The sequence below is a fragment of the Devosia sp. GW821-FHT12F11 genome (genome assembly GCF_058806655.1).
On record NZ_JBXAPX010000006.1, the window covers coordinates 1 to 55,050 of the forward strand.

At 65.5% G+C, this 55,050-nt stretch carries 56 protein-coding genes and 1 tRNA gene (1 of these 57 only partly in view); 31 read left to right on the forward strand and 26 right to left on the reverse strand.

The window, feature by feature from the left end:
• Positions 1 to 301: 301 nt before the first annotated feature.
• Positions 302 to 1,303 (reverse strand): ATP-dependent DNA ligase, encoded by a 1,002-nt coding sequence (locus AC1ROK_RS17630; RefSeq protein ID WP_492849271.1) that lies wholly within the window; start codon positions 1,301 to 1,303, stop codon positions 302 to 304.
• Positions 1,304 to 1,480: 177 nt separating this feature from the next.
• Here AC1ROK_RS17630 and AC1ROK_RS17635 point away from each other — a divergent pair, with 177 nt between their 5' ends.
• From AC1ROK_RS17635 to AC1ROK_RS17655, 5 genes are all read left to right on the forward strand, one after another.
• Complete coding sequence (locus tag AC1ROK_RS17635; RefSeq protein ID WP_492849273.1) at positions 1,481 to 2,410, forward strand: ABC transporter ATP-binding protein; 930 nt, start codon at positions 1,481 to 1,483, stop codon at positions 2,408 to 2,410.
• Positions 2,407 to 3,168, forward strand: a complete 762-nt coding sequence (locus AC1ROK_RS17640; RefSeq protein ID WP_492849275.1) for an ABC transporter permease — start codon at positions 2,407 to 2,409, stop codon at positions 3,166 to 3,168. Before AC1ROK_RS17635 ends, AC1ROK_RS17640 begins: the two co-directional genes overlap by 4 nt.
• A 63-nt stretch (positions 3,169 to 3,231) precedes the next feature.
• Positions 3,232 to 3,798: a hypothetical protein gene (locus AC1ROK_RS17645; protein ID WP_492849277.1), complete on the forward strand. Its 567-nt coding sequence runs from the start codon at positions 3,232 to 3,234 to the stop codon at positions 3,796 to 3,798.
• Positions 3,767 to 4,246 (forward strand): DsrE family protein, encoded by a 480-nt coding sequence (locus tag AC1ROK_RS17650; RefSeq protein WP_492849279.1) that lies wholly within the window; start codon positions 3,767 to 3,769, stop codon positions 4,244 to 4,246. The genes AC1ROK_RS17645 and AC1ROK_RS17650 overlap by 32 nt, the downstream gene beginning before the upstream one ends.
• A 76-nt stretch (positions 4,247 to 4,322) precedes the next feature.
• Complete coding sequence (locus AC1ROK_RS17655) at positions 4,323 to 5,327, forward strand: alpha/beta hydrolase (RefSeq protein ID WP_492849281.1); 1,005 nt, start codon at positions 4,323 to 4,325, stop codon at positions 5,325 to 5,327.
• 77 nt (positions 5,328 to 5,404) lie between these two features.
• Here AC1ROK_RS17655 and AC1ROK_RS17660 read toward each other — a convergent pair whose 3' ends face one another.
• Positions 5,405 to 6,250, reverse strand: coding sequence for a hypothetical protein (locus tag AC1ROK_RS17660; protein ID WP_492849283.1), 846 nt, complete (start codon positions 6,248 to 6,250; stop codon positions 5,405 to 5,407).
• Between the two features lie 154 nt (positions 6,251 to 6,404).
• On the opposite strand from AC1ROK_RS17660, the gene AC1ROK_RS17665 reads away from it, so the two are divergent.
• Both AC1ROK_RS17665 and AC1ROK_RS17670 read left to right on the forward strand, forming a co-directional pair.
• Entirely contained in the window at positions 6,405 to 7,385 is a 981-nt protein-coding gene (locus AC1ROK_RS17665) for an aldo/keto reductase (RefSeq protein ID WP_492849285.1), read from the forward strand.
• A 36-nt stretch (positions 7,386 to 7,421) separates the two neighbouring features.
• Complete coding sequence (locus AC1ROK_RS17670; RefSeq protein ID WP_492849287.1) at positions 7,422 to 9,200, forward strand: tetratricopeptide repeat protein; 1,779 nt, start codon at positions 7,422 to 7,424, stop codon at positions 9,198 to 9,200.
• A gap of 241 nt (positions 9,201 to 9,441) precedes the next feature.
• Here AC1ROK_RS17670 and bfr read toward each other — a convergent pair whose 3' ends face one another.
• On the reverse strand, positions 9,442 to 9,927 hold the full coding sequence (bfr, locus tag AC1ROK_RS17675; protein ID WP_055046419.1) for a bacterioferritin: 486 nt from the start codon (positions 9,925 to 9,927) through the stop codon (positions 9,442 to 9,444).
• The gene (locus AC1ROK_RS17680) at positions 9,893 to 10,204 is read right to left on the reverse strand and encodes a (2Fe-2S)-binding protein (protein WP_492849289.1); all 312 of its coding nucleotides are present in this window, start codon (positions 10,202 to 10,204) and stop codon (positions 9,893 to 9,895) included. Before AC1ROK_RS17680 ends, bfr begins: the two co-directional genes overlap by 35 nt.
• A gap of 150 nt (positions 10,205 to 10,354) precedes the next feature.
• On the opposite strand from AC1ROK_RS17680, the gene AC1ROK_RS17685 reads away from it, so the two are divergent.
• The 5 genes from AC1ROK_RS17685 to AC1ROK_RS17705 all read left to right on the forward strand — a co-directional run bounded on the left by AC1ROK_RS17685 (position 10,355) and on the right by AC1ROK_RS17705 (position 14,836).
• Entirely contained in the window at positions 10,355 to 11,209 is an 855-nt protein-coding gene (locus tag AC1ROK_RS17685) for an alpha/beta hydrolase (protein ID WP_492849291.1), read from the forward strand.
• Positions 11,206 to 12,483, forward strand: a complete 1,278-nt coding sequence (locus AC1ROK_RS17690; protein WP_492849293.1) for a tetratricopeptide repeat protein — start codon at positions 11,206 to 11,208, stop codon at positions 12,481 to 12,483. The genes AC1ROK_RS17685 and AC1ROK_RS17690 overlap by 4 nt, the downstream gene beginning before the upstream one ends.
• Before the next feature lie 124 nt (positions 12,484 to 12,607).
• Positions 12,608 to 13,027, forward strand: coding sequence for a YciI family protein (locus tag AC1ROK_RS17695; protein ID WP_492849295.1), 420 nt, complete (start codon positions 12,608 to 12,610; stop codon positions 13,025 to 13,027).
• A gap of 144 nt (positions 13,028 to 13,171) precedes the next feature.
• A complete protein-coding gene (locus AC1ROK_RS17700) occupies positions 13,172 to 14,428 on the forward strand; it encodes an RNA polymerase sigma factor (protein WP_492849297.1) in 1,257 nt (418 codons plus the stop codon).
• Positions 14,429 to 14,488: 60 nt separating this feature from the next.
• Positions 14,489 to 14,836, forward strand: coding sequence for a putative quinol monooxygenase (locus AC1ROK_RS17705; protein ID WP_492849299.1), 348 nt, complete (start codon positions 14,489 to 14,491; stop codon positions 14,834 to 14,836).
• 15 nt (positions 14,837 to 14,851) lie between these two features.
• Here AC1ROK_RS17705 and AC1ROK_RS17710 read toward each other — a convergent pair whose 3' ends face one another.
• From AC1ROK_RS17710 to AC1ROK_RS17720, 3 genes are all read right to left on the reverse strand, one after another.
• Entirely contained in the window at positions 14,852 to 15,538 is a 687-nt protein-coding gene (locus AC1ROK_RS17710) for a DUF599 domain-containing protein (protein ID WP_492849301.1), read from the reverse strand.
• An 80-nt stretch (positions 15,539 to 15,618) separates the two neighbouring features.
• The gene (locus AC1ROK_RS17715; RefSeq protein ID WP_492849303.1) at positions 15,619 to 15,831 is read right to left on the reverse strand and encodes a hypothetical protein; all 213 of its coding nucleotides are present in this window, start codon (positions 15,829 to 15,831) and stop codon (positions 15,619 to 15,621) included.
• Between the two features lie 378 nt (positions 15,832 to 16,209).
• Positions 16,210 to 17,247 carry an aldo/keto reductase gene (locus AC1ROK_RS17720; RefSeq protein WP_492849305.1) on the reverse strand — a complete coding sequence of 346 codons (1,038 nt, stop codon included), beginning with the start codon at positions 17,245 to 17,247 and terminating at the stop codon, positions 16,210 to 16,212.
• A 134-nt stretch (positions 17,248 to 17,381) separates the two neighbouring features.
• Here AC1ROK_RS17720 and AC1ROK_RS17725 point away from each other — a divergent pair, with 134 nt between their 5' ends.
• Together AC1ROK_RS17725 and AC1ROK_RS17730 are read left to right on the forward strand one after the other, a co-directional pair.
• Positions 17,382 to 18,179: a hypothetical protein gene (locus tag AC1ROK_RS17725; protein WP_492849307.1), complete on the forward strand. Its 798-nt coding sequence runs from the start codon at positions 17,382 to 17,384 to the stop codon at positions 18,177 to 18,179.
• A gap of 142 nt (positions 18,180 to 18,321) precedes the next feature.
• Positions 18,322 to 18,398: transfer RNA gene (locus tag AC1ROK_RS17730), tRNA-Met, on the forward strand.
• A gap of 263 nt (positions 18,399 to 18,661) precedes the next feature.
• Here the strand turns inward: AC1ROK_RS17730 and AC1ROK_RS17735 are convergent.
• The 6 genes from AC1ROK_RS17735 to AC1ROK_RS17760 form a co-directional block, all read right to left on the reverse strand.
• The gene (locus AC1ROK_RS17735) at positions 18,662 to 18,988 is read right to left on the reverse strand and encodes a hypothetical protein (RefSeq protein WP_492849309.1); all 327 of its coding nucleotides are present in this window, start codon (positions 18,986 to 18,988) and stop codon (positions 18,662 to 18,664) included.
• 119 nt (positions 18,989 to 19,107) lie between these two features.
• Positions 19,108 to 20,796, reverse strand: coding sequence for a dihydroxyacetone kinase family protein (locus AC1ROK_RS17740; RefSeq protein WP_492849311.1), 1,689 nt, complete (start codon positions 20,794 to 20,796; stop codon positions 19,108 to 19,110).
• A gap of 100 nt (positions 20,797 to 20,896) precedes the next feature.
• Positions 20,897 to 21,151: a hypothetical protein gene (locus AC1ROK_RS17745; protein WP_492849313.1), complete on the reverse strand. Its 255-nt coding sequence runs from the start codon at positions 21,149 to 21,151 to the stop codon at positions 20,897 to 20,899.
• Between the two features lie 394 nt (positions 21,152 to 21,545).
• The gene (locus AC1ROK_RS17750; protein ID WP_492850006.1) at positions 21,546 to 21,752 is read right to left on the reverse strand and encodes a cold-shock protein; all 207 of its coding nucleotides are present in this window, start codon (positions 21,750 to 21,752) and stop codon (positions 21,546 to 21,548) included.
• 200 nt (positions 21,753 to 21,952) lie between these two features.
• The gene (locus tag AC1ROK_RS17755; protein ID WP_492849315.1) at positions 21,953 to 22,669 is read right to left on the reverse strand and encodes a GntR family transcriptional regulator; all 717 of its coding nucleotides are present in this window, start codon (positions 22,667 to 22,669) and stop codon (positions 21,953 to 21,955) included.
• Positions 22,670 to 22,705: 36 nt separating this feature from the next.
• A complete protein-coding gene (locus AC1ROK_RS17760) occupies positions 22,706 to 23,659 on the reverse strand; it encodes a dihydrodipicolinate synthase family protein (protein WP_492849317.1) in 954 nt (317 codons plus the stop codon).
• 148 nt (positions 23,660 to 23,807) lie between these two features.
• On the opposite strand from AC1ROK_RS17760, the gene AC1ROK_RS17765 reads away from it, so the two are divergent.
• The 7 genes from AC1ROK_RS17765 to AC1ROK_RS17795 all read left to right on the forward strand — a co-directional run bounded on the left by AC1ROK_RS17765 (position 23,808) and on the right by AC1ROK_RS17795 (position 30,836).
• Entirely contained in the window at positions 23,808 to 24,902 is a 1,095-nt protein-coding gene (locus tag AC1ROK_RS17765; protein ID WP_492849319.1) for an ABC transporter ATP-binding protein, read from the forward strand.
• 73 nt (positions 24,903 to 24,975) lie between these two features.
• Positions 24,976 to 26,253: an extracellular solute-binding protein gene (locus AC1ROK_RS17770; RefSeq protein WP_492849321.1), complete on the forward strand. Its 1,278-nt coding sequence runs from the start codon at positions 24,976 to 24,978 to the stop codon at positions 26,251 to 26,253.
• A 73-nt stretch (positions 26,254 to 26,326) separates the two neighbouring features.
• Positions 26,327 to 27,229, forward strand: coding sequence for a carbohydrate ABC transporter permease (locus AC1ROK_RS17775; protein ID WP_492849323.1), 903 nt, complete (start codon positions 26,327 to 26,329; stop codon positions 27,227 to 27,229).
• Complete coding sequence (locus AC1ROK_RS17780; RefSeq protein WP_492849325.1) at positions 27,226 to 28,149, forward strand: carbohydrate ABC transporter permease; 924 nt, start codon at positions 27,226 to 27,228, stop codon at positions 28,147 to 28,149. The genes AC1ROK_RS17775 and AC1ROK_RS17780 overlap by 4 nt, the downstream gene beginning before the upstream one ends.
• 58 nt (positions 28,150 to 28,207) lie before the next feature.
• Complete coding sequence (locus AC1ROK_RS17785; RefSeq protein ID WP_492849327.1) at positions 28,208 to 29,296, forward strand: sialidase family protein; 1,089 nt, start codon at positions 28,208 to 28,210, stop codon at positions 29,294 to 29,296.
• 485 nt (positions 29,297 to 29,781) lie between these two features.
• Entirely contained in the window at positions 29,782 to 30,165 is a 384-nt protein-coding gene (locus AC1ROK_RS17790; protein WP_492849329.1) for an SHOCT domain-containing protein, read from the forward strand.
• Positions 30,165 to 30,836 carry an exopolysaccharide biosynthesis protein gene (locus tag AC1ROK_RS17795; RefSeq protein ID WP_492849331.1) on the forward strand — a complete coding sequence of 224 codons (672 nt, stop codon included), beginning with the start codon at positions 30,165 to 30,167 and terminating at the stop codon, positions 30,834 to 30,836. The genes AC1ROK_RS17790 and AC1ROK_RS17795 overlap by 1 nt, the downstream gene beginning before the upstream one ends.
• Positions 30,837 to 31,025: 189 nt before the next feature.
• On the opposite strand, the gene AC1ROK_RS17800 is transcribed toward AC1ROK_RS17795, so the two are convergent.
• From AC1ROK_RS17800 to AC1ROK_RS17810, 3 genes are read right to left on the reverse strand one after another with little or no spacing between them, the layout of a single operon-like run.
• Positions 31,026 to 31,724: an N-acetylmannosamine-6-phosphate 2-epimerase gene (locus AC1ROK_RS17800; protein ID WP_492849333.1), complete on the reverse strand. Its 699-nt coding sequence runs from the start codon at positions 31,722 to 31,724 to the stop codon at positions 31,026 to 31,028.
• Positions 31,721 to 33,280, reverse strand: coding sequence for a DUF4127 family protein (locus tag AC1ROK_RS17805; RefSeq protein WP_492849335.1), 1,560 nt, complete (start codon positions 33,278 to 33,280; stop codon positions 31,721 to 31,723). Before AC1ROK_RS17805 ends, AC1ROK_RS17800 begins: the two co-directional genes overlap by 4 nt.
• Positions 33,277 to 34,023: a GntR family transcriptional regulator gene (locus tag AC1ROK_RS17810; RefSeq protein ID WP_492849337.1), complete on the reverse strand. Its 747-nt coding sequence runs from the start codon at positions 34,021 to 34,023 to the stop codon at positions 33,277 to 33,279. Before AC1ROK_RS17810 ends, AC1ROK_RS17805 begins: the two co-directional genes overlap by 4 nt.
• 281 nt (positions 34,024 to 34,304) lie before the next feature.
• Here AC1ROK_RS17810 and AC1ROK_RS17815 point away from each other — a divergent pair, with 281 nt between their 5' ends.
• Genes AC1ROK_RS17815 through AC1ROK_RS17830 form a run of 4 tightly spaced genes read left to right on the forward strand, consistent with a single transcriptional unit; the run spans position 34,305 to position 38,268 of the window.
• Positions 34,305 to 35,564 carry an ABC transporter substrate-binding protein gene (locus tag AC1ROK_RS17815; protein WP_492849339.1) on the forward strand — a complete coding sequence of 420 codons (1,260 nt, stop codon included), beginning with the start codon at positions 34,305 to 34,307 and terminating at the stop codon, positions 35,562 to 35,564.
• 4 nt (positions 35,565 to 35,568) lie between these two features.
• On the forward strand, positions 35,569 to 36,498 hold the full coding sequence (locus AC1ROK_RS17820; RefSeq protein WP_492849341.1) for a carbohydrate ABC transporter permease: 930 nt from the start codon (positions 35,569 to 35,571) through the stop codon (positions 36,496 to 36,498).
• Positions 36,485 to 37,363 (forward strand): carbohydrate ABC transporter permease, encoded by an 879-nt coding sequence (locus tag AC1ROK_RS17825; protein ID WP_492849343.1) that lies wholly within the window; start codon positions 36,485 to 36,487, stop codon positions 37,361 to 37,363. The genes AC1ROK_RS17820 and AC1ROK_RS17825 overlap by 14 nt, the downstream gene beginning before the upstream one ends.
• A complete protein-coding gene (locus tag AC1ROK_RS17830) occupies positions 37,360 to 38,268 on the forward strand; it encodes an ROK family protein (protein ID WP_492849345.1) in 909 nt (302 codons plus the stop codon). The genes AC1ROK_RS17825 and AC1ROK_RS17830 overlap by 4 nt, the downstream gene beginning before the upstream one ends.
• A 216-nt stretch (positions 38,269 to 38,484) precedes the next feature.
• Here the strand turns inward: AC1ROK_RS17830 and AC1ROK_RS17835 are convergent, their stop codons facing one another.
• The 9 genes from AC1ROK_RS17835 to AC1ROK_RS17875 all read right to left on the reverse strand — a co-directional run bounded on the left by AC1ROK_RS17835 (position 38,485) and on the right by AC1ROK_RS17875 (position 47,471).
• A complete protein-coding gene (locus tag AC1ROK_RS17835) occupies positions 38,485 to 39,255 on the reverse strand; it encodes an enoyl-CoA hydratase/isomerase family protein (protein ID WP_492849347.1) in 771 nt (256 codons plus the stop codon).
• Entirely contained in the window at positions 39,252 to 40,445 is a 1,194-nt protein-coding gene (locus tag AC1ROK_RS17840) for a CaiB/BaiF CoA transferase family protein (RefSeq protein ID WP_492849349.1), read from the reverse strand. The genes AC1ROK_RS17835 and AC1ROK_RS17840 overlap by 4 nt, the downstream gene beginning before the upstream one ends.
• 191 nt (positions 40,446 to 40,636) lie before the next feature.
• Positions 40,637 to 41,401 carry an SDR family NAD(P)-dependent oxidoreductase gene (locus AC1ROK_RS17845; protein WP_492849351.1) on the reverse strand — a complete coding sequence of 255 codons (765 nt, stop codon included), beginning with the start codon at positions 41,399 to 41,401 and terminating at the stop codon, positions 40,637 to 40,639.
• Positions 41,401 to 42,579, reverse strand: a complete 1,179-nt coding sequence (locus AC1ROK_RS17850; protein ID WP_492849353.1) for an aldose 1-epimerase family protein — start codon at positions 42,577 to 42,579, stop codon at positions 41,401 to 41,403. The genes AC1ROK_RS17845 and AC1ROK_RS17850 overlap by 1 nt, the downstream gene beginning before the upstream one ends.
• An 11-nt stretch (positions 42,580 to 42,590) precedes the next feature.
• Positions 42,591 to 42,923: an L-rhamnose mutarotase gene (locus AC1ROK_RS17855; RefSeq protein ID WP_492849355.1), complete on the reverse strand. Its 333-nt coding sequence runs from the start codon at positions 42,921 to 42,923 to the stop codon at positions 42,591 to 42,593.
• Between the two features lie 3 nt (positions 42,924 to 42,926).
• Positions 42,927 to 43,841 (reverse strand): carbohydrate ABC transporter permease, encoded by a 915-nt coding sequence (locus AC1ROK_RS17860; protein WP_492849357.1) that lies wholly within the window; start codon positions 43,839 to 43,841, stop codon positions 42,927 to 42,929.
• On the reverse strand, positions 43,828 to 44,760 hold the full coding sequence (locus AC1ROK_RS17865) for a carbohydrate ABC transporter permease (RefSeq protein ID WP_492849359.1): 933 nt from the start codon (positions 44,758 to 44,760) through the stop codon (positions 43,828 to 43,830). The genes AC1ROK_RS17860 and AC1ROK_RS17865 overlap by 14 nt, the downstream gene beginning before the upstream one ends.
• 241 nt (positions 44,761 to 45,001) lie before the next feature.
• Positions 45,002 to 46,273, reverse strand: coding sequence for an ABC transporter substrate-binding protein (locus AC1ROK_RS17870; protein WP_492849361.1), 1,272 nt, complete (start codon positions 46,271 to 46,273; stop codon positions 45,002 to 45,004).
• 46 nt (positions 46,274 to 46,319) lie between these two features.
• Complete coding sequence (locus AC1ROK_RS17875; RefSeq protein ID WP_492849363.1) at positions 46,320 to 47,471, reverse strand: mandelate racemase/muconate lactonizing enzyme family protein; 1,152 nt, start codon at positions 47,469 to 47,471, stop codon at positions 46,320 to 46,322.
• 84 nt (positions 47,472 to 47,555) lie between these two features.
• Here AC1ROK_RS17875 and AC1ROK_RS17880 point away from each other — a divergent pair, with 84 nt between their 5' ends.
• Positions 47,556 to 48,251 (forward strand): GntR family transcriptional regulator, encoded by a 696-nt coding sequence (locus AC1ROK_RS17880; RefSeq protein ID WP_492849365.1) that lies wholly within the window; start codon positions 47,556 to 47,558, stop codon positions 48,249 to 48,251.
• Between the two features lie 305 nt (positions 48,252 to 48,556).
• Here AC1ROK_RS17880 and AC1ROK_RS17885 read toward each other — a convergent pair whose 3' ends face one another.
• The gene (locus AC1ROK_RS17885; protein ID WP_492849367.1) at positions 48,557 to 49,210 is read right to left on the reverse strand and encodes a GntR family transcriptional regulator; all 654 of its coding nucleotides are present in this window, start codon (positions 49,208 to 49,210) and stop codon (positions 48,557 to 48,559) included.
• Between the two features lie 260 nt (positions 49,211 to 49,470).
• On the opposite strand from AC1ROK_RS17885, the gene AC1ROK_RS17890 reads away from it, so the two are divergent.
• From AC1ROK_RS17890 to AC1ROK_RS17910, 5 genes are all read left to right on the forward strand, one after another.
• Positions 49,471 to 50,586 (forward strand): ABC transporter ATP-binding protein, encoded by a 1,116-nt coding sequence (locus AC1ROK_RS17890; RefSeq protein ID WP_492849369.1) that lies wholly within the window; start codon positions 49,471 to 49,473, stop codon positions 50,584 to 50,586.
• Between the two features lie 34 nt (positions 50,587 to 50,620).
• Positions 50,621 to 51,886, forward strand: coding sequence for an ABC transporter substrate-binding protein (locus tag AC1ROK_RS17895; RefSeq protein WP_492849371.1), 1,266 nt, complete (start codon positions 50,621 to 50,623; stop codon positions 51,884 to 51,886).
• A 153-nt stretch (positions 51,887 to 52,039) separates the two neighbouring features.
• A complete protein-coding gene (locus tag AC1ROK_RS17900; RefSeq protein WP_492849373.1) occupies positions 52,040 to 52,975 on the forward strand; it encodes a carbohydrate ABC transporter permease in 936 nt (311 codons plus the stop codon).
• 7 nt (positions 52,976 to 52,982) lie between these two features.
• A complete protein-coding gene (locus tag AC1ROK_RS17905; protein ID WP_492849375.1) occupies positions 52,983 to 53,870 on the forward strand; it encodes a carbohydrate ABC transporter permease in 888 nt (295 codons plus the stop codon).
• Positions 53,871 to 53,921: 51 nt separating this feature from the next.
• Positions 53,922 to 55,050 carry the 5' portion of an enolase C-terminal domain-like protein gene (locus AC1ROK_RS17910; protein WP_492849377.1) on the forward strand. The gene runs 26 nt beyond the window's last position, so only the first 1,129 of its 1,155 coding nucleotides appear in the window; it begins with the start codon at positions 53,922 to 53,924; its stop codon lies off the right edge, out of view.

Consider the following 55,050-nt stretch of genomic DNA (forward strand, 5'->3'; position numbering starts at 1 on the left):
CGCCAGCGAAAGCCGGCGGGGTTTTGCTTTGTCCGATAACCCGACAGGCTTCGCCCCGAATGTGTGCTCGCAGTCGGCGCACCCTCTCCCGCCTGCGGGGGAGGGGGAACCACACGAAAGCGTGGTGGGTGGGGGGAGCCCACGCACTGACCTCTGGTGCCACACGCACCGACGGCGAGCGGACTGGGTAGGCCGCAGGTGTCTGTGGCCCCCCTCCCACCAGCCTGTCGGCTGGTCCCCGCTCCCCCGTAAACGGGAAAGGGTGCGCCGACTGCAGACGTCGGCGCACCGGCAGCACGCCCTACTGTCCCAACTGATCCATCCCGCACTGATCTGGCCGCTTGTCAGGACGCCAGCGTAGTAACCGCGTCCCGTGACGGAAGCGCTCACCGCTCACATGGTCGTAGGACACTTCCACCACCAGCTCGGGACGCAGCGCCTCGTAACGCTCGGTCCGCTCTGTTGACCAGCGGCTCGGACCACCAGGCGAACGGCCGGTAAAGCCGGGGCCATCCGCCAACGCCTCGAGCCGTCGCGTCAGCTCGGACTTGTCCTCGTCGGCCAGCGCCGAGGTGAAGCCCACATGGTTCAACTTGCCCTCGTCGTCATAGAGCCCGAGCAGCAGCGAGCCCACCAGCCGGCTGCCGGCGCCGTAGCGAAAGCCGCCGACCACGCAGTCCGCCGTCCGCATCCGCTTGATCTTCAGCATCTGACGCTCGCCGCCAGCATAGGCCGCATCCAGACGCTTCGCGATCACCCCGTCGACGTCGCCACCCGCACCGGCAAGCCACAAGGCGGCCTCGGCGCGATCCGTCGTCACCGGAGAGAGACGCAGACCTGGGCGTTGTATGGCGGCAAAGATGCGCTCAAGCTCGTGGCGCCGCTCGGAAAGCGGCTGCGCTGCCAACGGCCTGGCGCCTGGGGCCAGCAGCAGATCGAACAGCACGTAGACGGCAGGATGCTCCGCCGCAAGCTTCGCTACGCGGCTCGCCGCGGGGTGCAGCCGCATCTGCAAGGCGTCAAAACTCAGGCGTCCGTCGACCGGAATGGTCAGCTCGCCGTCGAGCACGAAGTCGCTCACCGGCAGCGCCGCAAGCAACCTGACCATGTCGGGGAAGTAGCGGCCCAGCGGCTTCCCAGATTTCGCAAACAACGCGACCGCATCACCTGCTTTGACGGCGATGCAGCGGAAGCCGTCCCATTTCGGTTCGAACTGCCAGCCGGTGTCCTTGGGCAACTCCTCGACCGAGCGGGCTTCCATGGCGGCGAACGGCATCTGATGTGGAGCGGCGTCGGCGGACATCTCGTTCTCCTCGGCAAGGGGACGTAGGAGCGAGGCTAACCGACCAGCCCCGCGCTGTCTTTGCCGGACGCAACGCTGCGCCTGCCCATATGGGCAGGTCGAAGTTACCTCACAGTTCGTTGAACTCGGCCGTTCGCCATCGCATATGCTGGGGCTACGGAGTTCGGGAGGGCGAACATGCCGGATGCAGTCATTACCATTGCCGACCTATCCAAGACCTATGCGTCGGGGTTCGCGGCGCTTAAGCATGTCAGCCTCGAGATCGAGCGCGGCGAGATCCTGGCGCTGCTCGGGCCGAACGGGGCGGGCAAGACCACCCTGATCTCGATCATCTGCGGGATCGTGACGCCATCGAGCGGCACGGTGACGGTTGATGGCCACGACATCGTGCGAGATTACCGCGACTCCCGCAAGATGATCGGGCTGGTGCCGCAGGAACTCACCACCGACGCCTTCGAGACGGTCTGGGCCACGGTGAGCCACAGCCGCGGGCTGTTCGGCAAGAAGCCGAACCCCGAGCATCTCGAGAAGGTGCTGCGCGAGCTGAGCCTCTGGGACAAGAAGGACAGCAAGATCATGCAGCTCAGCGGCGGGATGAAGCGCCGGGTAATGATCGCCAAGGCGCTGAGCCACGAGCCCGAGGTGCTGTTCCTCGACGAGCCGACCGCGGGCGTCGATGTCGAACTGCGCAAGGACATGTGGGCGATGATCCGCCGGCTCAGGGCCGCCGGCACGACGATCATCCTCACCACGCACTACATTGCCGAAGCCGAGGAAATGGCCGACCGCATCGGCATCATCCAGCACGGCGAGCTGATGCTGGTCGAGGAGAAGGCCGAGCTGATGCGCAAGCTCGGCAAGAAGCAGCTGACCCTGACGCTGCAGGAGCGGCTCGATACTCTGCCCGAGGCGCTGAAACCCTACGCGCTGGAGCTCGCCGCCGACGGCGAAAGCCTGGTCTACACCTATGACGCGCAGGGCGAGCGAAGTGGCATCAGCGGATTGCTCGCCGATCTCGGCAATGCCGGGGTGCGCTTCCGCGACCTGCAGACGCGAGAGAGTTCGCTCGAAGACATCTTCGTCAGCCTGGTGAGGGACGCATCATGAACTTCGAGGCAATCAGGGCGATCTACAAGTTCGAGATGGCGCGCACCTTCCGCACCCCGTTGCAGTCGCTGATCTCACCGGTGATCTCGACCTCGCTCTACTTCGTTGTGTTCGGCGCCGCCATCGGCTCGCGCATCACCGAGATCGAGGGCGTCAGCTATGGGGCCTTTATCCTCCCCGGGCTGATCATGCTGATGATCCTCACCCAGTCGGTGGCCAACGGGTCGTTCGGCATCTACTTCCCGAAATTCCTCGGCACCATTTACGAGCTGCTCTCGGCCCCGGTGTCGTCGTTCGAAACCGTGGTGGGCTATGTCGGGGCCGCGGCGACCAAGTCGATCATCCTCGGCGTGCTGGTGCTGGCGACAGCGTGGTTCTTCGTACCGATCCGCATCGACCATCCATTCTGGATGCTGGCGTTCCTGGTGCTGACCGCCGTCACCTTCAGTCTCGTCGGTTTCATCATCGGCATCTGGGCCAAGGGAATGGAGCAGTTGCAGACGGTGCCGCTGTTGATCATCACACCGCTGACCTTTCTCGGCGGCACCTTCTATTCGCTCAGTGTGCTGCCGCCGTTCTGGCAGGCAGTGTCGCTGTTCAATCCGGTGGTCTACCTGATCAGCGGTTTCCGCTGGGCCTTCTACGGCATCGCCGATGTCGACATCTCCATCAGCGTCGCTGCGACACTCGGCTTTCTCGCCATCTGCCTCGGCATCGTCAGTTGGATGTTCCGGACCGGCTATCGGCTGAAGTCGTAGGGGATAGCGGCTTTCATTGCCGGTTCATCCGCCACCGGCTAGCCTCATGGGTGGAGGTCGATCATGCGCGCCACTTTGCTTGCCCTGAGCCTGGTTCTCACGTCCGGTCCGGTGCTTGCCGCGGGAGTGCAGAACGATCAGCTGCTGTTCGGCCGCGATCCGGGCAAGGATCGGGTGTTTGCCTGTTTTGCCCGCCAGTACGACGCCAAGCATCTCAGCCAGCACGAGGCGCAGAACGTCACCGCGATGACGCTCCTGGTCGATAGTTCAGAGGATGCCGATTACGGGCGGCAATACGTGCTGTCGATCGGCGTCAATTTCCGCGGCGTCGATGAGCAGTTCCAGGTGTCCGGTTCGTGCGGGCTCGACGAAGAGGGCAATAAGCTGCTCGGCTGCGGCATCGATTGCGATGGCGGGCAGATCGACGTCAAGCTGCGCGACAAGGACTCGATTGCCGTCGAAATCCCCTATGGGGCCCGCACCTGGGATCCGGAATCGGAAGATGAGCCGCCGGCCGAGGCGGCCTTCGGCACCGATGACAAGGTGTTCTGGCTCTATCGCACCGATCTCAGGAACTGCCTGCCGCTGGAGTATGATGATGCCGGCAAAGCCCTCCTTGCCGCCCAGTGAGCCGGTCAGCCGGCGTGGTCTCGTGGCGCGTCTCGTCGCGGCGGCAGCTGCGGGCGCCGCCGTGTTCAACGGCGAAGTGCGCGCTGCGTCGCCGGCCGTGCCGCGTGTCGCCTACCACCTTAGCGACCTGGACAAGGTCGGGTTCGTCCTGGGCAACATCGCCAACCACATCGAGGGCATGGGCGGCGCGGACAAGGTGACCATCGTGCTCGTCGTGCACGGGCCGGCGCTCAATGCGTTCCGGCACGCCTCGGCCAACCCGGATCTCGCGCGCAAGCTCGCCAAGGCCAGTGCGCAGGGCGTCGGCCTCGAAGCTTGCGGCAATACGCTCGAGGCCCAGAAGCTGGAGCTGGGTGACCTGTTGGCTGGCTTCGTCCGCGTCGATCAGGGCGGGGTCACCCGGCTCGCGCAGTTGCAGGCCGAAGGCTACGCCTATCTGAGGCCCTGATCGCTAAACTGGTCACAAAATCTTCAGGTTCCTCGGCCATCAGTCGGCGCGACTCCGGAACTGACCAGGCCCCCGAATGACCAGGATTTTCAGCACCGCCCTGCGGTTCGCCCTTGCTTTGTCGCTGCTCGTCGCCTCGGTGCTGCCGACGCTGGCGCAGGTGACGATCTTCTCGCCGTTCAACATCGCCGAAGCGATGGACCAGGGCGTCAAGAAGGTTGCCGACATCCCCTATGCCGATGGGCAGCGCAAGAAGCTCGACATCTATCGCCCCGAAAAGATCGACGGCACGGCGCCGGTGGTGATGTTCATCTATGGCGGCAGCTGGCGCGCCGGCGACAAGTTCGAATACGAGTTTGCCGGCCGGGCCCTGGCCGCCGCCGGGTTCGTTGCGGTGATCGCCGATTACCGGCTGTGGCCGGAGGTCAAGTACCCGGATTTCCTCGAGGATTGCGCGCAGGCGATGCGCTGGATCCAGGACAATATCGCGCTCTATGACGGCGATCCGAACCGCTTCTTCGTCGCCGGTCATTCGGCCGGCGCCTACAATGCGGTGATGCTGGGCCTCGATTCCTCGTTCCGCCGCGACTACGACGTCACCATGCCGATCCGGGCGATTGCCGGCATTTCGGGGCCCTACAATTTCTACCCGTTCGAGTACGACCAGGTGCGCGACACCTTCGGGCCGGCGCCGAGCCCCGAGGGCACGCAGCCGATCAACCTTGTCACCAGCGACGCGCCGCCGATCTTCCTCGCCAGCGGCACCTCCGACCCGATCGTCAGGGTGCAGAACTCAGAGGCGCTGGCCAAGAAGCTGCGTGAGCAGGGCATCTGGGTCACCGAGAAATACTACCCGGGCTTCGGCCACCTCGAGCCGGTGATCGCGCTCGGCGCGATGATGCGGTTCCGCATGCCGATCCTCAACGACATGGTCGAGTTCTTCCAGACGTTCGGCGCCTTCCCCTCGGGCACGCCGCGTCCGGTGTTCACGCCCGATCCGCCCGAGAGCAACATGACGGCGGTAATCGAGAAGATGGACGACGTGCTGGCGCCGATCGATGGCGGGCGGCGGAACGAGTAGCAGCCGATAGATCGGCGCGGGCCGATCCCTCGGATACGGTCTGGATTCACCGTCCTGTCAGTACCGTTGCTGCCACTCTAGACGTTGACGCTCTGCATGCGCGCCGCAAACGCTTCGCCGAAGGCCGACATGCCGTCGGCGACGATGCGGCCTACGGCGTAGGCGGCGACGGCGTAGAACTTCTGCGCCGCCGGGGTGCGCAGGAACTCGATATAGCGGTCGAGGTCGGCGTCGGTCAGGTCGCGATAGACATAGGCCATCATGGCGCGCTGGGTGCGGCCTACGTCGGCCAGCAGCCCCGGCATCATCGCCTCAACCTGGGTGTCGATCTCCTGCCAGGGTACCGTGACCTCGCCCTGCTGATGCGAGACCGACAGCCCGAGCAGCAGCGCCCGTACCGACTGGCCGACCATGGCGGCCGAGATCTCTGCCGAAACCAGCTCCATCAGCGCCTCGATCTGAGTCTGTCGGATCACCGACGCGGTCGTCACCAGCTTCTGCCCTTCGGCGATCGCGGCGATCTGTGCCTCGGGCGCGAGCCGGGCCGCGTCGCGCTCCAGCACGGTCATGCGCTCGCCGAACGCCGAGTGAAAGAAGCTCCCCAGCACCGTCTGTTCGTCAGCAGAGAACTTGCCTTCCAGCGCTCTGGCGAGGCGGCGGTGCAGGTCGGCGGCGTCGAATACCGAGGTGGCGGTTGCCTCCCAGTGCTTCAGGAAAATCTCGTCATTGGAGATCTCCTCGGCGCGGGCCGAGGCGGCAATGGTGGCGGCGAACTGGGTGAAGACCTCGTCGAGTGCAGTCGCCCGCATCAGCTCGGCGACGGCAATCTGCTGGCTCTGCGCCAGGGCGGGGCGGATGACGGTGAGCGGCGAGGCCACGGGCGTCAACAGCAGCGCGAGCACCGCGAGCGATCGGGTCAGCATCTCACGCATCCTCCTCTGCACGTTGCAGCGTAGCGCAGCCGCGCGGCTTGCGCCAATGCGTCGACGGCAATTGCGCACAAGACTTGCCCAAGCCGTTCTCGCTCTGCCCCCATCCGGCTGCTAAACTCCGAGCACAAACAAAGGAGTGCCCAGCATGCAGTACACCCGCCTCGGTCATACCGGCCTCGAAGTCAGCCGGATCTGCCTCGGCTGCATGTCGTTCGGCGAACCGAAACAGGGTTCGCACGAGTGGACGCTCGATGAGGCGGCGAGCCGGCCGATCCTGCGCGCCGCATGGGAAGCCGGGATCAATTTCTACGACACGGCCAATGTCTATTCGCTCGGTTCGAGCGAGGAGATCGTCGGCAAGGTGCTGCTCGAAATGGCGCCGCGCGACGAGCTGGTGATCGCCACCAAGGTCAATGGCGAGATGCGTCAGGGGCCGAACGGCAAGGGGCTGAGCCGCAAGGCAATCCTCGCCGAAATCGACAACTCGCTGCGCCGGCTCGGCACCGACTACGTCGACCTCTATCAGATCCACCGGTTCGATCCGGCAACGCCGATCGAGGAGACGCTGGAGGCGCTCAACGACGTGGTGCGCGCCGGCAAGGCCCGCTACATCGGGGCCTCGTCGATGGCGGCGTGGCAATTCCTCAAGATGCTGATGACCTCCGATAAGCACGGTTGGGCCCGCTTCGTTTCGATGCAGAACCAGCTCAACCTGATCGAGCGCGAGGAGGAGCGCGAGATGCTGCCGGTCTGCATCGACCAGGGCATCGGCGTCATCCCGTGGTCGCCGCTGGCGCGCGGCCGGCTGGCCCGTCCATGGGGCGAGAGCACCGAACGGATGGAGACCGATATCGTCGGCAAGACCCTGTACCTCAGGGATGAAGCGGCGAACCAGGCGATCAATGCGGTGGTCGGTGAGATCGCGGTGGCCCGCGGAGTGAAGATGGCGCAGGTGGCGCTCGCCTGGGTGCTGCAGAAGCAACCGGTCAGTGCACCGATCGTCGGGGTCACCAAGTTGGCACAGCTCGAGGATGCGCTGGGCGCCCTCGATGTGGGGCTCAGCGCCGACGAGGTGGCGCGGCTCGAGGCGCCGTATCACTCGACGGGCGCGCAGAGCTTCCGCTAGGCTCACTGGGACGGCGAAGAGGGGCAGGGTTTGGTCGTGGCATTGCGCAGCAAGAACAGGGTCGTCGGTCGTCTCCTCCTGCCCGCACTCGCATTGGCGGCCGTGCTGCTGCCGGGGAGCGCCGGCGCCCAGGACGCACCCACCGCGTCGATCTGCGCCATGGCGGCGGCGTCGCAGTACGAGCGCGGCTATCAAGGTTTTGGGCGTGAGTTCAGCCGGATCGATCCGGCCATCGCCATCCCGGCTTGCGAGGAGGCGGTGAAGGCGGCGCCCGATGTGGCCGCCAACCAGGCCTGGCTGGCGCGGGCGCTACTCGCCGACGGGCAGACCGACACGGCTTTGCCGCTACTGGAGACGGCGGTGGCCGGCGACAGCCCGCTCGGGCGGCAATTGCTGGCCGATGTGCTGTTCGGCGATCTCGGCGACGCGGCGACGACCGATTATACGCGGGCGCTCGAGGTGCTGCAGCCGGCGGCCGAGGCCGGGTTTGCGCCGGCACAGCTGAGCCTCGGCTTTGCTTACGATCTGGGGCGCGGCGTGGCTGAGGATGACGCGGTCGCCGCTTCCTGGTACATGCGGGCCGCCCAGCAGGGTGAGGCACGGTCTGCCAGCAACCTCGGCTATCTCTACCATGGTGGCGCCGGGGTCGAGCTCGACTACGCGCAGGCGATGTTCTGGTACCAGAAGGGCGCCGACAAGGGCGACGTGGTCGGCATCTACGGCGTTGGCCAGCTCTACGAATTCGGCCAGGGCGTCGAGATCGACTACGTCAAGGCGGCCGAGCAGTTCCAGCTGGGCGCCGAAATGGGCGATACCTATGCCCAGAACGATCTCGGCTATCTCTACGAGACCGGGCAGGGCGTCAGCGAGGACGCGGCCGAGGCGGCGCGCTACTACCAGATGGCCGCCGACCAGGGCTATGCGCTGGCGAGCGCCAACCTGGGGCAGCTCTACAGCACCGGACGCGGGGTAGAGCGGGATTTCGACCGCGCCTTCGAGCTCTATTCCTACGCGCATGCGGAGGGCGAGATCGGCGGCACGGTCGGATTGGCGCAGGCTTATCTCTACGGCGAGGGCGTGCCGGTCGATTTCGACATGGCGCGCAGCTTTGCCGAGCAGGCGGCCGATGCCGGCGCGAGCTATGGGCAGTCGACGCTGGGCGCCATCTATGCCGATGGCACCGGCGTGGCGCGGGATTTCAACCGCGCCATCGAGCTGTTCGACCTCGCAGCGGCGCAGGGCAACGATTATGCCGCCAGCCGGGCGGCCGAAGTGCGAGCCGAACAGACCTGCGGGCTGATCGCGGCGACCCGCTACGAGACGGGTTTCGAGGTGTCGGGCGTCGAGCTCGAGCGGATCGATGCCGATACTGCCATCTCGGTCTGTGCGAACGCGGTGGCGCTGGATGCGGCATCGCTCGAGAACAAGGCCTGGTACGCCCGCACGCTGATCGCCGGCGGACGCCAGTCGGAAGCCGTGCCGCTGCTCGAGGAAGCAGCCGGTGGCGAGTTTGTCCCGGCCAAGGTGCTGCTCGCCGACCTGCTGCTCTGGGGGCATGGCACGGGCGAGGACCCCGCACGCGCCGTGACGCTTTATCAGGCGGCCGCAGTGCAGGGTTTCGCGCCGGCCGAGTTCGGGCTGGGTGTCGCTTACCAGAACGGCCGCGGCGTGCCGGCCGATCGGGCGCTGGCGGCGAAGTGGTACGGCCTCGCGGCAAGGCACGGGATTGCGGCGGCGGCGGATCGGCTGGCCGATCTCGACCGCGGGATGGTGGAGCCGCAGGTAGGACCGATGCGGGCGGGGCCCCGGAGTTAGGTAATCCCTTCTCCCCCTCAGGGGAGAAGGTGGCCGAAGGCCGGTTGAGGGGTGAAGCGGCGCAGCAGGCGCTTGTTGAGAAGCTGAACCCCTCACCCTAGCTCCGCTACGGACCTCACTGTCCCTGCTCCGCTACGCTCTCCCCTCAGCGGGAGGGGCGGATGGCATCCTCCGTGTGAACTCCAACAAAAAAGCCGGCCGCCATGGGCAGCCGGCTCCAAAATCCTGATCGACAGCAGCCTTACTCGGCCTTGTCGGCGCTGTCGGAATTGAGCTGGCCGTACTTCTCGACGCCGATCGAGTTGAGCAGCTGCAACTGGCTTTCGAGGAAATCGATGTGGCCTTCTTCGTCGGCCAGCAGTTCCTCGAACAGGTTCTTCGAAACGTAATCGCCCAGCGACTCGCAGAGCTCACGCGAGGCCTTGTAGGCCTTGCGGGCGTCATACTCGCCGGCGAGATCGCACTCGAGCACTTCCTTGATGGTCTGGCCGATGCGCAGCGGCGCCACGCGCTGCAGGTTCGGGTGACCTTCGAGGAAGATGATGCGCTCGATCAGCTTGTCGGCGTGGTGCATCTCTTCGATGGATTCGGCACGTTCCTTGGCCGCCAGCTTGGTGTAGCCCCAGTCGCTCAGGATGCGAAAATGCACCCAGTACTGGTTCACGGCCCCGAGTTCGAGGAACAAAGCCTCGTTAAGCCGCTCGATGACCTGTGCTTCGCCTTTCATTACGACCTCCTTGGCGCTTACGACGCATGGCCAAAAGCCGCGCGTGCACCACAGGTGCGTCGGCGGGTTTTTCGGCCAATTGGAGGTGGTACTCTTCCGTTACCGTGATGATAATGTCCACCACATTCGGAACGCAGCCGGCGCATTTGCAGCGCTTCGCCAGCTCCCGGTAAACCATCGCAGGCACGATGATTTGCCAGGGATCCTCACGCAAAAGCCCGACGATAACCTGCTTGATCTCCCTGTCGGTGATCACGTTGCACTGGCAGACAAGCATGGGCAGAAAAACGGCGTCGGCTGTGAGGTTCGGGCGGCATAGAGCGCCGAAGAAACCTGATTGTCAATGTCAGATAATGCCGCACGCCGAATCACGAAACCATCGCCGACCCCGGCCGTATCTATCCGGGCAATTTCTCAGGTTCCTCCGATGTCCTTCTCCCTCGTTGGTCTGCTCAACTTCGCCAGCCCCGGGGATCGCCGGTCACGACGGCTGGCCTCCGGGCTGAGCTATGGCGAGCGACCCAGGCAGAGGCTGGATGTCTATGGCCCGCGCCAGCCGAACGGACCGGCGCCTGTCGTCGTCTACATCTATGGCGGGGCGTGGAACGAGGGCGACCGGCGCGACTTCGCCTTCGTGGCGCGCTGGCTCGCCGGGCTCGGCTATCTCGTCGTGGTACCGGATTATCGGGTGCTGCCCGAGGTCGAGTACCCGGTGTTCCTCCAGGATTGCGCCGACGCTGTCCGCTGGACCCTGCAGCATGCGGCCGGGTATGGCGGCGACGCGTCGCGGCTGGCGCTGACCGGCCATTCGGCCGGCGCCTACAATGCGGTGATGCTGGCGCTGGAGCCGGCATATGGGGTGGTCGACGCCATCGATGCGGTGGTCGGGCTCTCCGGTCCCTACAACTTCTATCCGTTCGATGTGCCGATCAGCATCCGTACCTTCAGCGGCGCCGCCGATCTGCTGGCAACGCAGCCGGTGAATCTCGTCACCAGCGCCGCGCCGCCGATGTTTCTCGCCAGTGCCGACGGCGACACGGTGGTCGGGCCGCAGAACACCGTGGCGCTGGCCCACCGGCTGCGCGAACATGGCGTCGCCGTCACCGAGCGGCATTTCCCGCGCTTCACTCATCCCTCGACGCTGCTCGAACTGGGGAGCCTGCTCACCCGCCGCTCCAGCCTCGCCGGCGAGGTGGCCGAGTTCCTCGCGCACACATTGCGGCTGGCGCCACCTGACGGCGGCGCTATGATCGGGCGGCGCAAAGAGGGAGCAGGGCGATGAGTTTGCGACAGACGCTGGCAGCGAGCGCCGTGCTGGCCCTTGGTCTCAGCGCCGCTCCGGCATCGGCTACCGAGTTGTTCGATGCCTGCGCCGCCAAGGCCGCAAGCCCTTGGGAAGCAGGCTATGCCGAAACCGGGCTCGACAGCAGCGCCATGGACACCGCGGCGGCTATCGAAGCCTGCACCGCGGCGCTGGCCGAGGATCCGGAATCGGCCGTGCTCAAGGCCTGGCTCGGTCGTGCCTATGACGTCGCTGGCGACTCGGCGCAGGCGGCGACCTATCTCGAGCCGGCGGCAACGGCCGGCAATGTGCTGGCGCAGACCAGCTTCGGCGACATCCTGATCGTCGGGCAAGGGGTTGCGCAGGATATGACGCGTGGCGCGGAGCTGTTGAAGCTGGCCGCCGATGCCGGCTTCGCCCCGGCGCAGGATAGCCTGGGGCTCTCCTACGACTACGGCGAGGGCGTCGGGCAGGATTATCTCGAGGCGTCGCGCTGGTACCGCAAGGCGGCCGACCAGGGCTTGCCGCGGGCGATGGCCAACCTGGGTTCGCTCTATGCCGAGGGGCTGGGGCTCGACCGGGACCTGGTTGCCGCTGCAGCCTGGTACCAGCGAGCAGCGGACAAGGGCGATAGCCGCGCCCAGTACAATCTGGGCAGCCTGTTCGAGACCGGTGCCCTGGCCGATCCGGACTATGCGCGCGCCGCCGAGCTCTACCAGGCGTCGGCCGACCAGAATTACGGGCTGGCGCTGAACGCTCTGGGCTATCTCAAGCAGCATGGCTACGGCCTTGCCGCCGACCTCGAAGGCGCCGCGGCGCTCTATCAGCAGGCGGCCGACCAGGGGATCGCGCAGGCGCAAGGCAACTTGGCGCTGCTGTACGAAGACGGAACCGGAGTGACGCAGGATTTCGCGATGGCGCGCCAGCTCTATCGGCAGGCTTCGCAAAGCGGCAACACCGATGCTGCGGTCAATCTGGGGCTGATGTATCTCAACGGCGCCGGTGGGGTGCGCGACCTCGACAAGGCGCTGAGCTTCACCCAGCAGGCGGCCGACCAGGGCAACCCGATCGGCCTCAACAATCTCGGCCATCTCTACGAGAACGGCATCGCTGTAACGATGGACACCTCCCGCGCGCTGGAGCTCTACCAGCAGTCCGCCGTGCTGGGCTACGAGCCGGGCGGCGACAACTACAATCGGCTCGAAGCGGCGTTGCAGGCGCCGACCGGGACGCCGTCGGTGAAGATCTATCCCAAGAGCAAGATCGACAACTGAGGTGGGTGTCGCGGCCAATCGCCCGCTTGTTTCAAAAGAACTTCCCGACGGTGTCCTTTCTCCGAAGCCCCGTCCGTCGTTGTGGCACCAGCTCGATGCGAGCGGTCACTCAAGGAGACAGACGATGCGTGTGATGGTGTTGGGAAAAGCCACCGAGGGCAATAACGGCGCGCCGCCGACGAAAGAGGCGTTCGCGGCGATGGACCGGTTCATCGAGGAACTGGTGAAGGCAGGTGTGCTGGTGGCAGGCGCCGGGCTCAAGGCCGGAGCCGAGGCCAAGCGGATCACCATCGATGGGGAGAAGCGCACCATCATCGATGGCCCGTTTGCCGAAACGCGCGAACTGGTCGCCGGCTTCCAGATCTGGGAGGTCAAGGACATGGACGAGGCGCTGGCCTGGCTCAAGCGCTACCCCGCCATGCCCGGCAAGAACGAGATTGAGCTCCGGCCGTTCATGGAAGCGGCGGACCTTGTCGGCTACGTGACACCCGAGGAGCTCGCAACGCCGCGCGAGGGCGAACGTGGCAAGCTCGGCGTGGCGTAGAGCAAATTCGCCGTCTCGTTGAAACGGCGAATTGCTCCATGGGCTTGGCTTGTCGGGTTTCCGAACCGGAAAGGTCCGCAACCCTTCCTGGAAACGCTCTGAGCCTCGGCTTGCCCGCCTTGCCGGTTTGGCCGACAACAGGGCATGAGCACAGGCGAAACGCAGCGAGCGATCGAAGCCAGCTTCCGCATCGAACGGGCGAGGCTCATTGCGGGTCTCGCCAGGATGGTGCGCAGCATCGATCGTGCCGAGGAACTGGCGCAGGAGGCGCTGCTCATTGCGCTCAGCCAATGGCCGAAGACGGGGGTGCCGGCCAATCCCGGCGCCTGGCTGATGACCGCCGCCAAGCGCCGCGCCATCGATGCCATCCGGCACGAGCGGATGCGGGAGCGCAAGCACGGCGAGATCGCCCAGACGCTGGACGAAGCGTCGGATGATGCTGCAGCGGCGATCGAGGCGGCACTCGACGACGAGGTCGGCGATGAGCTGCTGGGGCTGATCTTCGTTGCCTGCCACCCGATGCTCACGGCCGAGGCCCGCGCCGCGCTGACGCTGCGGGTGGTCGGCGGGCTGACGCCGGACGAGATCGCCCGGGCCTTTCTCTCCAGTGAGGCGGCGATCGCCAAGCGCATCGTTCGGGCCAAGCAGGCGATAGCAGCGGCCGGGCTGAGCTTCGAGGTGCCGCGCGGCGCCGAGCGGGAAGCGCGGTTGCCCTCGGTGCTGGAAGTGATCTACCTGATCTTCAATGAGGGCTATGCCGCGACATCGGGCGATGATCCGATCCGGCCCGGGCTTTGCCTCGAAGGGCAACGGCTGGGGCGCATGCTGGCCGGGCTGATGCCCGACGATGCCGAGGTGTTCGGGCTGCTGGCGCTGATGGAGATCCAGGCTTCGCGGCTCGCGGCGCGCCTTGGCCCGGATGGGGTTCTGGTGCCGCTGACGGCCCAAGATCGGACGAGGTGGGACCAGCTGCTGATCCGCCACGGGCTCGAGGCGCTGGCGCGGGCTGAGGCGCTGGATGGGGATGGGCCCTATGTCCTGCAGGCGGCGCTTGCCGCTTGCCACGCCCGGGCCGTCACCGCCGCTGAAACCGACTGGGGGCGCATCGCGGCGCTCTATGACCGGTTGCGCGTTGCGGCGCCGTCACCGGTAGTCGATCTCAACCGCGCCATCGCCCACAGCATGGCCTTCGGGCCCGAGGCGGGGCTACGGCTGCTCGACGAAATTGCGGACGAACCGGCTCTTCGCAATTACGCACCGTTGCCGGCGGCGCGGGGCGACTTTCTGTTCCGGGCCCGGCGGTTCGGCGAGGCGCGCGATCAATTCGAGGCGGCCGCAAAGCTGACCCGCAATGCCGGGGAAGCGGCGTTTCTGCGGGCCCGCGCCGAGGCGTGCGGTTGACCGATGCAACCTTCCGCGGGTCCGATGCTTGGGCCGTGCACCATTGGAAAGGGAAACAGCATGGAAGAGATCAAGGGCGTCGCCCGCGCAGTCATCCGGCCGGGCAAGCTGGCGGAATACAAGGCGCTGTGCGAACAGGCGATGGAGATCGTCCGCACCCAGGACACCGGCACGCTGCAATACGAGATCTTCTTCAACGACGATGAGAGCGAGGCGATCGTCTATGAGCGCTATCGCGATATCGATGCGGCGCTGGAGCACTTCGCCCATATCGGCCACCTGATGCAGCCCTTGATGGCGACGGCGGACGTCAGCGGCGAGTTGCTGGGCAAATGGAGCGAGAAAATGCAGCTGGGTGGCGGCGGCCCAAAGCTTTATCAGCCGTGGCGGGTGTTCCAGGACCTCTAGCCGCGCACCAAGGCCTCAGCCGTGTTCCTTCTCGCGCCGGCTCGCCAGGACGGCAATAGACGCGGCGACGCGGTGCGCGGTGGAGAAGAATTCGCGGTGGACCATGAACGCCACTGTCACGAGGGTCGCCACCACCGCCAGCCATTCGTTGGCGAACCAGGCGACCATCGGCACCGCGAAATAGTAGGCGCGGATGCCGTTGTTGAAGTTCTTGGCGGCCAGCGTGTTGAGCTGGGCGATGCCGTCGATCTCGTCGCGGGCGACATGCTCGGAGTGCTCGATGGCGCCGAGCAGGATGCAGAAGTGGTTGAACTGACGCAGCGCCAGCGTGAACGAGAAGAAGCTCAGCACGAAGATGGCGAGCGTTGCGAACAGGTGGATCTGTACGTCCTGCGTGGTGTAGGTCGTCTTCAGCCCGACGGTGGTCAGCGTGTCGGTCAGTGCGGTGAGATTGCCGAAGGCCGTGAACACCGCCAGCACCAGCAGCACTGAGGTCGAGGCGAGGAAGCTCACCGAACCCATCAGGTTGCCGGCGAGGATGGCATCGAGCGGGGTGTCGCGCTTGACCGCATTGGCCACCCAGCGGCGGCGCTGCATCGACATGATCACCGACAGCGACGGCCGCTTCCGCTCCAGCAGCGGCACGCCATAATTGTAGGCGAACCAGCAGATGAGCGGGAATAGTGTCGCGAACAGTGTCATGGCGCCCGCAGCTCTCGGGGAATCAGTGCTCCTTTATAGCGCCGCGACGCGACTTGGCGATGTGCTCAGCGCTGTGTTTCTCAGATGAAGGGCGGCGACAGCAGGCTGACGAAGCGCATGCCTTCGGCCGGATCGCGCGACTCGTCGGCCGGCGTCGGCCACTTGCCGTCGAGCACCGCGGCGTCGCGCTCGGTACGGGTCAGGCGCCATTCGGGCCCGAAGAACGGCTTCTGCCGGTCGTCGCCCGGCGGCAGATCATCGGGCGGGGTGAGGATTCCAACAAAGTGCAGCACGGCATCACTCCTCGGTTTGGTCGGCCCCGCCACCTACAGGGGGAAGCAGCGGGGCCGCGTTGCCGTCGGGGAAGGGAGGAGGGAACCCCGGCGTATGCGAGGAGAATGACAAACCCTATCGGATTGGTCGAGAATTGAGATGCCAAATCGCGAGCGGGAGAGGGAAGCGATTTGCGCGAGGGTCGGGAGCCGTGGAAATGGGGGGCGGGGTCAGCTGCAGGGGGCATGCAACCGGCGTCATTCCCGCGAAGGCGGGAACCCAGTGCGATCCTTCCGATTCACCGGCGGTGGAAGCATCCCACCAGGTTCCCGCCTAGGCGGGAATGACGCCGGTGGTAAGGGCATTCCGATTGCCCCTAGTTTGGCATCTGTCCTCGCCTACAGCGTCCGCGCGTAGCGCATAAAGATCTGCTGGATCTCGCCGAGCACCGCCTCGGAGAGCTCGATATCGGCCGCACCGATATTGGTCCTGAGCTGGTCCATGGTCGTCGCGCCGATGATCACCGAAGTCATGAATGGCTTGGTGAGGCAGAAGGCGATGGCCATCTGGCAGACGTCGAGCCCGTGCTTTTCGGCCAGCGCGATATAGGCGCGGATCGCCGGCTCGGTGTACTGGTTGTTGCGATAGGCGGAACCGGCCACAGCGCCGCGCGTCCCCTCGGGCAGCACGCCGCCAAGGTATTTGCCGGAGATGGCGCCCGCCGCCAGCGGTGAATAGGCCAAGAGCCCGACATCCTCGTGGAAGGCCAGTTCGGCCAGATCCATGTCGTAGTAGCGGCGCAGGAAATTGTATTCGTTCTGGATGGTCTGCACCCGCGGCAGGCCGAGTTCCATCGAGAGCTTCAGATACTGCATGGTGCCCCAGGCGCTCTCGTTGGAGAGGCCGAAATGCAGGATCTTGCCCTCGCGCACCAGCTCGCCCATCACCTGCAGCACTTCGAGCATGTTGGGCAGTACGCTTTCCTTGTCCTGCAGGTAGGGGTTGTAGTCCCACGAGCCCTCGAAGTGGTAATGCCCGCGGCGGGGCCAGTGGATCTGGTAGAGATCGATACGGTCGGTCTGCAGGCGCCTGAGGCTGCCTTCCACCGCTTCGCGCACGCTCGGCCCATCGATGCCGCGGCCGGCGCGCACCCATGGCCGGCCACCGCCAGCGACCTTCGAGGCCAACACAATGTCGTTACGCTTGCCGGTCTTCTTGAACCAGCTGCCGATGATTTCCTCGGTCTTGCCGTAGGTCGAGGCGTCGGGCGGCACGGCGTACATCTCGGCGGTATCGAAGAAGTTGATACCCTGCTCGACGGCATAATCCATCTGTTGATGGCCCTCGGCCTCGGTGTTCTGCTTGCCCCAGGTCATGGTGCCCAGGCAGATCTCGGACACCGAGATATCGGTGCGGCCAAGCGTCTTCATCTTCATGGAAATGCCCCTTCAGTTCGGCGCGCACCGTATGAAACGAGGTCGGCCGAGACAATCCCCCCGAAGGTCGGCCCGAGGTTGCGCGGGCGCGCCGGATCGGAGAGATTGTGCGCGCCATTTCAAGGATATCGCCGTTGCGCAAATCTCTGCTGCCGCTCGCTGCCTTCGCCCTCGCCGTCGCGACATTCGTGGGGGGGCCGGCCGTGGCACAGGACGAAGCTGACCTGAGCCGGATCGGCCAGATGAACCTCAAGGAGCTGGCGACCCTGGTTGGCGCCGTGACCCGGACGGTGGGCCAGGACACCATCAAGCTGCAGCCGGCGGCACAGCGCAGCGACTGCGCCGAGTTGACCCGCGCCTCCAACTCGTTTGCGCTCGGCTATCGGCTGCTCGCCGAGGTGCGAGGCTCGCTGGAGGGGAAGCCCGCCAAGGACATCGCGGCGCTGCAGACCCATATCGTGCAGTCGCGCGTCATCACCTTTGCAGCGCGGGTACGGGCCGAGGAATGGCTGAGTCGGCTCTGCGTCAACTTTCCGATGCCGGCCGACAAGGCAAACGAGCCGCGCTACGCCAAGCCGGTGAAACTCCAGACCGCCGAATTCACTCAGGCGGTGATCGAGGCGCGGCAGGCGGCGGAGGCGAACCTGGCGCTGGCGGTAGCGGCGGGGATCGGCAAGAAGTGTCCCCAGGTGATCTCGGCGATGCAGTCGATCCAGCTGTTCGTGCCCTATCTCGAAAAGCTGTCCAAGGATGTGGCGAAGCGCCCGGAGGCGCTCGGCCCGCGCGCCAGCCGTCGCGGTCTCGAGGTGGCGCGGGGCCAGCTGATCAACGCCGGCAACAAGCTCTATCGCGAACTCGGCATCGGCTGCCGCGCCAAGCCGCCGGCCGAGGCAGAGGCTCCGGCAGACGCGGCTCCGCCCCCGGCGCAGTAAGGGGTTCGGAGCCGCGGGTCAAAAAACTGTCACGCAATGCGCTTTTTGCCTTGAGGTGGCGGAGATCACCCCCTATATACCCCCTGCGTCGGCGGCGATGGCCGCACACGAAGGCGCAAAAAGCCAAGGCTTTGATATCTGACGCGGGGTGGAGCAGCCCGGTAGCTCGTCAGGCTCATAACCTGAAGGTCACAGGTTCAAATCCTGTCCCCGCAACCAAAGCTTGGATTGCAAAAGCCCCGCGAAAGCGGGGCTTTTTGTTTTTGCCGGTGGTGGGCGGGGTAATCCAACCGGAATCACACGAGAGCAGCAACCGACGAGTCCAAGGTTGAAGGGGATCGTTCGTCAGCCGCTGCTCTCTGCAGACCAAACGCCTATGGCTAGGCAGGGTTCCAAACAGCACTAAGCCCCGCGCGGCCTTGGGGCGGGCGGGGCTTGCTGTGAGCGCGGGAGCTAACTGTTCTCCACCGTCGTCAGCTGGCTTACTTCACGAAGCCGGCCGTCTTGCAGGCGTCGAGCGTCAGCGTCGCCAGGTCGATCTTGGTGGTGCCCTGGGCGGTCTCGGCAGGGGTATCGGGCTCATCGCTCGACTCGGCGGTATCGCTGGCATCATCAGCCTTGGTCTCGTCGGTGCTGGTGCCGCCGTCTGCTTTGGCGGCTTCTGCCGCCAGATCATCGCACTGCGCCTGAACCTTGGGCAGGTCCTCAGCAGAAATCTCGACACCGTTGATACTGGTTTGCGCCAAGGCGCCCGATGCCAGCATGGCCAGCGAGAGGGCGGCGGCGGAAACGAGGCTGCGGATCATCATGATTTTTCTCCACTATTGTTATCGTTGAGGCGTGCCGGGCCTGGCGACGAAACGTGGAGTAGCGGAAATGGTTTCCCCGCGATCCGAACCGGTGGTCGCGGGGAAACGAGAGTTCAACGTCAGCCCGCGGCTTTCGCCGCGGCCTCCAGCCAGAGCGCGATGGCGACGGCGCCGGGGTCGGGGTGGCCGAGGGCGCGCTCGCCGATATAGCTGGAGCGGCCGCGGCGGGGTTGCATCGTGGCGGTGCGTTCGGCCCCGGAGCGGGCGGCCGCGGCAGCCGAGCTCAGTTGTTCGGCAATGGTGCCAGCGACCATCGCTGCGGCGGCAGGGAGCAGGGCGTCGAGCATGGTGCGGTCGCCGGCGTCGGCGCCGCCCAGCCGCTTGATGGCGTCGGCACCGGCACTGAAGGCGCGGGCGAGGGCGGCACTGTCAGCTCCACCGTCAGCGACCGATTGCGCGGCGGCGATGGCGAAGGCGGCGTAGAGCGGGCCGGAGGTGCCGCCGATGCTCTTGCGCATGGCAAGGCCGATCTCGCGCAGCACCGCATCGAGCGGACGACCGGTCCAGCCGGGGGCCAGCTGCAGCAAGGCGGTGGCGCCGCTGGCGAGAGAATGGCCGATATCGCCGTCGCCGACGATCCGGTCCATTTCGGTCAACTCCGCTTCGGCGGCGATGATGGCGCGACAGGCCGAGGTGAGGACGGCGACCAGTTCGGTTGCGGTGGCCGGGCCGGAACCGGCGGTGGTGTCGTTGCCGATCGTCGGGGCGGGCAGGGTGGTGAGCTCAGTGAGCGGCAGCTCGCCGTGCGTGCCGGGCCAGGCCGGTGCCGAGGTGGGGGTGTCGAGCGCCGCGAGCAGTTCGGCGTCGGTGCGGAGCAGGCTCAGCGAGATGCCGGTCATTTCGATGGCGGTGAGGAAGGTGCCGCAAAAGCCGCGATCGACGATGATGCCACGCGCCTTCAGCACCTCAAGAGCGTCGCGCGCCACGATGCTCATTTCCATCTGCGCGGTGCCGCCGAGATTGTTGACCAGCAGCGCAACGTGGTCGCCGCCGTTGAGGCCGCGATCGGCGAGTATGGTGTCGATGAGGGTTTCGACCACCTGGCGGGCCGGCTGCATGACGACGCGCTGCACACCGGCTTCGCCATGGATACCGAGACCCAGTTCCATCTCGTCGTCGCCGAGCGAGAAGTTGGGCTTGCCGGCGGCCGGAACCGTGCAGGGCGAGAGCGCGACGCCCATCGAGGCGATGGCGCCGATGGCCTTGAGCGCCCGGGCCTTCACCTCGCTCAGCGGCAGGCCGGCTTCGGCAGCGGCGCCGGCGACCTTGTGGACGAACACCGTGCCGGCGATGCCGCGCCGACCGGCAGTGCGTTCGGCCTTGCCGTGCGCCGCATCGTCATCGACGATCACCAGCTCGACCGGAATCCCGTCGGCGCGCGCCATTTCTGCGGCGAGGCCGAAGTTCAGCCGGTCGCCGGTGTAGTTCTTGACGATGATGAGGATGCCGGCCGGATTGGCGACGGCGCGGAGCGCCGCGTAAACCGCATCGGTGCTGGGGGAGGCGAAGACGTCGCCGCTGACCGCGGCGGTCAGCATGCCGTTACCGACATAGCCGGCATGGGCCGGCTCATGGCCGGCGCCGCCGCCGGTGACGATCGCCACCTTGCCGCTCAGGCGAAAGGCCTCGAGATCGGCACGGACTATGGTGTTCTCGCCGCCGAGCAGCGCCAGCCCCGGATGCAGCATGGCGAGGCCTTCGAGCGACTGACGGACGAGCGAAGGAATGTCGTTGATGAGTTTCTTCATGGCCTCTCTCCCTGACCCCGCAACGCGGGCGGCGCCGATTCATGCAGTACGATCCAGAGGATGTCTGCATGATCGGGGCTCGGGAAGAAAGGCTTGAGTATTAGGCTGCGGCGGCCTGCTGGCGCTGCAGCGGGTAGCCTTCAGCCTCGTAGAGGGCGCGGATCGCGGCGCCATCGAAGCGGTGGCCATCGACTTCGAGGAAAGTGCCGATCAGCCAGGCAGCCGGGCGGTCCTCGACGATGTACTGGATGGCTTCGGCGGCCGTCTTGAAGCGGCGATATTGCTCGCGAGCCGACTTGGCATAGCGGCGACTGGGATAGAGCTCGGCGGAGGCGGTGTAGTTGAAGTTCTCCACGTTGTGTCCTTTCGGGCGCTGGGGCCGCGGGCGCGGCCAATGGGTTTGCGTTGCAGCGGGTAATCGCCGCTCTGGTAGAGGCGCTCGAGGGCGCTGCCGGCATAGACGCGGTCACCGACCCGGAGGCGGGCGCCGCGCAGGCTGACGGGAGCAACTTCCTCGAAGGCGAAGCGCAGGGCGTGTGCCGCAACCCGGAAAGCCCGAGGGCCGTGGGCCGTGGCAGTTTGCCAGTCGCGGCCGAGATAGAGCTCGGCGCGAGCCTGGTAGTTCAGATGTGTCATGTGTTCTCTTGTGGGCCCGTCATCAGCAGATGCGGGGCCTCTTGTTGAAGCGCCTCGACCGCGGTGCGGGAGGCGTTTGCCGGGCCTGCCTGATGGCTGGCCCGGCAGATCGATCAGGCGAGCTGCAGATTGGTCGCCGACAGCTTGCCGTCGCGGCCGCTCTGCAGGTCATAGGTGACCTGCTGGCCTTCGGCGAGACCGGAGATGCCGGCTGCTTCCAGCGCAGTGGCGTGGACGAACGCGTCCTTGCTGCCATCGCTCGGAGCAATGAAGCCGAAGCCTTTGGTCGAGTTGTAGAATTTCACGGTGCCATTGATCATGACGGGTACTTTCGATTGTGAGGGGACGCCCAGCGGCGAACGCACTCGTTCCTCCGTCGCAACACGCGGCGGGGGTCTAGACGTTCGCAATTCAGGGGAACCAAACAACCGGCAAGCCGGCAGATCAGAAGCCAAAGATGGCCGTAACGTATGGTGGCTATATAGGGACGAATTGCGCCGATAGCAAGGTGGGACGCGAACTAGAATGTAACGGCGCGCAGCCGGGCGTTGTGGATGTGGGTTTCCATTGCCAGCTCTGCCTTGGCGCGGTCGCGTTTCAGCAGCGCGTCGATGATGTCGAGGTGGTCGGCCAATGCCGGGGCGAGCACCACCGGGTTCAAGCGGATGCGGTCGAGCTGGATCATGCGGACGCGGATGGCGTTGATCGAATAGGCCTGGATCAGGATCTCGTTGCCGGTGGCGCCGATCAGGAAATCGTGGAAGTCGGAGTCGATCTTCTGCGCTTCATCGAGCAGGGCGCCGCTGATGCCGGCGCTGCTGGCGCGCTCGAGGATCGAGGCGTGGAGCGCGCGCTGCTGCTGCAGCGCTTCGTCGCTGACATGCTCGATGGCGTAGATGGTCGCCTCGCGCTCGTAGGCGAGGCGCATCTGGTAGGATTCGCGGATCATTCTGAGATCGACGGTGGTGATCTGGATGCCGCGCTGCGGCAGCACGGCGAGGAGGCTCTCAGCCTCCAGCCGCGGCAGCAGTTCGCGCAGCGCGCCAAGCGAGATGCCGAGTTTCGAAACCAGATCGCGCTGCGACAGGTTCTGGCCAGGCTGGATCTGCCCGGCCAGCAGCAGGCGCTGGAAGCGCTGATAGGCAGTTTGGCGGTTCAGCGTATTGTCGCCGCCGGCCGTACTCCGCTGGCGGCGCACCGTGCGCCGGGCCGGGGCGGTCAGGGCCTTGGTCGACATACGCGTTTCCTCCTTCGCGCTCGCCTGAGCGTTAACTCAATCCTCTTCGCCTGGGAATTGGAATTGGCTCTGCCGGAAACTCTGGAGCAGCGCGGTGACGCCGGCCGGGGCCAACGGCAGCAACGGCTCGAGCGGACGCATCCAGGCGGCGTCGCCGCTGATCTGCGCCTTCACCGCTTTCAGTGCGATGATGCCGCCATGGTCGTCGACGGCGACGATGCGCTGCGCGGCGCGGTCGCAGAGGCCATGGGCGTCGGGTCCGGTCGGGTTGGTGAAGAAGCGGCAAAGCTCGATGGCGTTGACGTTGGGGAGGCCGCCGATCATGCCGGCGCCGCCGGCCGCCAGCAGGTCAGGCAGCACGCGGTCATCGCCGGTGAAGATCCTGAGGTTCGGGAAGGTCCTCGCCAGCATCAGCGTATGGGTGCGATCGCCGGTCGAATCCTTGATGCCGACGATGCGCTTGCCGTGTCGGGCAACCAGCCGCTGCACCAGCTCGACGCCGTAGCCGACCTTGGTCATGGCGGGGATGTGGTAGAGCACCACATCGAGCGGGAAGTTGCCGCCGAAGCGATTGGCGGCGGCCTCGAAGAAGGCAGCGAGGCCGTCCTGGCTCGTCGCGCCATAATAGAAGGGTGGGGCGATCAGCACGGCGCGGCAACCGAGATCGGCGGCGGCGGCGATGGTCGCCACGGCATCGTCGAGGGCAGCGCTCATCGAGGCCGGGATCAGCCGGTCCATCGGCACGCCCGCCTGCTGCAGCGCGGCCAGCGCCGCCCGCTTTTCCCGCACCGAGAACGAAGCGCCCTCGCCGGTCGAACCGAAGGGCGAAACATGGCTGCAGCCGGCGGCGAACAGCCAGTCGAAATGCGACTTCAGTCGCACGATGTCGATGCTTCCGGTGTCGGTGATGGGGGTCAGCGAGGCGGCGACGATGCCGCCAAGAGCCCTGTAATTGCTGGCCTCAGGGGCGGCTGCGAGTTCTTGTGTCACTGATACAATCACCAGATGGAGTAGTTGTTCAATCTATGTGTTTACACGAGCCGGATTCTGTTGCAAGGTCAATCCATCGGCGAGGGGTTTTGACGGCGGGTAACGCCGCCGCCCAGCCCGACAGGACGTGCATGGTGGGAGGGCGCCCTTGGCCGAGCTGCAACTTCAGAATGTCTCGAAGACCTACGGGACGTTCGAGGCGGTAAAGGATGTGTCGCTGGCCATCGAGGACGGCGAGTTCGCGGTGTTTGTCGGCCCCTCGGGTTGCGGTAAGTCGACTTTGTTGCGGCTGATTGCCGGGCTCGACCCGGTCAGCGCCGGCAAGGTGGCGATCGGCGACAAGGACATGACGGCGCGGCAGGCCGGCGAACGGCCGGTCGCCATGGTGTTCCAGTCCTATGCGCTCTATCCGCATATGAGCGTGTTCGAGAACATCGCCTTCCCGCTGCAGATGGAGAAGCGGTCGAAGGCCGATATCCGCGAGGAAGTGGCGAAGGCCGCGGCGACGGTGCAGTTGACGACGCGCCTGCAGGACAAGCCGAGCAAGCTCTCCGGCGGGCAGCGGCAGCGCGTGGCGATCGCCCGCGCCATTGTGCGCAAGCCCGAAATCTTCCTGATGGACGAGCCGCTGTCGAACCTCGACGCGGCTTTGCGCATGGAGATGCGCTCCGAACTGACCCAGTTGCACCGTCGGCTCGGTTCCACCATGGTCTATGTGACGCACGACCAGCTCGAGGCCATGACCATGGCCGACCGCATCGTGGTGCTGAATGCCGGCAAGGTCGAGCAGGTCGGCAAGCCGATGGATCTCTATCACCGGCCGGCGAACCTGTTCGTCGCCGGTTTCATCGGCAGCCCGCCGATGAACTTTCTTTCCGCCAAGGTGGCCGGCCTCGACGGCCACAACGTGCTGCTCGAGGTGCCTCAGGTCGGGCAGGTGGCGTTGCCGGGCGACGCCTCCGGCTTCACCGTCGGCGGCGACGCGACCATCGGCATCCGCCCCGAAGCAATCACCACTGCGGCGCCCGGTGAGCCGGCGCTGGTGCTCAGCATCACCCCGCGCACCGTCGAACGGCTGGGGCTCCACACCATCGTTTATGGCGAGCAGGGCGGCCGCATGCTGACTGCCTTGTTCAACGGCGATCCGGCAATTGCTGGTGACGCGCCGCTCGGCGTCCACGTGCCGCTCAAGCAGATCCATCTCTTCGACGCCGCGGGCAATGCCCGCGGACACCGCGACTGACGCGTTTTCATCGCCCGCGACCCGGGGGAGGAGGACCATGCCTCCGGTCGCGCGCTCAAAAGGGAGTAACGAGATGACCTTCAAATCCAACCGCCGGCAGTTCCTCTTCGGCGCCGCCGCCAGCAGCCTTGCCATCACCGCCGCCGGCGGTATCGGCCGCGCCTTCGCCCAGGACCAGCAACTGGTATTCTGGTCGCAGCTCGCCGGCAGTAAGAAGGCCGCGGGCGAAGCGCTCGAGGCGGCGTTCAAGACGGCGCACCCGGAGATCGCGCTCAACTCGAGCCTGTTCGCCGAGCCGAGCCAGCTGAACGAGAAGATCCTCACCGCCATCAACGGCAACACCGCGCCGGACCTGTTCATCCAGCACTGGGATTACACGCTGACCTATTCGACGGGCGACAAGCTGGCCGACCTCAAGGCGGGCCTTGCCAATGTCGATTTCGCCGGTCTCGATGCGTCGCTTCTCGCCTACGGCAACATTGGTGGCCAGCAGGTTTCGGTGCCGCTCTATGGCACGTCGCGCGGCCTCGGCATCAACCGCAAATACGTCACCGAAGCCGGGCTCGATGCGGACAAGGGGCCGCAGGATTGGGCCGAGTTGCGCGAATGGGCCAAGGCGCTCACCAAGCGGCAGGACAATGGCCTGCTCGAGGTGGCCGGCCTCAGCATGTTCCACAACGATCTCGAGACCTGGGAAATCTTCACCCTGCTGCTGCAGGGGGCCGGCGGCACGCTGTTCAATGACGACCTGACGGCGCCGGCGTTCGGCGGCGCCGAAGGCCTCGCGGCGATCAACTTCATGTTCGAGCTGCTGCACACCGACAAGGTCACCGATCTCGGCTTCGGCCTCGGGCCAGGCGGTTCGGCGAGCCCGATCAACCAGGGGCGCGCGGCGATGATCATCGCCGGCAACTACTCGACCAATAATGCGCTGAAGGCCGGCATTGAGTTCGACGTGTTGCCGATCCCGATGGAGAAGGGCGGCTTCACCTCGCTGGTCGACCCCTTCAGCTTCGCGGTCACCAAGGCGTCGCCGAACCAGGCCGCGGCCCTGAGCTTCGTCGAGTTCGCCCTGTCGCAGGAGCAGCAGGTGGCATTCGCACTGGCCTCGAAGAACGTGCCGGTGCTGAAAGCGGCACAGCAGGATCCGACCGTGCAGGCCGATCCGTTCCTTGCCAAGTTCATCAAAACCGCCAGCTTCGCGCCGCCCAAGGCCGCCGCCATCCCGGCCTTCTCGCGCATGGTGACGATCATCGCCCGCGCCGTGCAGGAGACACTGTTCAAGCGCGTCACCGCCGAGGAAGCGTTGAAGGCCGCCGAGGCCGAGGTTATCGCGGTTCTCGGCCGCTAAGGTCCTTGTTTTTGTCGCGTTTTCGAACCGGAAAAGCCTGCAACTTTTCCTGAAACGCTCCGGGGGAACGGATATGGCGCTGCAATCGAGCACAGCTCTGGCACGACGGCCACAAAGCTTCACGCAGAACTGGAGCGCCTACGCCTTTCTGACGCCGGCCCTGATCATCCTGTTCCTGTCGCTGCTGCTCCCCGCGGCAGCGACAGTGGTGATGAGCCTCACCGACATCTCGTTCCTGAGGCCGACCAATTTCGTCTGGTTCGACAACTACATCAAACTGGTGTCGGACAGCCGGTTCCGGCAGGCGGTGGGCAACACCGCCTACTACACAGTCGGGGTGACGCTGCCGACCATGGCGCTGGGGCTGCTCGCGGCGGTGGCGCTCAACGGCAAGCTGCGCGGCCGCATCGTCTTTCGCACCATCTTCTATTTGCCGGTGCTGACCTCGCTGATCGCCGCGGCGGTGGTGTGGATGTATGTCTACGAGCCCTATTCGGGCCCGATCAACGGCACCCTGGCGCAGCTTGGCCTGCCGCCGCAGCCGTGGCTGCAGAGCCCCAACCTCGCCATGACCTCGCTGATCGTCATGGCGATCTGGCGCGATTTCGGCACCGCGATGATCATCTATCTCGCCGGCCTGCAGGATATCCCGAAGGATATCTACGAGGCGGCGCGGCTCGATGGCGCCAAGAGCAAGGACATCTTTTTCCGCATCACCGTGCCGATGCTCAGCAATGTCACCTTCTACCTGATGATCATCCTGATCGTGCAGACCTTTCAGGTGTTCGGCGCGATCTACGTGATGACCAATGGCGGGCCGCTCGGCTCCACCGAAACCATCGTGTTCCAGATGTACCAGACCGCCTTCGGCTATACCGAGTTCGGCTATGCGGCGGCGATGTCCACCGTGCTGTTCCTCGCCATCCTGTTGTTCTCGATTATCGGGACCAAGATCATGCGCCGCGGTGAGTCATGAGCGAGATAGCACAGGCCGCCACGCCGGCAGTCCCCGCCGTCTCGTTCCAGCAGCGCTGGTGGCCGCTGGCCGAGCGGGCGATCGGCTACGGCCTGCTGATCTTCGCCGCGCTCGCAACGATCACGCCGTTCCTGTGGATGGTGTCGACCTCGTTCAAGACCGACGCCGAGACCTTCCAGTTTCCGCCCAACTTCATCCCCAACAGCCTCGTCTGGCAGAACTATATCGACGCCATTGCCGGGCCGGATACCGGGCGGCAGCTGATCAACAGCCTGGTGTTCGCGCTTGGCTCGACCGCCTCCAACATGGTGTTCTGCGCGCTGGCCGGCTACGCCCTGGCGCGGATGCAGTTCAAGGGCAAGAACCTAATCTTCGCGCTGGTCGTGGGCCTGCTGATGGTGCCGGCGCAGAGCCAGATCGTGCCGGTCTTCCTGATCGTGCAGCGCATCCCGTTCGCCGGCGGCAATGACTGGCTGGGCAATGGCGGCACCGGGCTGCTCAACACCTATTGGGGGATGATCCTCCCCACCGCGGCGACGCCGTTCGGCATCTTCATGATGCGGCAGTTCTTCTCGCGCATCCCGGTCGAGTACGAGGAATCGGCGCGGCTCGACGGGGCCAAGACCTTCACCATCTTCTGGCGCATCCTGCTGCCGCTGGCGCGGCCGGCCATGGCGGTGCTCGGGGTGCTGAGCTTCCAGAGCGCCTGGAACGATTTCATCTGGCCGCTGATCCTCACCTCGCAGCGCGAGATGGCGACGCTGCAGATCGGGCTGCAATTGCTGCAGAGCGGGCCCGATGCGCGCTGGAACGTGGTGATGGCGATGGCGACGCTCATCACCCTGCCGGTGATCATCGTGTTCCTGTTCGCGCAGCGCTACGTCATCGACGGCGCGGTCACCAGCGGCGTCAAAGGCTGACGCTTACCAACTCGACTATTGCGACCCGGCCTTCCGCAGGCCCGACGGAGATTTGACCATGATCCAGAACCTCGAAATCTACCGCAAGGAGGGGGAGTTCGTTGCCTGGCCGGCCAATTACGGCATGTGGATCTGGGGCGACGAAGTGGTGGTGGTGTTCTCGCAAGGCTTTCGCGGCGCTGAGGAGAGCCTCCATGCCCGCGACAAGACGCGGCCGTTCATCGGCCGGCAGGCGCGCAGCTTCGATGGCGGGCTGAGCTGGAGCGATGAGCTGTTCACTGGGCAGATCCCGGGCGGCACCTCGCTGTCGGGTGACGAGCATGTGGTCGAGGCGCTGCAGAGCCAGCCCAACATCGTGGTCGAGCGCGATATCCCAGGGCTCGACCAGCCGATCGACTTCACCGACCCCGAGACCATCGTGATGTGCGCCCGCACCGGGCTCGATCGCGGCTCGATCAGCTGGTTCTATGTCAGCCGCGATCGGGCGAGGAGCTGGCAGGGTCCGTACCGGCTCGGCGATTTCGGCCTGCCGGGGGTTTCGGCGCGCACCGATATCGTGCCGCTCGGCAGGCATGACGCGCTGTTCCTGCTGACCGCGGTGAAGGCCAATGGCGACGAAGGCCGGATCTTTGCGGCGCGGACCCGCGACGGCGGCAGGAGCTTTGCGTTCGAGAGCTTTGTCGGCGAGGAGCCCGAGGGCTTCGCCATCATGCCGGCGTCGTTGCGGTTGCCCGGCGGCGACATCCTCACTTTCGTCCGCTGCGCGGCGCCGCGCGGACCGGAGCGCAGGGCCTGGATCGACCTCTATCGCTCGAGCGACGAGGGCGGAAGCTGGCGGCATGTCGGCACGCCCGTGCCAAGCGTCGGCCATAACGGCAACCCGCCGACGATCAACCGGCTGGCTGACGGGCGGCTGGTGCTGGTCTATGGCTATCGCGACGCGCCCTATGGCATGCGCGCCAGGGTCAGCAGCGACGACGGTGCGACGTGGGGCGAGGACATCGTGCTGCGTGACGATGGCGGTGTGGCCGATCTCGGCTATCCGCGCACGGTAATACGGGCCGATGGCAAGCTCTTGACCGCGTACTATTACAACTATGGCGCGGACACCGATCGGTTCATCGGGGCGACGCTGTTCTCGGTGTAGGCCAAAGCCGCTGACACCTCTCCCTTGGGGGGAGAGGTCGGCGCGTAGCGCCGGGGGAGGGGGCCTTCCCCACGCTCGGTGTATGCGGCAAGGCCCCCTCACCCCGCGGTGAGGCCTTTGGCCTCATCCGCCGCCCTCTCCCCCAAGGGAGAGGGGACGCTGGGGTACGTTCCGTCGATCATCCACGTCCAGCCACAATCTCGATACCCGCCTCCCCTGGATGGGGGAGGCAAGCGAAGTTTGGGAGCGTAGCGACCTGGCGCAGCTCGGAGGGGTGTGCGGGCGGTCGGATGTACGGCCCAGGCCCAATAATGACATCCGCCGGTCATTGTAATAAACTGCAACAATAAATGTTTATCTGCGCCGCATCGCGGGACATCTAAGCTTCCAGTATAAACTATATGTACGAAATCGCACATTTATCCTTCTGAGCCGGGCGCGGCAGTAAGGCGCAGGGCAAGCTCAACCAAGCGGAGGAGATGAAGATGACTTCGAGTTTCTGGGAATTCCTTTGGCTGATTGCCATCAGCTTCTTCCTGTTGTCCTACCTGATGGTGCTGCTGCGCATCGTCGTCGATGTGTTCCGCGACAATTCCATGGGCGGCTTCGCCAAGGCGCTGTGGATCATCGCGCTGCTGCTGGTGCCCTTGTTGACGGCGCTGATCTACATCATCGCGCGCGGCCCGGGGATGGCGCAGCGGCAACTCGCCGACGAGCAGAAATTCAAATCGCAGACCGATGCCTATATCCGCCAAGTGGCGCAGACGACACCGGCCGACCAGATCGCCCGGGCGAAAACGCTGCTGCGCGAGGGTGCGATCACCGAAGCTGAGTTCGCCGAAATCAAGGCCGCCGCCCTGGCGCACTGATGGTGATCGAAACTACGCCCGCGGACGGGGAGAGATCCCCCCCACCATCGGCCAGCGAGCCCGATCCGATCCAGGCGACCCTGGCCGAGATGATCGCCAGGCTCCGCAAGGTGGCGGAAGAACCTGACGCACGGCTGACCTGCAACGGGCTGATCGAGCTCATCGGCATCCACTCGCATGCGCTGGCGCTGCTGGTGTTCGCGCTGCTCAACCTGCTTCCGGCACCGCCGGGCTACAACTTCATCGTCTCGCTGGTGATCCTGGCGTTCGCCATCCTGATGCTGTTCCACCGGCCGATCTATCTGTGGCGGTGGGTCGGCGAGCGGCGGCTGCCGCTGAAGCCGCTGATGAAGCTGATGGATATCCTGGCGCGGATCGCCGACGCGTTGACCAGGATCTCGTCGCCGCGGCTGTTGGCGCTGTCGAGCCGGCCGATGCTGCCGCTGCTCGGGCTGTTCAACATCATCATGGCGCTGACGATGCTGCCGCCGATTCCGTTCTGCAACATGCTGCCCTCGCTGGCGGTGGCGATGATCAGCGCCGGCATCCTCAACCGCGACGGCTGGCTGATCCTCGGCGGTATCCTCATCGGCGTGCTGGGGGTGATCGCGCTGGTGATCGCCGTGCTGGCGATCATCGCGTTGCTGTGGGCGATCGATACGGTGGTTTAGGAATTCGCGGCGGTGGGCCGGGTCGGTTCTCCGCTCAGGGGAACCGGACGAGGGCATAGCCCTCGCCGGGAGGTGGCGCGAAGCGCCGGATGAGGGTGAAGCGGCTCAATAGGCGCCCGCTGAGAAGCTGAACCCCTCACCCGTGTTCCGCTACGGACCTGTCGGTCCTAGCTGCACCACCCTCTCCCCTCAGGGGCGAGGGGACGACGGAATCGCCGCGACCAGTCGCTCGGTGATGATGTCCGGGGCGGTGATGGCGGAGCCGCAGACCACGGCGAAGGCGCCGCGTTCGAATGAGGCGGCGACGTGTTCGGGGGTCCAGATGCCGCCTTCGACCACCAGCGGGACGTCGAGCGCCGCAACGATCTCGGACACCAGGTCGAGTGGCGGACGCGCCTGGCCCTCAGTCAGCGCGGTATGGCCGACCATGGTCGTGGCGATGAGGTCAGCCCCCTCGGCGGCGGCCTGCCGCGCTTCGCTGAGCGTTGCGATATCGGCCATCACGAGCTTCCCGAGCCGGTGGGTGGTGGCGGCGATCTCGGCAAAGCTCTCGCCCGGCCGGGTGCCTGATGTCGCCTGGATGGCGACGATGTCCGCCCCGGCCGCACAGAGCGCCTCGGCGTCGGCGCTGGAGGTGGTGATGTAGTTGTCGAACCCTTCGCGGGTGTCCTTGACGATGCCGATGATCGGCAGGCTGGTGCGCGGCCGCAGCAGGCCGACGACGTCGGCACCGTTGACGCGGAAGCCGCCGGCGCCGCCGAGCTCGGCCGCTTCGGCAAGCAGCGCCAGGACATCGGGCCGCTGGCGCAGCGGGCTCAGGGGGTTCATCGCCTGCGAGGAAACGATCAGCCGGCGCTCGAGGCGCTTGAGCACAGTAGGGCTAGTCACGAGAGATCCCCGGCGATGGTGAAGTCGACTTCGAAGCTGCGGTGCCAGGGGAAGCGGACGGCGGTGATGCCGAGGTCGTTCCGCCCGGTGAGGCGCTTCAGGGTGGCGTCGAGGCCGGCGCCGATAGAGCTTTCCGCCGCCGCTTCTTCGGCGCGGTCGGGGAAGGTGTAGACGCCGGCGTTCAGCGGCCGGCGGACTTCGGTCATATAGGCGAAATCCTCGATCAGCCGGTGCAGCAGCACGCGGCGCGCGGCGCTTGCGTCATAGGTGCCGGCGGCGCGGCCGATCTGGATCGCGGCAGCTGCGGCGACCACCGAGCCGAGCGCATTGCCGGCGGTGTTCCAGCCGCCATAGGCGACGAGCTCGAGCAGGATGCCGCGGCGGTGCAGCTCCTCGATCAGCAGCGGATCGGCGCCGTTGGAATAGCGCAGGTCGGCAAGCGCCACCTCACGGCCGGCGGCCAGCAACCCCGCGATGAGATCGGCGGTCTTGTTGGCCTCGGCGGCATCATCGGCATCGAAGATCGACTCGGCCCCGTCGTGCCCCGTGCCGGACTTCTCTACCACCATGCCGCAATGGTCGCGGCGCCTGGGGTCGGGGGCGTGGACGACGAGGGCCATGGCCTCGGGGTCGGTGACGGTGACGGAGCCGCTGGCACGGAGCTGGCGGTCGACCGCCTCGTGCATCGGGCTGTTCTCGTATTTGGCGATACGCTGCATCCCCGGCGGATCGGCGCATTCGACGGTGAAGCGCGGAGTGACGCCGAAGCGGGCGCCCAACTGGCGCGCCACCAGCACCGCCGCCACCTCGTCGGCGCCGGGATACATCAGCACTTCGCCTGAGATGGGAAGGACGTGACTCCACTGCTTGAGCCACACCTGCTCGGCCGAGCCGGCCGAGTGCTCGGCCGTATCGTCGGCGGTGATCAGCAATGGATCGATGACGCCTTCGGAAGCGAGCGCGATGGCTTCGAGATTGACGTGGTGGTTGCGCAGCCGCCGGCGTTCGAAATCGGCGACGATGTCGCCGGGGAGCGCGGCGCGCAGGGCGGCGAGCGCCTCGGCGTTGCCGTCATGACTGGCGCCGAGGGTTTCGAGCAGGTCGCGATGGTGCAGCGCGCCGAGCTTGTGCAGCTCCATGCCGTGCTGGGCCCAGTAATCGGGCTCTTCCTGCGGGTTGTACGAGTTGGAGGCACGCATCACCAGCGAAACGGCGCAGAGCGGCAGCGCTGGATGGGCGGCGTGGAGGCGCCGCAGCAGATCGAGCCGGGTGAGGGCGCTGAGCGTCGGATCGGCGGTGGTGCGGGCGGCGATCAGGCCGCCATAGCAGAGCATGTCGAGCGAAGCGATTACCGCGTCGGTCGTGGGCGCCGTGCGCTCGAGCCAGCGGCCGAGGCCGTCGGCATCGCCGGGCTGGCGGAGCCGGGGCAGCAATTCGGCCGGCGGCAGCACCAGGGTGGCGCCGGCTATGGCGGCGACACCGGCGGGCAGGCCGATATTGACCGGGCGCTCATCGAGGGGAAGGAAGGCGAGGGAAAGGGCACGTGTGGACGTCAATTCGTATTGTCTCTGGTCGTGCGGAAAATGACGAAATCGTAGGAGTAGCGGTCGGCGCGATAGACGCTCTCGGCGTATTCGATGCGCTGGTTCTTCTTGTCATAGGCGACGCGCAGCACCTTGAAGGCGGGTGAGAACTCGGGGACGCCGAGGAGCTTGGCGAGCGGCGGATCGAGCACGGTGGCGTGGATCGACTGCTCGGCCTTCTCGATCTTCAGATGATAGGTCTCGGTCAGCATCTGGTAGAGCGAACCATCGATGCCGCGCGCCGCGAGGCCGGGCGCCAACTTGGCCGGGACATAGGTGTTCTCGATGCACATCGGCTCGCCATCGGCGGTGCGGACGCGGGAGATATGGGCGACGAGGTCGCGCGGGCTGAGCGCCAGCCGGGCGCCGATCTCGGCCCCGGCGGGGATCTCTTCGACCACCGTATCGAGCGAGCCGGGAACGAGGCCGCGCGCCCGCATGTCCTGGGTGAACGAGGTCAGCTCCACCGATTTGGCGATCCGCGGCTCGGAGACGAAAGTGCCGGCGCCTTGCGTGCGGTAGACCCGGCCTTCGTAGCCGAGCTGGTCAAGGGCGCGGCGTACGGTGAGGCGGGTGACGCCGAAGGTTTCGGCGAGGTCGCGCTCGGTGGGCAGCTTTTCGTGCGGCTTCAGCTCGCTCTCGATGAGGCCGAGCAGATAGCTCCGCAACTGAGCGCCCTTGGTGCCCGTGCGACCGTTTCCAGCGGTCTCAGCCATGAATCGGATTCCCTCCCACCGGGACAGGGTTGCGTTTCGTTGAATCGCACTCCTGCTCCAAGTCCTTGTTTGTCGCGAGATCGAACCGGAGAGGTCTGCAACCTTTCCCGATCTCGCTCCAGCGCGCATCAAAGCACAGTTCGTTCAGGCCGGGCAAGTGAGTGGTATACTCCAATTGCACCGATATCCGCCTATTTCGTACTGAATGTGACGCCATGTTGACGTGCTTCGAAAAATTGGGCTACACCATTTGACGGCATGTAGCCAAGGGAGAATTCAGGATGGAGCGGAAAGCTCAAGCTCGTGCGGCGCATGCCGCGATGTCGACCGCGCTGGGTGCGGTCATGCTGCTGGGTGGGGCGCTCGGCGCTGCCGCGCAGGACAAGACCGAGATCACCTTCTCGTATTTGTGGGGTGGCGCTGAGGGCGCGGCGCTCGAGCAGATCATCACCGATTTCAACGCCAGCCAGGACAAGATCGTGGTCAAGGGCGTGTCGAGCCCCGACATGACCAAGCAGCTGGCTTCGATGTCGAGTGCCAAGGGTGCCTTCGACGTCTCGGACAACTTCGCGTCCAACATCGCCTCGTGGGCGAACCAGGGCATCCTTTTGCCGCTCGACGAATTCGGCCTCGATACCGCCGATTTCCCCGAGAGCGCCATGAAGCAGCTGGTGGTCGACGGCGTGCTCTATTCGGTGCCGATCGCCACTCACAATTTCCAGCTGGTCTACAACAAGAAGCTGCTCGATGAAGCCGGCGTCACGCCGCCGACCTCGATGGCCGAGCTCGCCGACGCCATCAAGAAGCTGACCAAGGTGGATGCCGAGGGCAACGTCACCCAGCTCGGCCTCGGGCTCACCGATATCTCGGCCGGCCTCAAGACGCTCGGCTATGCGCATGGCGGCGACTGGAACCGCGACGGCAAGCCCACCCCGACCGATCCGGGGTTTATCGAGGGCGTGCAGTTCTACTTCGACAACGTGGTGGCGCCGGTGACTCCCGCGGCCTACAACAAGTTCGTCGCTGGCTTCGGCCCCTATATGTCGGACCAGGACTCGTTCAAGCAGGGCAAGATCGCCATGGTGTTCGAGGGTGAGTGGCGCGCCAAGTTCAATACCGAAGCCGGTATGGACTGGGGCGTGGTGCAGGTGCCGGGCAAGACGCCCGAGCTCAACGGCTCGACCTGGGCGGACGTGTCGACGATCTTCATTCCGACCAATACCGGCAACAAGGAAGCCGCGGCGGAGTTCGTCAAATACCTGATCAGCCCGCCGGCGATGGAAAAGTTCAGCCACGTGCTGGCGAACCTGCCGGGCCGCCTGTCGCTGGTCGACAGCGCCACCTATGACGACCTGCCGAACTTCAAGGTCTGGCTCGACGCGCTGAAGAACCCCAACACGCACGGCCTGCCGCCGGCGCTGTACATGGCCGAATACAATGCCGACCTCGCGTCCGCATTCGACTCGGTGCTGCAGGGCGCCCAGACTCCGGAAGCGGCGCTGCAGGCCGTTGCCGACCGCACTGGCTCGTACTCGCAGTAAGCTGTTGTCCAGCGCGCGTCCGACACAGAGCGAACCGACCGGCCGGGCCCTTCTCAAGGGCCTGGCCTTCGCCTCGCCGTTCATCATCGGCTTCCTGGTGCTCTACCTGTGGCCGATCCTCGCCTCGGGCTACTACAGCCTCACCGATTTCAGCCTGTTCAAGGCGCCCAAATGGGTTGGGCTGGCCAATTACGAGCGGATGATCTCGGACGCCAAATTCTGGAAGAGCCTCTACAATACGCTGTTCTTCACCTTCGTCGGCGTGCCGGTGGATATCGCGATCTCGATCGCCGGCGCCCACATCCTCAACCAGAAGCTCAAGGGCCAACCGCTGTGGCGGGCGCTGGTCTACCTGCCTTCGATCGTGCCGGCAGTGGCGGCGGGCTTTTTGTGGCGCTGGCTGCTCAACGCCCAATACGGCTTCGTCAACGAGATCCTGCGCTGGTTCCGCATCCCGCAGCCGAACTGGCTGCTCGACGCCAGCTGGGGCGGCATCTCGGTGATCGTGTTGATGCTCTGGACGGTGGGCGGCACCATGCTGATCTACCTCGCGGCCCTCAAGAACGTGCCGCAGGAACTCTATGAGGCGGCCGAGCTCGACGGGGCCGGGCCGCTGCGCCGCTTCTGGCACATCACCTGGCCGATGATCTCGCCGGTGACGCTGTTCCAGGTGATCGTCCTGATCATCGCGTTCCTGCAGGTGTTCACCCAGCCGTTCGTGCTCTCGAAGGACCCGGGGCTCGGCACGCAGACCGCGACCGGACCGGGCGACTCGATGCTGAGCTACTCGATCTACCTGTTCCAGAACGGCTTCACTTTCCTGAAGATGGGCTACGCCTCGGCGATGGCCTGGGTGCTGCTGTTCGTGACGCTGGCCATTACCTTGCTGATCCTGTGGTCGGCCAAGAAGTGGGTGTTCTATGACAACCGCTGAGTTTCAGGGCACAGCGCTCGGCGAGCGCGTGCCGGTCGGCGGCCGCTTTGGCTGGCTGATGACCATCTATCGCTACGCCCTGGTGATCCTGCTCGCCCTGGTGTTCGTCTTCCCGTTCATCGTCATGCTGACGACGGCCTTCAAGGTCTCGGACGAGATCTTCATGGCGCCGCCGGAGCTGTTGCCACGCACCTGGACGCTAGACCATTTCGTCGGCGCGCTGACGCAGATCCCGTTCTTCCGGTTCCTGCTCAACACGGTGGTGATCGCCGGGTTGAGCGTGCTGGGCACCGTGCTGGTCTCGCCGCTGGTGGCTTACTCGCTGAGCAAGCTGCGCTGGAAGGGTCGGAACCTGCTCTTCATCATGGTGCTCGCCACCATGATGCTGCCGCCGCAGGTGACGCTGATCCCGATCTACATGATGTGGAACAAGATCGGCGCCACGGGCACCATCCTGCCGCTGGTGATCCCAGCCTTTCTCGGCACGCCGTTTTTCATCTTTCTGATCCGGCAGTTCCTGCTGAGCGTGCCGGACGAGCTGATCGAGGCGGCCAAGGTCGATGGGGCCTCGGAGTTCCGCATCTACTGGTCGATCGTGCTTCCCATCGCTCGCCCGGCGCTGATCACCTCGGCGGTGTTCCAGTTCGTCTGGGCGTGGACGGATTTCCTCTACCCGCTGATCTACCTCAATGAGGAAGAGAGCTACACGCTGTCGATCGGGCTCTACTCGTTCCTCGGCGAACACGGGGTGCAATGGGGGCCGCTGATGGCGTCGTGCGTGCTGTTCACGCTGCCGGCCTTCCTGATCTTTCTGGTGTTCCAGCGCTACTTCATCGGCGGCATCGCCACGGGTGCGCTGAAGTGAGCGAGGTTGCCCTCGCCGTCGATATCGGCGGCACCAAGATCCTCGTCGGACTGGTCGATGCGGCGGGCACCATCGTCATGAGCCGGCAGGTCGCGACCCCGGCCCGCGAGGGGGCGGAGGCGATCATTGCTGCGGTCGCCGCGCTGGCCAAAGAAGTGCTGGCGGGTGCGCCATCGCCGGTCAGCCGCTGCGGCGTCGGCACGGCCGGCGTGGTCGGCGAACAGGGCGAGATCACTTCGGCGACCGATCATCTGAGCGGCTGGGCTGGCACGCGGCTGCAGCAGCGGCTGAATGAAGAACTCGGCCTGCCGGTGACGGTGCTCAACGATGTGCAGGCGTCAGGGCTATGCGAAGGCGTGCTCGGCGCCGCCAGCGGCAAGCGCTCGGCGCTGATCGTGGCACTGGGCACCGGCGTCGGCGGTTCGCTGGTGCGCAACGGCCGGGTCGAGCGCGGTGCCTATGGCATTGCCGGCAGTGTCGGGCATCACCTCTCGCCGCTGCGGCAGGGCCGGCCGTGCCCCTGCGGCGGCACCGACCATCTCGAGGCCTATGCCAGCGGCACGGCGATGGAGATCGAGTACGCGCGGCGCACGGGGCACGAGCGGAACCTCAGGCAGATCGCGGCGCTGGCCGAAGCTGATGACGCCGAGGCGCAGGCGGTGATCGCCGAGGCGGCGGACGTGCTGGGCGCGGTGCTGGGCAGCGCCAACAATGTGGTCGATGCCGAGATCGTCGTGGTGGCCGGGGGCGTCTTGGCACTGGGCGACCGGTTGCTGCAGCCGGCGCGCGTAGCGGCGAAGCGCGAGGCGCTGGGGCTGTCGAAAGTGGTGGAGATCGTGCCGGCAAAATATGGGCCGACGGCATGCTTGATCGGCGCGGCACTGGCGGCGTTCGGGGCGGCTTGAAATCTACGCAGCTCAGGGCCACAGGCGCCACCCCTCTCCCCTGAGGGGAGAGGGTAGTGCAGCTCGGACCGATAGGTCCGTAGCGGAACTAGGGTGAGGGGTTCAGCATCTCAGCGAGCGCGTGTTGCACCGCTTCACCCCTCAACCGGCGCTTCGCGCCACCTTCTCCCCTGAGGGGAGAAGGGAAGAGGGGCCCCACTCAGCAACGACTGAGAGCTACCGCCGCTTGAACGTTGGTGTCCGCTTCTCCTTGAATGCCGCCCGGCCTTCCCCCGCATCCTCGGTGGCAAAGCAGATCGCCTGCAGGTCGCGCTCGTAGCTGATGGCGTTGGCGATCGACAATTCCCAGGCGGCGCGAAGGTTCAGCTTCGCCGTCTCGGCGGCAATCGGCGCACGTGAGGCGATGGTGGCGGCAAGGCGCCTGGCTTCGGCCAGCAGCTCGGTGCGCGGCACGATGCGAGAGACGAGGCCCCAGCGCTCGGCCGTCGCGGCATCGATCGGATCGCCGGTCATGATCATCAGCGCGGCATTGGACGGACCCACCGCATGGGCGAGGTTCACCGCCATGCCGCCGCCACCGATCCAGCCGAGCTTGATCTCGGGTGCGGCGAAGCTGGCATTATCCGAGGCGATGCGGATGTCGCAGGCCATGGCGGTCTCGAGCCCGCCGCCGAAGGCATAGCCGTTGATGGCTGCAATGGATGGCTTCAGCAGCGCGCGAATGGCGTCGCAGTAATCCGGCCGGTTGCGGAAATTCCAGGCGCTGTCGTAGTCATCGAGGGTGCGGATGTCGGACCCGGCGGAGAACGCCTTCTCGCCGGCGCCGGTCAGGACCACGGCCCGGATGGCGTCGTCACCATTGAACTCGGTGACCGCGGCCACCAGCGCCGCCGCCATTTCCGGCGTCATGGCGTTGAGTTTTTCCGGCCGGTTGATGGTGATGACACCGACAAAGCCGTCGCGCTCGACGAGGATGTTCTCGCTCATATCTCGTTCTCCGCCACTGCGCCCTTGGACAGCAGTTGTTCGATCGCTGCGTCGTCGAAGCCGGCTTCGCGTAGCACGTCACGGCTGTGCTGGCCGACCACCGGGGCGCCGCGCTCGACCGTCGATGGGGTCTTGGAAAACCGGATCGGGAAGCCCGGGGTCTTCACATGGCCCTCGGTCGGGTGGTCGTACTCGACGAAGGTGCCGTTGTGCTTGATCTGCTCGTCCTCGACCAGGTCGGCATAACCATAGACCGGGCCGCACCAGATGTCGGCGGCTCGCAGCAGCTCCAGCCACTCGGCGGTGGTCTTGGTCTTCAGCCGGTCGCGCGTCTTCGAAAAGATCTCGTCGCGCTTCGTCCAGGTGTCGACCTCGTCATCCATGTCGAGAAAGCTCGGCTCACCGATGGTCTGGCCGAGATTGGCGAGCTTGGGGAAGGCGACGATGATGAAGCCATCGGAGGTGGCGAAGGCGCCGTAGGGCGCGCGGATATAGACATGGGCATGCGGCTCGGCCGAGCGCACCTGCGGCTTATGGCCGACGGTGAACACCGAGAGTTCCTGCATCTGGATGGTGGTGATGGCGTCGAGCATGTTCACCTGCACCAGCTGGCCCTCGCCGGTGCGCTCGCGATGCAGCAGCGCCGCCAGCGCGCCCTCGAAGGCGGTATAGGCGGTGATGCCGTCGACCAGGTATTGGCCCGCCGCATTGGGCGGCTCGCCTTCACGGCCGGCCGACAGCATGGCGCCGGACATGCCCTGCAGCACCAGATCCTGGCCGGGGCGGTTGAGATAGGGGCCATCCTCGCCATAGCCGGAGATCGAGACGTAGACCAGGCGCGGGTTGATCTTCGACAGCGTCTCGTAGTCGACCCCGAGGCGCTTGGCGACGCCCGGCCGATAGTTCTGCAGGAACACGTCGGCGGTCTTCACCAGCTCGAGCAGCACCGCCTTGCCGTCGGGATCCTTGAGGTCGACCGCCAGCGAGCGCTTGTTGCGGTTGAGCGACAGGAACGAGACGTTGACCTTGTTGCCGCGCGCCCCGCCCGCCGCGGTGTGGCGCTGCCACTCGCCGGTCACCGGCTCGACCTTCACCACATCGGCGCCGAGATCCCCCAGCCGCTGGGCCGCGAACGGGCCCGCCATGGCGATGGAGCAATCGAGAACGCGGTAGCCGGAGAGAATACCCATGGGTCAGAACTCGTGAGGTTGAGATGGGAGGACGTTGCTTTGGTGTGGGTGGCCCCACCCCCTCCCATCCTCCTCCATCAAGGGGGAGGTGCCGGTCGGTGTGTGAGGCGGGATCGAGCCAAAAGCACGAATCCACACCTCCCCCTTGATGGGGGAGGCCGGGAGGGGGTGGGGCCACATGCTCTTACCCATCAATGCATGTACCAGCCGCCATCCACATGGATGGTCTGGCCGGTGATGAAGGAAGCGGCGTCGGAGGCGAGGAACATCAGGATGTTGGCGATATCATCAGGTGCGCCACGGCGTTGCAGCGCCTGCGCTTCGTAGATGCGCCTTTCGTAGGCCGGCAGGTCCGGGTGGATCTTTTCGGCATCGGTGGGGAAGGCGCCCGGCGCCACTGCGTTGACGGTGATGCCGTGCCTACCGAACTCGCGCGCCCATGAGCGGGTCAGGCCGACCAGCGCCATCTTCGATTGCACATAGGGCGTCAGGTCAGACCAGCCGCCCGAGATGGTCACCGACGAGATGTTAATGATCCGGCCACGTTTCGCCGCCTTCATGTGCGGCAGCGCCACCTGCACGCAGACGATGCCGGCATCGACATTGACGCGCTGCACCAGCTGCATCTCTTCGATCGTGTAGTCCTCGAAGGGCTTTGAGGGATAGATCGCGGCATTGTTGATGACGATGTCGAAGCCGCCGACCTCGGCCGAGAGTTTTTGCAGCCCGGCGTGCAGCCCGGTGAGATCGGCGAGATCGAGCCTGGCGACAGTAAGGCCGCTGAGACCCGTGGCAGCTTGGAGCAGCGCCGCAACCTTGTTGGCGTCGTTGTCGATGGCGACGACCTTCGCGCCCGAGCGCAGCATTTCGAGCGTCGTCTCCAGCCCCAGCCCACCGGCTGCGCCGGTATAGAGGATGGTCCTGCCCTCGAGCGAGCCGAAGCGATCCGCGCCCATCAGCGTCCCTCGATCTTCAGGTGGTTGCCGGACGGCGCGGGGTACTCGTCTTCGGGCTGGGTGGAGATGGCGCGAATGCGGGCCTCACTCGCCGCGATCTCGGTTGCGCCGTCGAGGATGCGGAAGGTGCTGTCGTAGCGACGCTCTTCGCCGTGCTGCAGCCAGATCATCTCGCCGCGTTCGCGAGCGGCATTGTTGCCGAGCACGTGGTTGGTAGAGGGCTCGATGCCCAGGGCATATTGGCCGGCCTGCAGGTTCTGCCATTCGTAGAGGCAGGGGAACTGGGCCTTGTCGGTTGCAACCTCGAAGCCCAGCCCGACGCGATCGTTGACCAGGGCAACGAACTGCTTGCCTCCGGCACCGGCGCCAAGCTCGTGCTGCCAGACCTGCTCGTGGAAATCGAGCTTTGGGGCACTGAGGGTGCGGTAGCCGACGCCCTGCTTCCTGTAAGCCTCGCCGGCATGCGCGGCCCAGACCACGTCGCGGATCGGTGCGAGATAGCGCGACCCTTCGTCGAGTACCGGGTGGCCGACATTGATGTGGTAGCAGTACATGTGCGGCGTCCTGTAGAAGCCGTGGTTGACCACCCGATCGCTGATCCGGATCTCCTTGCCGCCGACATCGGCTTCGATGCGGCGGACGAGGTGCAGGTCTTCGCCGAACACCGCGGATTGCTGCACGACGCCCTCGGCCCACAGCACGCAGTCGTCGCCGCGCCACTCCTCGCCATAGCCGGTGAGCTTTGCCGGGATGGTGCCGACGCGGCCGTGCAGCGAATGGCTGACGGTCGGCTTGGGCGAGTAGACATAGCTCTCGGCCGGCACCTCGTTCATGAAAAGGATGTGGTCGAGCCCGCAGGTGACCAGCAGGCCCGAGAACGAACGGGCCCAGGCGAGGCCGCCTTCGCCTTCATATTCATGTAGGCCCGGGTGGCGGAAGCCGGCCGGCGAGTTCCAGCCGATCGCCTGGCCCTTGAACTCGCAGTCGGCGATGTCGAGGGCGCGGTCGACCAGCGCGGTGAAGCGGAGGCCCGAACCAGTGCGGAATTCGAGCATGCGAATGCCGCGCTCGACCCCGTCGCTCAGTTCCATCAACCGCACGCCGGCGAACTGGCTCAGCATGCCGGCGCGCTCGGCGATCTCCCGACGGGTGTAGGTCCGGCCGTTGAGCTCAACCATCGGGCGTCTCCTCAGTCGAGATGGTAGATTTCGGGGATCATGCTCCACCACTCGCCGGGGGCGGCAGTCTTCAGCGGCGCCTGGCACGGGTCGGTGAGCGCCAGCCACTGTTTGGTAATGGCCCTTTCGCCGAGCACCTGCATGTCGGCCGCGTAGTCGGTGCCCGTGTACTCCCAGTAGCCGAACAGCAGCATCTCGGGCTCGCGCAGGTAGATCGAGTAGTTGCGGATATTCGCCGCGCTCAGCGCCGCGTTCATTTCCGGCCACGGCTCGGCATGCAGCCGCTTGTACTCGGCGAGCTTTTCGGGCTTCACGCCGATCACCATGCCCATGCGCTGGACCATAAATTACTCCTTGGTGCCGCCGGCGGTCATGCCGGAAACGAGGTAGCGCTGCGCGAACAGGAAGACGAGCAGCACCGGGGCGATGGCGAGCAGCGTCGCCAACGCCAGCGCCGAGAGCGTGATGGTGGTCGAGGCCGCATTGGTGGGGTTGAAGGCCGGCACGTTCGACAGCAGCTCGGCGAGACCGACCTGGATCGGCGCCTTGCGGCCCGGCAGCGTCACATAGGGCAGGAAGTAGTTGTTCCAGTTGCCGGTGAAACTGAAGAAGCCGACCAGCGCGATCACCGGGGTGGAAAGCGGCATGGCGATCTTCATGAACACCTGCCACTCGCTCGCGCCGTCGAGGCGTGCCGCCGACAAGAGGTCGCGCGACACCGCGGTCGAGAAGTAGATGTAGGTGAGGTAGACGCCGAACGGGTAGAACGAGAAGGGCAGGATGGCCGAGAGCGGATTGCCGATCAGCCGCACGGCGCTCAGCTCGAGAAAGATCGGCAGCACCAGGGCGGTCGAGGGGATCAGCATGACGATCAGCGTCACCACCAGCAGGAGCCGGCGGCCGCGGAACTCGGTCATCGCCAGGGCGTAGCCGGCGGGGATCGAGATACAGAGCGTGATCACCAGCGCGGCGACGCAGTAGAACATCGAGTTGCCGATCCAGGTCCAGATCAGCCCGCCCTGAAAGGTCATCAGGCTCTGCCAGTTGCTCAACAGCGTGCCGATATCGCCGAGCGCGAACGGGGCTTCGAGCAGCAACTGGCGATCGGTCTTGGTCGGCGCGATCAGCAGCCAGAGCAGCGGCACGACGAAGAACAGCGCGAAGACGATGAGGATCAGCACGCCGAAGGCGCGGCCGAGCCAAGCGCCGGGCGTGAGGTCCCGAATGCGGGTGCCGACGATTTCGGAATTAGGCGCGCTCAAACAGGCCACCCTTGAAGACGAAGTAGATGGAAAGGGCGACGGCGACGGCCAGCAGCACCAGCGAGATCGCCGCCGAGCCGTTGAAATCGTTCTGCTTGAAGGCATAGAGGAAGGCGAGCTGGTTCAGCGAATAGTCCTGCCCGACCACGCCGCGGCTCGCCTGCGCCAGGACGCGCGGCTCGACGAAGAGCTGGGTGCCGCCGGCAAAGCTCATGATCACCATGTAGGCGATCCATTTGCGCATCAGCGGGATCTGGATCGACCAGGCGATCCGCACCGGCCCGGCGCCATCGACGCGGGCGGCCTCGATGACGTCCTTGGAAATGTTGTTGAGCGCGCCGTACATGATGACGATCCAGCCGCCGGCGCCGGTCCAGAAGGCGATCACTGCGAGGACGATCGGCAGCCGGCTCGCTTCGACGGCGCCGACGAAGTTCTCGATGCCCAATGCCTGCAGCAACCACGAGACCGGGCTGACGGTGGGGTCGAGGACGAACAGCCAGAGCATGACACTCGAGGCGCCGGCCAGCGCGCCCGGGATGTAATAGACGAAACGCATCGCGCCGGAGAACCAGCGCAAGCCAATCGAGTGGACGAGGATGGCGAGGGTCACCACCAGCACCACCAGCAGCACCAGCCAGACGATGATGAAGAGGCCGACATGCTCGACTGCTGGCCAGAACCGGTAATCCTTGAACACCTTGAGGAAGTTGTCGAAACCGACAAAGGCACCCTTCTTGGTGAAGGCGAGATAGATGGCGTAGAGCGCCGGCAGGATGCCGAAGGCGATGAGGAACAGCGTGTAGGGAGTGGCGAACAGCACGCCGATGCGCCCCTGCGCGCGCTCGACGCTCATGCCCTTTTTGGTGCGCTCGAGGGCGACGGCAGCAGCGGCAGCGCTATTCTCGATCGTGCTCACTTGGCGGCTCCAGGCACTAGACGGACTTAAGAGATGATAGCCGCGGGCGTTTCCCACCCACCGGCTGTCATCCCTGCGAAAGCAGGGACCCATGTCACCTCTGGCGCAGGCGGTGACGGACGAGGGCAAAGCCCCCGCCGTGGGGTCCCTGCTTTCGCAGGGATGACATCGAGGTTGAATGCTCTTCCCCGATGACAGAAGCCGAGGGCGCGAGGCGCCCTCGGCAAGCTCAGGCGCTATGTCACTCGACGGTGTAGCCGACGACCTGCGCTTCGTTCTTCATTTCCTGCTGCCAGTCGGCCGCGAGGTCCGTCATGGTCTTGCCGGCGGCGAGGCCGGGGGTGACGATCTTGGCCCAGGCGGTCTCGGGCGAGAAGTTCGGGTAGCCCCAGCCGTTCCAGACGCTCGAGGCGGCAGCCTGGATGGCGGCCTTGAAGTCGCCGGCATAGAAGCCGCTCGCCGCCTGCGCGTCGAGCCAGGCATCCGCCGCTGCCTGGTAGGCCGGCAGGCCGCCGGTGCCGGCGACCTTGGTGTCGGACGTGACGAACTTGAGGAAGGTCTTCACCGCCTCAGGGTTCTGGGTGTGGCTCGAGGCGTACCAGACGCCGCCACCGACGTTACCGGTGACTGCAGCGCCGTCGGCCCATTTCAGCGGCGGCGCTGCGACCCAGTCGCCGGCCTTGGCGTTGACGCCACCCGGGTTCTGGAACAGGGCGCCCGAGTACCAGGCCGGCCCGGGGATAGCGACGAGATTGGCGGCGCTGGCGACGAAGCTGGCGCCGAACACGCTGTCGAGCGTCAGGGTCTTGTTGGCCACCATGTGGTCGATGAGGTTCGAGACCTTCACTGCATTCGGCGCCGAGGTGTCGGACTTGAAGGTCTCACCCTCGAGCTGGAAGATCGGCGCCTCACCGCTCCAGTAGTAGATATAGGGACCCTGGAACGCGTCGCCGAAGCCGCCGAGGAAATAGCCCGGGTGCTCGGCAGCGAGCTTGTCGCCCAGCGCCTGGTACTCTTCCCAGGTGGTCGGGGCGGCGTAGCCGAACGAGTCCAGGAGGGTCTTGTTGTACCAGAACAGCACCGGCGCGAGGTCATTGCGCAGGCCATAGACCTTGCCGTCGACGGTCACCGGGTCGAGGGCGCCGGGGGTGAAGCCATCGAGGAAGGCCTGGTCGAGGAAGCCCTCGTTCAGCACCTGAGCGAAAGCCTGCGCGCCGTTATTCTCGCGGGCGGCCCAGGCGGCGTCGTTGTTCTGGGTGGAGAACACCACGTCCGGCCAGCCTTCATTGGCCTGGTCGGCAAGGCTGATTTTGGTCTGGAAGGTGCCCGAGGCGCCGGACGAGCCATCGTCGAGCACGAGATTGACCGGCACTTCCGGATGGGCGGCGATGAACGCCTCGACCGCCGGCTGGCGGGTGGCGTCGGCCCAGACGGTGATGGCACCGTCCTGGGCAAGGGCGGCGCCGGCGACGAGGATCGCCGAGAGCGCCACGGTGGTACGCAGAAGATTCATAACGAGGTCTCCTCCCTGGATGACTGTAGATCGTTAGCTGGTGGCTTCAGGCCGCTTGCAGCGCCGAGGCGACGCGCGGATTGAACGGGGCTGCGCCGAGCTCGGAGCGCGGCAAGAGGTTGGGACGGGCCCAGTCGCGGCGGGCAGTTTCGTTCAGCACCAGGCCGTGGCCCGGGCGATCGGGGGCATAGGCCCAGCCGTCCCTGATCTCGACCGGCTGGTCGACCAGATGGTCGAAGTTCTGGAACGAGTATTCGAGCCACTGCACTTCGGGCAGGGCGCAGGCCATATGGATGCCGACCTCGAGGAAGGTGTTGCCGAGGCTGACCGGGATGCCGCGGTCGGCGGCGAGCCAGCCGATGCGCATCACGTCGGTGACCTGGCCGTGGACGTTGAGGATGTCGGTGGCGTCCTGTTCCATCAGCAGGCGCTTGCCATGGGCATCGAGATACTCGCCCGAGTTGATCAGCGTCCAGTTGGCCGCGTCCTTGAGCATTCTCAGCCCGGCATAATCGTTGCGCAGGATCGGATCCTCGACCCAGAGCAGTTCGTGGCCGGCGTCGCGGATGGCGGTGAGCTTGACCAGCGCTTCCTTGGCGCCCCAGGCCTCGTTGCTATCGATCATCACCAGGGCGTCCTTGCGGACTACCTGTTTGAGGATCTTCAGGCGGTTGAGGTCCCAGTCGAAATCCGGGTTGCCGACCTTGATCTTGAAGGCGCGGTAGCCAAGCGAATTGGCATGGGCAAAGAAGCGGGCGAAGTCGTCGTCGCTGAGATGGTAATCGAGGCCCGAGGCATAGGCCTCGACCTTGTCGCGCCGGCTGCCGAGCAACTGGTGCAACGGCAGGTTCACCTGTTTGGCCGTCAGATCCCAGAGCGCCACCTGCAGCGCCTCATGGAAGGGCAGGGTGTAGGCGCGCTGGTTGCCACCGCGCGGGCGGCCGACGCGATGCACCAGCCCGGCCGGCGGATGGCCTTCGAGGCCGGGCCAGACTTCCGAGCGGAACACCCGCTCGATCTCGGCCTGGTCGGGCAGCGGAAAAAACAAAGTCTGGATAAACCCCAGCCCGACCGCGCCGGTATCGGCAATCAGTTCGAGCGCCGCTATGTTCACGTCGTCGGCGCGGACCTGGCTGTCGCCGATGACGCGGTCGCGGGCAAACTGGAAACGGGTGATGCGGAATTCGGAAATGCGCATAGGCTGGCGATCTCTGATCGACTAACATGAGTATCTGATATATCAGACGATGACGCTAATAGACCAAGGAAAGCGGGCGCACAAGTGGCTGTGAATGAGGGTGCCGATATCGGGCTGGCCGAGGCGCAGCCGGGCGGGCGGCTTAGCGATCTGGCTTATACGCGGATCCTGGAGAACCTGTTCGACCGGCGGTTGCCGGCCGGCGCCTTTGTGTCGCAGAACGATCTGGTGAAGCTGCTCGGCATCCCGGTGGCGCCGCTACGCGATGCGCTCAGGACGCTCGAGGTCGAGGGCATCCTCACCATCCACCCGCGCTCCGGCATCCAGTTCGTCAAGCCCGGGCTCGAGCTCACCAAATCGACCTATCAGTTCCGCACCATCATCGAGCGGGCAGCGGTACGGGCCTTTGCCGAGCAGGGCGACGAGGACCTGATCCGCGAACTGGGCGACCGGCATCGCGCCGTGTCCCGCCATATCGAGACGTCAGGCCTCACTGCGGACACCATGGAAGAGCTCGAGGCACTGGAGAGCCTCCTCCACAACTCGATCATTGCGATCCTGAGGAACGCGTTGATCGAGACCAGCTACCGCCGGATGCACACCTATCTCAAGCTGGTGCGGCTCGACCGCAAGCTCACGGCGCCCCTGGCGCAGCGCTCGATCCGCGAGCATCTCGAAATCATCGAGGCGTCCGAAGCGCGCGACCCCGATCGCGCCGAAGCAGCGCTGGTGGCGCATTTCAACGCGGCGCTGCAGCGGCATCTGGGGATGTTCGTTTAGGGGGTGGCTGGTTCGGGCAGCCACCACCTCTGTTCCTCTCCCCGTCGGGGCGAGGGTGGATCGCGCATAGCGCGAGACGGGTGAGGGGAATTGGCACCGAGCTACCCCAGCCACCGGCTGTCATCCCAGCGAAAGCTGGGACCCATTCATCCACTTGCGCTGCGGCGAGTTGGGTCCCAGCTTTCGCTGGGATGACACCGAGTTGTAAGCACTGCCGGGGGGCTACTGTGCGGCCCGTGCCCCTCATCCGGCGCTAAGCGCCACATTTCCTCGACGAGGCGAAGAATCCTGCTGCGAGGAGCGACCTACGCCGCGAACGTCCGGTGCGTCGAGCCCTGGAAATGCGCTTCCATGGCCGCAATCGCCCCAGCAACATCTCGTTGCTCCAGCGCGGCGATGACGCGCATGTGCTCGTCGACGGTATCGACCAGGTAGCCGCGGAAGCCGGGGCGGCGGTGGACGCGTTGCGCCATGCGGATGTTCTCCTGCAGGCGTTCATGCGTGTCGAGGATGGCGCGGTTGCCGAGCGAGGCGACGATCTCGCGGTGCATGCGGCCATCGAGCTCGAGGAACGGGGTATGCGCCGCCTCGAACGGGCTGCCGTCGGTGAGGCTGATGCGGCACTTCTCGTGGTTCAAACGCATGTCGGCGAGCCAGGCGTCCGAGACGGTGTCGCCGAAGCTCTTGAGCGCAAAAATCTCGATCATGATGCGGAACTGGTAGTTCTCGCGGATGAACGCCACCTCCGGGTAGACGATCTTGATGCCGGCGCGCGGCTTGATCTCGACCAGCCCGAATTCCTCCAGCAGCACCAGCGTTTCGCGCAGCGGCGACAGCGACAGCCCGAGCAGCTCGCAAAGTTCGGATTGGGTCACCACCATGCCGGCCTCGAGTGTGCCGTCATTCATCGCCTTGCGAAAGCGGCGGTACCCTTCGTTGTCGTTTCGGACGTCAGACATGTTCACCGGTGAATTGGTCGAGAGGCGTTTTCGCACTTTAGTATATCAACAGGCGATTTGAAAATCTCAGTAAAACGCCAGAGAACACAGGTTTTTGCGGGTACTGCGAGCTACCAGATGGCGCTCATGGAGTGCGTTCCGGGCTCGTTTCGAGGAGTCGGTGCCTTGACTTGAGATATCATTGCCGCTCAATAATATCTCAACGGAGGGGTGGCATGAAGCTGGTGATGGTGTCGCAGTCGGCGGGCAGGGGCTGCTAGGTGGCTGCAGTCGAGCTCAAAAACGTGCGCAAGTCGTTCGGAACGGTCGACGTCATCAAGGGCGTCGATCTAACCATCGACAAGGGCGAGTTCGTGGTGTTCGTCGGCGCCTCGGGTTCGGGCAAGTCGACCCTGCTCAGGATGATCGCCGGGCTCGAGACGGTGAGCGATGGCGACATCCTGATCGACGGCACGGACGTCACCTTCGCAGAGCCGTCGGAGCGGGGCATCGCCATGGTGTTCCAGTCCTACGCGCTCTACCCGCACATGAATGTCTACGACAACATCGCCTTCAACCTGAAGCTGGCGCGCTTCGGCAAGGAGGAGATCGACAAGCGGGTCAAGGAAGCCGCCCGCATCCTCCGCCTCAACGAGCTGCTCAGCCGATCCCCGGCGCAGCTGTCGGGCGGACAGCGACAGCGCGTCGCCATCGGCCGCGCCATCGTGCGCAACCCCAAGGTGTTCCTGTTCGACGAGCCGCTGTCGAACCTCGATGCGGCGTTGCGAGTGCAGATGCGGCTCGAGATCGAGCGGCTGCACCGCGAGCTCGGGACCACGATGATCTATGTGACGCACGACCAAGTCGAGGCAATGACCCTCGCCGACCGGATCGTGGCGCTCGACAATGGCCGTATCCAGCAGGTCGGGCCGCCGCTCGATCTCTATGCACGCCCCAACAACCTGTTCGTTGCCGGCTTTATCGGCTCGCCCAAGATGAACCTGTTGCCGGCCAAGGTGCTGAGCGCAGCCGACGGCAAGGCGACGATGGGTCTCGACACGAGCAGCGGAACCAAGGTCGACCTTACGACCCGCGGCGCCAGTGTCGGCGATGTGGTGACGCTCGGGGTGCGGCCGGAGACGCTGGAAGTGGTCGCTAAGGGCGCCGCAGTGCCCGCCGGGCTGACCGCGCTGCCGGCACGGGTCGAGTCGGTCGAGCGGCTCGGCAACATCACATACGCCTATCTCGATGGGGGAACGCCGGAGGTGATCACCGTGCAGGTGATGGGCCATTCCGACCTCCAGCCAGGGCAGGAGGTCCAGGTCGGGCTGCGGTCCGACCTGGTGCACGTCTTCGACGCAGCGGGCGCCGTCATGGCGTCGGCAGTCGGCAGATAAATCCGGCAAAGCCGGACACACAGGAGGAGAGACTATGCTTCGTACAAGGACCGCCGCGCTCGCCGGCAGCGTCGCACTGAGCCTGATGGCCGGCGCGGCGATGGCCCAGGATGCGGTGACGCTGAACGTCTGGTCGGACACCCCGCGTCTCACCATGTTCGATCTCTATGACAAGACGCACGACAACGTGACGCTCAACGTTACGACCGTGGCGCCTGCCGACCTGATCGCCAAGATCCAACTGGCCCTGCAGGCGAAGAGCGAAATCCCCGACGTGATCTTCATGTCGGATATCGGCTACACGGCGCAGCTCTCGACCCGGCGCTCGAACTACCTGCTCGATCTCACCGACAAGGTGCCGCAGGCGCTGCAGGACGAGTTCTATCCGAATGGCAATTCGCCCTGCCATGTGAACGGCAAGCTCTTGTGCATGCGCAATGACCTCGCGCACATGATCGTCTGGTACGACAAGCCGGCAATGGAAGCGCTCGGCAAGGCCGTGCCGACCACGTGGGAAGAATTCCAGAAGCTCGGTGAAGAGCTGGCGCCGCAGGGCCTCAGCCTCGGCACCGGCGTCGAGGCGTTCCCGCTCTATTCGATGCTGGTGTCCGACGGCTGCGACATGGTGATGCCGGTCGAGGGCAAGGAAGATACGGTCAAGATCGATCTCACCACCGAAAAGTGCCTGAAGCCGGCCAGGATGGTCGATGCCATGCTGAAGAATGGCAGCCTGACCAAGGTCGGGCCGTTCGAGCCGGATTTCGTGGCGCTGGCTAAGGGCGGCAAGATTCCGCTGATGATCGGGCCGACCTGGTTCGGCGAATACGTGATCAAGCCGACCTATGAATGGCCGGCCGGCAAGCTCGCCGCGGCGCTGCCGCTGAAGTGGGACGACCAGAGCCAGCCGCTCACCTGGAGCTGGGGCGGCGGCACCTATGGCGCCTGGAAGGACACGGCGCATCCGGCCGAGGCAGTCGACCTCGTGACCTGGATGTCGACCGATATCGCCAACCAGACCGCCGCAGTGACGCTGCCGGGACATCGGCCGTCGGCCGAAGCCTGGGGCGCCCGCCTTGCCAGCGACGCCTATTATGCCGATCCGAACGTCTTCAAGGTGGAAGCCGACGCGGCGGCATTCAGCCATCCCGGCTATGTGAGCCTGCGCTTCTCGGTCAGCGACGCGATCGCCAAGGTGGTGGTGCAGCCGCTCGCCAGCGGCGGCACGGTGGAAGGCGCGCTCCCGGCGCTGCAGACCGAGCTCGTCAACCTCGCCAAGCTCAACGGCTATCAGGTCGAGTAACCGACGACCGGCCGGACGCCACGCGCGTCCGGCCGACTAAGCGCTTTCAGGAAAAGTTGCAGACTTTTCCGGTTCGAAAGCGCGTCAAATCAAAGACTTAGGGCATGTCATCGATTCAGCGTAACGATGACATGCCCTAGTTCAGGGGCAATGATGAGCGCGACGGCAATGGCAGTGGATGTGAGGGCGGCGGCGAGCGATCGCGCCCGCAAGGAAAAGCAGAAGGCACGGCGCGATACGCGCATGTCGTATCTGCTGCTCGCACCCTACCTGCTGCTGCTGCTGATGTTCGGGCTGTTTCCCATCGCCTATGCCTTCGGGCTCAGCTTCTTCGACACCATCGAAATGGTGTTCTGGGGCGTCACCAACTACCAGTTCGTGTTCGACGATTTCCGCGTCCCGGCGAGCGTCGTCAATGTGCTGGCCTTCGTCGCCATCTGGGTGACGCTGACGATGATCGGCGTGGCGGTGCTGTCGTTGATGCTGGACAGCATCAATCGCAGGACCGCCAACACGCTCAGGACGATCTATTTTCTCCCCGGCGCCGTCACCTCATCGGCCATCGTGGTGCTGTGGCTGTTCGTGCTCGACCCCTCGGTCAGCCCGTTCCAGCCGGTGCTGCACACCTTGGGCTGGGGCACCCGCGCCGACGTGATCTCCGGCATCGGGCTCGCCGGGGTGTTCGCCGTGATGGCGTATTTCTCGGCCTCGGGCGGCTGGATCGTGGTGTTCGGTGGGGCGCTGTCGAGCCTCCCCACCGAAGTGATGGAGGCGGCGCGCATCGATGGCGCCAACCGCTTCCAGCTCGCCACCCGCATCAAGCTGCCGATGATCTGGCGTTCCTTGGTGCTGATGGGGATTCTGAGTTTTGCCGGCGGCTTGCAGCTCTTCGTCGAGCCGCAACTGATGGGGCTCGCCGGGCCGCAATTCGCGCAGAACGACTGGTCGCTGAACCAGATGGCGTTCCAGTACGCGTTCCGGATGGGCGATTTCGGCGCCTCGGCTGCGCTCAGTACGCTGCTGGTCGGCTCGTCCATCGTCATCGCGCTGGTGATCGTCTTCGCCACCAAGTTCTACAAGATCGATTGAGGGCGCAATGAGCAGCAGAACCGCACCGATGCGTCTCAACCTCGGCCGCTTCGTCGTCTTCGCGACGCTGGCCTTCGCGGTGTGCTTCTACGGCATTCCCCTGCTCTGGCTGTTCATCGCCGGCACGCGGTCGGAGGCGTCGCTGCTGACCGATCCGCCGTTTGCGCTCGGTACCTGGGAAGCGTTCAGCCGGACCTGGACCAACCTCACCACCTACAACAACTTCCAGATCCTGACCTGGGCCGGCAACTCGCTGATCTATTCGGTGGGCGGGGTGCTGCTGTCGCTCATCGCCTCGATCCCGGGCGGCTACGCGCTGGCGCAGTCGGAGTTCCCGGGCCGCAAGCTCATCCTGACGTTGACGCTGATCGCCATGATCACGCCCTCGACCGCGGTGGTGCTGCCGATCTTTCTCGAGCTGAACCTCCTGGGCCTCAGCAACACCTATGCTGGGCTGATCCTTGCGAGCGGCTTCTTCCCGTTCGGCGTCTATCTCACCTATGTCTACTTCTCGACCTCGTTGCCCAAGGGCGTGATGGATTCCGCCCGGGTCGACGGCGCCAACCGGTTCCAGCTGTTCACCCGCATCGCGCTGCCGCTGGCCCGGCCGATCATCGCGCTGGTGGCGTTCTTCAGCTTCCTCGCCATCTGGTCGAACTACTTCCTCGCCTTCGTGCTGCTCAGCGACGACAGGCTCTACAACCTGCCGGTGGGGCTGACGGCGCTGGTTTCGGGGTCGGGCGCGCTCAGCAACCTGCCGTCCAACGATGTGCCGATCAAGAAGCCGGAAGTGGTGCTCGCCGCCATTCTCGTGGTGCTGCCGGTGCTGCTGATTTTCATGGCCGCGCAGCGGTTCGTCCGCTCCGGCATGCTGTCGGGCGCGGAAAAAGGTTAGCGGCCAAATCCTGCGTGGACTGGCCGCCTAGGATCTACTTAGGAGGATTGAATGAAGATCACGGGGTTCACGGCATGGCTGGTCGAGCACGAGCCGGGACCGAAATTCATCTGGCGCGACGGCATTCCCGGCTCGCACGGCGACATTCCGCGCGGCTCCAAACCGCATAAGGCCGTCATCCGGATGGAGACGGATGCCGGCATCAACGGCGTCATCGAGATGGGCCGCGGCGAGGCGGTGATCGACCTGGTGCGGCGGCGCTACCACGAGTTCATCGGCGAGAATCCGCTGCTGACCGAGCGGATGTGGCGGCTGATCTGGGAGCTCGACCGCATCGAGGAGTTCCACATGCGCTCGCTCGGCATGCTCGACATGCTGTGCTGGGACGTCAAATCGCAGCACGCCAAGATGCCGATCTACCAGATGCTGGGCGGCGACGATCGGGTGGTGCCGGCCTATGCCTCGACGGTCACCTGGCCGACGATGGACGAGTACGAGCGCTACATCAAAATGAGCCGCGATGTCGGCTTCAAGGCGTTCAAGCTGCATGCCTGGGGTGGCCCGGTGAAGCGCGACATCGAGCTGTGCAAGAACCTTCGCAAGTGGGTCGGCCCGGACGCCGACCTGATGTTCGACGGCTCGGCCGGCTGGGACTACGTCAACGCGCTGGAGTTCGGCAAGGCGATCCAGGACCTCGGCTTCCTCTGGTACGAGGAGCCGATGCGCGAGTTCCACCTCGGCAGCTACACCAAGCTCTGCGAGAAGCTCGATATCCCGATCCTCGCCGCCGAGACGTCGGATGGCGTGCATGGCAACATGGCGACCTGGATCGAGAACAAGGCGCTCGACATGACGCGCGTCTCGACCTTCTACAAGGGCGGCTTCACCGGCTCGATGAAGGTGGCGCATCTGAGTGAAAGCCACGGCATGCGGGCCCAGGTGCACGGCATGGGGCTCGAGAACGCGCAGATCTGCGCCGCCATCTCGAACAACGACTATTATGAGCAGCTCGTGATGAACGAGGAGCAGATCAAGGGCCTCGACAAGCTCGGGCCGCTCTCGATCGTCGATGGCAACCTGACTGTCAGCGACGAGCCGGGCATCGGCTACGAGTTCGACGCCAAGAAGCTCGACGAGACAGCCCTGACGAAGGTCTCAGTCAGCGAGCGGTTGACGCCGC

What these genes read in the sequence shown, in the direction of transcription:
- AC1ROK_RS17630 (WP_492849271.1), bottom strand. Translation starts at nt 1,303, where the DNA reads ATGTCCGCCGACGCCGCTCCACATCAGATGCCGTTCGCCGCCATGGAA.
- AC1ROK_RS17635 (WP_492849273.1), top strand. Translation starts at nt 1,481, where the DNA reads ATGCCGGATGCAGTCATTACCATTGCCGACCTATCCAAGACCTATGCG.
- AC1ROK_RS17640 (WP_492849275.1), top strand. Translation starts at nt 2,407, where the DNA reads ATGAACTTCGAGGCAATCAGGGCGATCTACAAGTTCGAGATGGCGCGC.
- AC1ROK_RS17645 (WP_492849277.1), top strand. Translation starts at nt 3,232, where the DNA reads ATGCGCGCCACTTTGCTTGCCCTGAGCCTGGTTCTCACGTCCGGTCCG.
- AC1ROK_RS17650 (WP_492849279.1), top strand. Translation starts at nt 3,767, where the DNA reads ATGCCGGCAAAGCCCTCCTTGCCGCCCAGTGAGCCGGTCAGCCGGCGT.
- AC1ROK_RS17655 (WP_492849281.1), top strand. Translation starts at nt 4,323, where the DNA reads ATGACCAGGATTTTCAGCACCGCCCTGCGGTTCGCCCTTGCTTTGTCG.
- AC1ROK_RS17660 (WP_492849283.1), bottom strand. Translation starts at nt 6,250, where the DNA reads ATGCTGACCCGATCGCTCGCGGTGCTCGCGCTGCTGTTGACGCCCGTG.
- AC1ROK_RS17665 (WP_492849285.1), top strand. Translation starts at nt 6,405, where the DNA reads ATGCAGTACACCCGCCTCGGTCATACCGGCCTCGAAGTCAGCCGGATC.
- bfr (WP_055046419.1), bottom strand. Translation starts at nt 9,927, where the DNA reads ATGAAAGGCGAAGCACAGGTCATCGAGCGGCTTAACGAGGCTTTGTTC.
- AC1ROK_RS17680 (WP_492849289.1), bottom strand. Translation starts at nt 10,204, where the DNA reads ATGCTTGTCTGCCAGTGCAACGTGATCACCGACAGGGAGATCAAGCAG.
- AC1ROK_RS17685 (WP_492849291.1), top strand. Translation starts at nt 10,355, where the DNA reads ATGTCCTTCTCCCTCGTTGGTCTGCTCAACTTCGCCAGCCCCGGGGAT.
- AC1ROK_RS17690 (WP_492849293.1), top strand. Translation starts at nt 11,206, where the DNA reads ATGAGTTTGCGACAGACGCTGGCAGCGAGCGCCGTGCTGGCCCTTGGT.
- AC1ROK_RS17695 (WP_492849295.1), top strand. Translation starts at nt 12,608, where the DNA reads ATGCGTGTGATGGTGTTGGGAAAAGCCACCGAGGGCAATAACGGCGCG.
- AC1ROK_RS17700 (WP_492849297.1), top strand. Translation starts at nt 13,172, where the DNA reads ATGAGCACAGGCGAAACGCAGCGAGCGATCGAAGCCAGCTTCCGCATC.
- AC1ROK_RS17705 (WP_492849299.1), top strand. Translation starts at nt 14,489, where the DNA reads ATGGAAGAGATCAAGGGCGTCGCCCGCGCAGTCATCCGGCCGGGCAAG.
- AC1ROK_RS17710 (WP_492849301.1), bottom strand. Translation starts at nt 15,538, where the DNA reads ATGACACTGTTCGCGACACTATTCCCGCTCATCTGCTGGTTCGCCTAC.
- AC1ROK_RS17720 (WP_492849305.1), bottom strand. Translation starts at nt 17,247, where the DNA reads ATGAAGATGAAGACGCTTGGCCGCACCGATATCTCGGTGTCCGAGATC.
- AC1ROK_RS17735 (WP_492849309.1), bottom strand. Translation starts at nt 18,988, where the DNA reads ATGATGATCCGCAGCCTCGTTTCCGCCGCCGCCCTCTCGCTGGCCATG.
- AC1ROK_RS17740 (WP_492849311.1), bottom strand. Translation starts at nt 20,796, where the DNA reads ATGAAGAAACTCATCAACGACATTCCTTCGCTCGTCCGTCAGTCGCTC.
- AC1ROK_RS17750 (WP_492850006.1), bottom strand. Translation starts at nt 21,752, where the DNA reads ATGATCAATGGCACCGTGAAATTCTACAACTCGACCAAAGGCTTCGGC.
- AC1ROK_RS17755 (WP_492849315.1), bottom strand. Translation starts at nt 22,669, where the DNA reads ATGTCGACCAAGGCCCTGACCGCCCCGGCCCGGCGCACGGTGCGCCGC.
- AC1ROK_RS17770 (WP_492849321.1), top strand. Translation starts at nt 24,976, where the DNA reads ATGACCTTCAAATCCAACCGCCGGCAGTTCCTCTTCGGCGCCGCCGCC.
- AC1ROK_RS17775 (WP_492849323.1), top strand. Translation starts at nt 26,327, where the DNA reads ATGGCGCTGCAATCGAGCACAGCTCTGGCACGACGGCCACAAAGCTTC.
- AC1ROK_RS17780 (WP_492849325.1), top strand. Translation starts at nt 27,226, where the DNA reads ATGAGCGAGATAGCACAGGCCGCCACGCCGGCAGTCCCCGCCGTCTCG.
- AC1ROK_RS17785 (WP_492849327.1), top strand. Translation starts at nt 28,208, where the DNA reads ATGATCCAGAACCTCGAAATCTACCGCAAGGAGGGGGAGTTCGTTGCC.
- AC1ROK_RS17790 (WP_492849329.1), top strand. Translation starts at nt 29,782, where the DNA reads ATGACTTCGAGTTTCTGGGAATTCCTTTGGCTGATTGCCATCAGCTTC.
- AC1ROK_RS17795 (WP_492849331.1), top strand. Translation starts at nt 30,165, where the DNA reads ATGGTGATCGAAACTACGCCCGCGGACGGGGAGAGATCCCCCCCACCA.
- AC1ROK_RS17810 (WP_492849337.1), bottom strand. Translation starts at nt 34,023, where the DNA reads ATGGCTGAGACCGCTGGAAACGGTCGCACGGGCACCAAGGGCGCTCAG.
- AC1ROK_RS17815 (WP_492849339.1), top strand. Translation starts at nt 34,305, where the DNA reads ATGGAGCGGAAAGCTCAAGCTCGTGCGGCGCATGCCGCGATGTCGACC.
- AC1ROK_RS17825 (WP_492849343.1), top strand. Translation starts at nt 36,485, where the DNA reads ATGACAACCGCTGAGTTTCAGGGCACAGCGCTCGGCGAGCGCGTGCCG.
- AC1ROK_RS17835 (WP_492849347.1), bottom strand. Translation starts at nt 39,255, where the DNA reads ATGAGCGAGAACATCCTCGTCGAGCGCGACGGCTTTGTCGGTGTCATC.
- AC1ROK_RS17840 (WP_492849349.1), bottom strand. Translation starts at nt 40,445, where the DNA reads ATGGGTATTCTCTCCGGCTACCGCGTTCTCGATTGCTCCATCGCCATG.
- AC1ROK_RS17845 (WP_492849351.1), bottom strand. Translation starts at nt 41,401, where the DNA reads ATGGGCGCGGATCGCTTCGGCTCGCTCGAGGGCAGGACCATCCTCTAT.
- AC1ROK_RS17850 (WP_492849353.1), bottom strand. Translation starts at nt 42,579, where the DNA reads ATGGTTGAGCTCAACGGCCGGACCTACACCCGTCGGGAGATCGCCGAG.
- AC1ROK_RS17855 (WP_492849355.1), bottom strand. Translation starts at nt 42,923, where the DNA reads ATGGTCCAGCGCATGGGCATGGTGATCGGCGTGAAGCCCGAAAAGCTC.
- AC1ROK_RS17870 (WP_492849361.1), bottom strand. Translation starts at nt 46,273, where the DNA reads ATGAATCTTCTGCGTACCACCGTGGCGCTCTCGGCGATCCTCGTCGCC.
- AC1ROK_RS17875 (WP_492849363.1), bottom strand. Translation starts at nt 47,471, where the DNA reads ATGCGCATTTCCGAATTCCGCATCACCCGTTTCCAGTTTGCCCGCGAC.
- AC1ROK_RS17885 (WP_492849367.1), bottom strand. Translation starts at nt 49,210, where the DNA reads ATGTCTGACGTCCGAAACGACAACGAAGGGTACCGCCGCTTTCGCAAG.
- AC1ROK_RS17895 (WP_492849371.1), top strand. Translation starts at nt 50,621, where the DNA reads ATGCTTCGTACAAGGACCGCCGCGCTCGCCGGCAGCGTCGCACTGAGC.
- AC1ROK_RS17900 (WP_492849373.1), top strand. Translation starts at nt 52,040, where the DNA reads ATGAGCGCGACGGCAATGGCAGTGGATGTGAGGGCGGCGGCGAGCGAT.
- AC1ROK_RS17905 (WP_492849375.1), top strand. Translation starts at nt 52,983, where the DNA reads ATGAGCAGCAGAACCGCACCGATGCGTCTCAACCTCGGCCGCTTCGTC.